Annotated in this window: 33 protein-coding genes and 1 pseudogene (1 of these 34 cut by a window edge); 7 read left to right on the top strand and 27 right to left on the bottom strand. The window is 61.2% G+C overall.

Annotated features, from left to right (window positions below):
- The 16 genes and pseudogenes from VGD45_RS26470 to VGD45_RS26395 all read right to left on the bottom strand — a co-directional run.
- Window positions 1–2,911 carry the 5' portion of a TonB-dependent receptor domain-containing protein gene (locus VGD45_RS26470; RefSeq protein WP_331158384.1) on the bottom strand. It extends 170 nt beyond the left edge of the window, so only the first 2,911 of its 3,081 coding nucleotides appear in the window; it begins with the start codon at window positions 2,909–2,911; its stop codon lies off the left edge, out of view.
- Window positions 2,912–3,115: 204 nt separating this feature from the next.
- A complete protein-coding gene (locus tag VGD45_RS26465; protein WP_331158383.1) occupies window positions 3,116–3,913 on the bottom strand; it encodes an ABC transporter ATP-binding protein in 798 nt (265 codons plus the stop codon).
- 10 nt (window positions 3,914–3,923) lie between these two features.
- Entirely contained in the window at window positions 3,924–4,847 is a 924-nt protein-coding gene (ntrB, locus tag VGD45_RS26460) for a nitrate ABC transporter permease (RefSeq protein ID WP_331158382.1), read from the bottom strand.
- 16 nt (window positions 4,848–4,863) lie between these two features.
- Window positions 4,864–6,168, bottom strand: coding sequence for a CmpA/NrtA family ABC transporter substrate-binding protein (locus tag VGD45_RS26455; protein ID WP_331158381.1), 1,305 nt, complete (start codon window positions 6,166–6,168; stop codon window positions 4,864–4,866).
- Between the two features lie 314 nt (window positions 6,169–6,482).
- Entirely contained in the window at window positions 6,483–8,624 is a 2,142-nt protein-coding gene (locus VGD45_RS26450) for a prolyl oligopeptidase family serine peptidase (RefSeq protein WP_331158380.1), read from the bottom strand.
- Window positions 8,625–8,710: 86 nt separating this feature from the next.
- Complete coding sequence (locus VGD45_RS26445; protein WP_331158379.1) at window positions 8,711–10,030, bottom strand: HAMP domain-containing sensor histidine kinase; 1,320 nt, start codon at window positions 10,028–10,030, stop codon at window positions 8,711–8,713.
- A complete protein-coding gene (locus VGD45_RS26440) occupies window positions 10,027–10,701 on the bottom strand; it encodes a response regulator transcription factor (RefSeq protein WP_349263366.1) in 675 nt (224 codons plus the stop codon). The genes VGD45_RS26445 and VGD45_RS26440 overlap by 4 nt, the downstream gene beginning before the upstream one ends.
- A 178-nt stretch (window positions 10,702–10,879) precedes the next feature.
- The gene (locus VGD45_RS26435) at window positions 10,880–11,233 is read right to left on the bottom strand and encodes a hypothetical protein (protein ID WP_331158378.1); all 354 of its coding nucleotides are present in this window, start codon (window positions 11,231–11,233) and stop codon (window positions 10,880–10,882) included.
- Window positions 11,234–11,577: 344 nt separating this feature from the next.
- On the bottom strand, window positions 11,578–12,030 hold the full coding sequence (locus VGD45_RS26430; RefSeq protein ID WP_331158377.1) for a DUF3291 domain-containing protein: 453 nt from the start codon (window positions 12,028–12,030) through the stop codon (window positions 11,578–11,580).
- A gap of 95 nt (window positions 12,031–12,125) precedes the next feature.
- Window positions 12,126–12,953, bottom strand: coding sequence for an AraC family transcriptional regulator (locus VGD45_RS26425; protein ID WP_331158376.1), 828 nt, complete (start codon window positions 12,951–12,953; stop codon window positions 12,126–12,128).
- A gap of 140 nt (window positions 12,954–13,093) precedes the next feature.
- A complete protein-coding gene (locus tag VGD45_RS26420; RefSeq protein ID WP_331158375.1) occupies window positions 13,094–13,441 on the bottom strand; it encodes an L-rhamnose mutarotase in 348 nt (115 codons plus the stop codon).
- A 33-nt stretch (window positions 13,442–13,474) separates the two neighbouring features.
- Window positions 13,475–16,318, bottom strand: coding sequence for a TIM-barrel domain-containing protein (locus tag VGD45_RS26415; RefSeq protein ID WP_331158374.1), 2,844 nt, complete (start codon window positions 16,316–16,318; stop codon window positions 13,475–13,477).
- Between the two features lie 98 nt (window positions 16,319–16,416).
- Window positions 16,417–18,093: pseudogene (locus tag VGD45_RS26410) on the bottom strand (DUF5597 domain-containing protein); the annotation flags it as partial.
- A gap of 118 nt (window positions 18,094–18,211) precedes the next feature.
- Window positions 18,212–19,792: a GH39 family glycosyl hydrolase gene (locus VGD45_RS26405; protein WP_331158372.1), complete on the bottom strand. Its 1,581-nt coding sequence runs from the start codon at window positions 19,790–19,792 to the stop codon at window positions 18,212–18,214.
- A 19-nt stretch (window positions 19,793–19,811) separates the two neighbouring features.
- Window positions 19,812–21,377, bottom strand: a complete 1,566-nt coding sequence (locus VGD45_RS26400; RefSeq protein ID WP_331158371.1) for an alpha-L-fucosidase — start codon at window positions 21,375–21,377, stop codon at window positions 19,812–19,814.
- 139 nt (window positions 21,378–21,516) lie between these two features.
- The gene (locus VGD45_RS26395) at window positions 21,517–23,745 is read right to left on the bottom strand and encodes a winged helix-turn-helix domain-containing protein (RefSeq protein WP_331158370.1); all 2,229 of its coding nucleotides are present in this window, start codon (window positions 23,743–23,745) and stop codon (window positions 21,517–21,519) included.
- A 375-nt stretch (window positions 23,746–24,120) separates the two neighbouring features.
- Here VGD45_RS26395 and VGD45_RS26390 point away from each other — a divergent pair, with 375 nt between their 5' ends.
- The 4 genes from VGD45_RS26390 (at window position 24,121) to VGD45_RS26375 (ending at window position 29,453) form a co-directional block, all read left to right on the top strand.
- Window positions 24,121–25,104 (top strand): LysR family transcriptional regulator, encoded by a 984-nt coding sequence (locus VGD45_RS26390; RefSeq protein ID WP_331158369.1) that lies wholly within the window; start codon window positions 24,121–24,123, stop codon window positions 25,102–25,104.
- A gap of 61 nt (window positions 25,105–25,165) precedes the next feature.
- Complete coding sequence (locus VGD45_RS26385; RefSeq protein ID WP_331158368.1) at window positions 25,166–27,190, top strand: glycoside hydrolase family 9 protein; 2,025 nt, start codon at window positions 25,166–25,168, stop codon at window positions 27,188–27,190.
- Between the two features lie 31 nt (window positions 27,191–27,221).
- The gene (locus VGD45_RS26380) at window positions 27,222–27,764 is read left to right on the top strand and encodes a gluconate 2-dehydrogenase subunit 3 family protein (protein ID WP_331158367.1); all 543 of its coding nucleotides are present in this window, start codon (window positions 27,222–27,224) and stop codon (window positions 27,762–27,764) included.
- A 12-nt stretch (window positions 27,765–27,776) separates the two neighbouring features.
- On the top strand, window positions 27,777–29,453 hold the full coding sequence (locus VGD45_RS26375; RefSeq protein ID WP_331158366.1) for a GMC family oxidoreductase: 1,677 nt from the start codon (window positions 27,777–27,779) through the stop codon (window positions 29,451–29,453).
- Between the two features lie 45 nt (window positions 29,454–29,498).
- On the opposite strand, the gene VGD45_RS26370 is transcribed toward VGD45_RS26375, so the two are convergent.
- From VGD45_RS26370 to VGD45_RS26335, 8 genes are all read right to left on the bottom strand, one after another.
- A complete protein-coding gene (locus VGD45_RS26370; protein WP_331158365.1) occupies window positions 29,499–32,057 on the bottom strand; it encodes an RICIN domain-containing protein in 2,559 nt (852 codons plus the stop codon).
- A gap of 227 nt (window positions 32,058–32,284) precedes the next feature.
- Window positions 32,285–34,252, bottom strand: a complete 1,968-nt coding sequence (locus VGD45_RS26365; protein WP_331158364.1) for a sialate O-acetylesterase — start codon at window positions 34,250–34,252, stop codon at window positions 32,285–32,287.
- Complete coding sequence (locus tag VGD45_RS26360; RefSeq protein ID WP_331158363.1) at window positions 34,236–36,173, bottom strand: glycoside hydrolase family 97 protein; 1,938 nt, start codon at window positions 36,171–36,173, stop codon at window positions 34,236–34,238. The genes VGD45_RS26365 and VGD45_RS26360 overlap by 17 nt, the downstream gene beginning before the upstream one ends.
- 26 nt (window positions 36,174–36,199) lie before the next feature.
- Window positions 36,200–39,250, bottom strand: coding sequence for a TonB-dependent receptor (locus VGD45_RS26355; protein WP_331158362.1), 3,051 nt, complete (start codon window positions 39,248–39,250; stop codon window positions 36,200–36,202).
- A gap of 575 nt (window positions 39,251–39,825) precedes the next feature.
- Window positions 39,826–42,684, bottom strand: a complete 2,859-nt coding sequence (locus VGD45_RS26350) for a glycoside hydrolase family 2 protein (protein ID WP_331158361.1) — start codon at window positions 42,682–42,684, stop codon at window positions 39,826–39,828.
- A gap of 4 nt (window positions 42,685–42,688) precedes the next feature.
- The gene (locus VGD45_RS26345) at window positions 42,689–44,230 is read right to left on the bottom strand and encodes a tryptophan halogenase family protein (protein WP_331158360.1); all 1,542 of its coding nucleotides are present in this window, start codon (window positions 44,228–44,230) and stop codon (window positions 42,689–42,691) included.
- Between the two features lie 2 nt (window positions 44,231–44,232).
- Window positions 44,233–45,789, bottom strand: a complete 1,557-nt coding sequence (locus VGD45_RS26340) for a tryptophan halogenase family protein (RefSeq protein WP_331158359.1) — start codon at window positions 45,787–45,789, stop codon at window positions 44,233–44,235.
- Window positions 45,790–45,892: 103 nt separating this feature from the next.
- Window positions 45,893–48,805 (bottom strand): TonB-dependent receptor, encoded by a 2,913-nt coding sequence (locus VGD45_RS26335; protein ID WP_331158358.1) that lies wholly within the window; start codon window positions 48,803–48,805, stop codon window positions 45,893–45,895.
- A gap of 732 nt (window positions 48,806–49,537) precedes the next feature.
- Between VGD45_RS26335 and VGD45_RS26330 the strand changes: the two genes are divergently transcribed.
- Together VGD45_RS26330 and VGD45_RS26325 are read left to right on the top strand one after the other, a co-directional pair.
- Entirely contained in the window at window positions 49,538–52,420 is a 2,883-nt protein-coding gene (locus VGD45_RS26330; RefSeq protein WP_331158357.1) for a TIM-barrel domain-containing protein, read from the top strand.
- A gap of 265 nt (window positions 52,421–52,685) precedes the next feature.
- Window positions 52,686–53,831 (top strand): alpha/beta hydrolase, encoded by a 1,146-nt coding sequence (locus tag VGD45_RS26325; RefSeq protein WP_331158356.1) that lies wholly within the window; start codon window positions 52,686–52,688, stop codon window positions 53,829–53,831.
- 599 nt (window positions 53,832–54,430) lie between these two features.
- Here VGD45_RS26325 and VGD45_RS26320 read toward each other — a convergent pair.
- Window positions 54,431–55,060: a hypothetical protein gene (locus VGD45_RS26320; RefSeq protein ID WP_331158355.1), complete on the bottom strand. Its 630-nt coding sequence runs from the start codon at window positions 55,058–55,060 to the stop codon at window positions 54,431–54,433.
- Window positions 55,061–55,592: 532 nt separating this feature from the next.
- On the opposite strand from VGD45_RS26320, the gene VGD45_RS26315 reads away from it, so the two are divergent.
- Window positions 55,593–56,198, top strand: coding sequence for a PQQ-binding-like beta-propeller repeat protein (locus VGD45_RS26315; protein WP_331158354.1), 606 nt, complete (start codon window positions 55,593–55,595; stop codon window positions 56,196–56,198).
- Between the two features lie 184 nt (window positions 56,199–56,382).
- Here VGD45_RS26315 and VGD45_RS26310 read toward each other — a convergent pair whose 3' ends face one another.
- A complete protein-coding gene (locus VGD45_RS26310) occupies window positions 56,383–56,874 on the bottom strand; it encodes a serine hydrolase domain-containing protein (protein WP_331158353.1) in 492 nt (163 codons plus the stop codon).
- A complete protein-coding gene (locus tag VGD45_RS26305) occupies window positions 56,871–57,431 on the bottom strand; it encodes a serine hydrolase domain-containing protein (RefSeq protein ID WP_331158352.1) in 561 nt (186 codons plus the stop codon). The genes VGD45_RS26310 and VGD45_RS26305 overlap by 4 nt, the downstream gene beginning before the upstream one ends.
- Window positions 57,432–57,671 lie beyond the last annotated feature (240 nt).

The following is a 57,671-nucleotide window of genomic DNA, read 5'->3' as shown; positions in this document are numbered from 1 at the left end:
CGAACGTGTATGCGCCGAACGCGTTGAATGTGACGGAGTCCTCGACGCGCCAGAAATACACGCCGTCGATCGGGTACACGTAGCTCGGCCGCCCGAGTTGCTCGTAGGCCGGCGCGCTGATGCTGGCGCCCGTGTCAGCGTAGTCGCCGATGTAATAAGCGCTGATGCCCGCCGACCAGATGTCGTCCTTGGACCAGAACACGTTCAACGCCCCGCGCCACTTGGTCGCGCCGTTCTTGCCCAGGCGCGTCTCGACCGCCGCGTTCGGGCCCGCCTGCCGCTCGTACTTGCTGAGATAAGTTGCATCCGCCGTCACGCCCAACTGGCCCCACGCGAGGCGGGGTGAGTTGTAGGTCACGTTGAAGTCGTAACCTTCGATGGTCGCGGTAGCGAGGTTGTCGTACGGCGTGTACGTGACCTCGAGGATGCCGACCGGCGCCAGCCACTGCGATTGCGGACGGCTCGCGTTGTACTGAGCAAAAAACGCGCGATCTTCGTCGGTGATGATGTCGGAGCGCTCGATCAACGGATCGCCGGCATAGTTCTCCGTGCCGCTGCCCAGATCGATCTGGTCCAGAGGGATGCCTCGGGCCAGCGCCGCCTGCGTCGCCGCGAGCAACATGGCCGCGTCGTTGGCGCGAATCTCTTCTGCAATCGGGCTCGCGATCAGATTCTCCTGATCGATCTTCCAGTAGTCGACCGACACGCGCAGCCCGTCGACGAACGGCACGTCGAGCACGATGCCGAGCGTGCGGCCCTCGGAAGTTTCGGGCACCAGGTTCGGATTGCCTTCGATGCCGGTCCGACGTTGAAACTGCCCGTCCACCGGCAGGCCCGTGACCGGGCCGCGATAAGGATCGAAGCTCGACCCCACGGTGAAGCGGGTCGGATAGTTCATCACGCTCAGATTCGGCGCGCGGAAGCCTTCGTTGTAAGACGCGCGAATCATCAGCGGCTCGATCGGCCGCCAGTCGAGGGTGAACTTAGGGTTCGACGTGCTGCCGAAGTCGCTGTACTCCTCGTAACGAATCGACGCGCCCAACTGCAGGCGTTCGACGCCCGGCAGCGCGTTGCTCGAGCCGATGATCGGCACCACGGTTTCGGCGAATGCCGCGACGACGGTTCGGTCGCCGATCACGTCGCCGGCCGCGGAAGCCTGCACGAAATCGTTGCCCGCCGGATCGAGCCCGAGATCGTTGACGCCGTTGACGCCGGCGAACTGCGGGCGCGTGAGCTCGTAGTCGTCCCAGCGATGCTCCGCGCCGACCGCGATCGCGATCGGACCGCCGCCGAAGTCCCACAACTCGCCGTTCACGCGCGCATCGATGCTTCCCAGAATATTCCGACCTTCCTGGTGGAAGCGTTGTACGAACGGAGCGGTGACCGAATCCGGGTTGGCATACGGCGTGGTCGCCACGACCTGGCCGTTTTGAATCGCGAAGTTATAACCAAAGGGGTTGTATGCGCTGGCGTCGGTGCGCGACGTCTGCGCGTGCAGCGCGGTTTCGCGCACGGCGTTCAACGAATCATCTTCAGTCGCCGCTCGCGAATAGACTGCACCCGTTTCCCACGACCAGCCCGGAGCGATGTCGCCTCGCAAGCCAGCGGTCGCCGTGATCGCCGTGGTCTCCACTTCGACGGTCTCGGCGCCGATGTCAGTAAATCGTTTCGAAACGATGGTGACCGCCTGGGGCGTTCCAACCAGACGCGCGGTGCCGTCCGCATTCGGCGTTCCAGTCGGACTGTAGAAGCGCGAGCCGAAAGGATTGTAGGGGTTGTCGATCGGCACGATCAGCGGCGCATCCGAGTTGATGCCGTACGCCACCGGCGGTCGCACCATGGTCGAATCGGCGCGATACAGGGCGAGATGGCCGAACGCACTCACTCTGTCGTTGATCTTGAAATTGACGGCGTTGAACCAGTTGAAGCGCTCCGTTTCCGGCACCGAATAACCGTCGGCGTTCACGTCGTAGTAGTAGCCGAGCTCGGCGCCGGTACGACTCGGCGCGCTGTTCTTGATGCCGATGACGCCGCCTTCCATGGGCGTCAGATAGCGTGTCGCCGGGTTGGAGCCGACTCGGAACGAGGGATAGCCGCTGGAAGCGTTGCGGTCGAAGAACGGACCGTTGGCGGCATCGAAGCCGGCGGGTGCGAGCGCGCGCTTGTCGGCGTCGGATCCATTGGGCAGATCGGAGGTCTTCAACTCATCGCGCTTGAGATAGTCGAACGTGGAGATCCAGTGCAGCCGATCGCCGAAAGCATAGTTGCCGTGCGTGAGCGTGACGCCGACGTCCGATCCCGAACCGATCTCGGTGATACCGGTCTGCATCTGCAGCTCGTTGCCGACATAGTCAGTGTCGGTGACAAAGTTGATCACGCCCGCGACGGCGTCGGACCCATACACGGCGGATGCGCCGTCGCGCAGGATGTCCACTCGCTCGAGACCTCGCGCCGGCAGCGTGTTCACGTTCACCGACATGGCCGGCACGCCGTCTTCGGTCGAAGAAATGCCATGCGCCGCGACTCTGCGCCCGTTCAACAACACGAGCGTGTTGCCCGACCCGAGGCCGCGCAGGTTGACGGAAGAAATATCGCCGCGAGCGCTGACGCCGCCTTGATTGGAATCGTTGATGGGAACGTTGACGACGGCCGGCATGGCCGTCAGCAGGTCGACGGGCGTCGCCGCGTCGCGCAGCTCCATCGCTTCCTGACTGACGATGGTGACCGGCAGCGCAGCGTCGTCGCCGCGCTTGATGCTGGTGCCCGTCACCGTGATTTCTTCCAGCGGCGGCGCGTCGCTCGCGGCGGCGACCGCGTCCTGCGCGCTAGCTGCTTGCGCGTGGGCAATCGCGGCGACGACAGCCAGTGCTATCAGGCTGCGGGAGGATGATGGCTCAGTTGCTCTCGACACGGCGTAGCTCCCCAAACGTTTTTTGCTGTGTTAGCCCCCGTGCTCAAGCTAACCAACGTCATTTGGGGAGTGCGATGAAAAGGCGCGGCGTGTCTATAACCTCACGTTATTCTGCTATCGGCACTGCCTCACGCTGAAGCAATGCACCGTGCTTGGTGACCTATCCAGGTGCGATGCGCCGACACCAGGGCGCCTGCCGCACCTTCACGCTGCCTCCACGAACCTCGTTCTCCGATGCAAGAAGTCCAACACCGCCGCCCGACAGCCGATGTATGTCGGATCCGCCGCGAGATCCAGCCTGGCTCGTGGCCGCGACAGCGGAACATCGAGGATCGAGCCGATGCGCGCAGACGGTCCGTTCGTGAGCATGACGATGCGATCGGATAACAGCACGGCTTCCTCGACGTCGTGGGTGATCATCAACACCGTGTTGCCCAAGGCGGCGTGAATCTGCATCACCTGGTCCTGCAGCCGAGCGCGAGTGAGGGCATCCAGAGCACCGAAGGGCTCATCGAGCAGCAGCACCTTGGGACTCATGGCGATCGCGCGTGCGATGCCCACTCGCTGTTTCATTCCTCCGGAAATCTCGCCGGGCCGCTTTTCGAGCGCATCTTGCATGTGAACGAGTTGCAAATTGTGGAGCGTCCAGTCATGTCGCTCCGCCGCGCTCTTGGCATGGCGGAAGACCTTGTCAACGGCCAGGCGAACGTTCTGATAGACGGTGAGCCATGGCAGCAGAGAATGGTTCTGGAACACCACGGCGCGATCTGGCCCCGGCTGAAACACTTCGCGATTGTCCAGGATCACCGCGCCTTCGCTCGCAGGCGTCAGCCCAGCAACGACATTGAGCAGCGTCGACTTGCCGCAGCCGGAGTGACCGATCAAGGAGATGAACTCCCGCCGGCGCACTTCCAAAGAAATGTCATGCAACACTTCATGCGCCTTGCGGCCGTGTCCGAAGGTCTTGCTGACATTCTCGATGGACAGATATTTATCGCTCATGATGATTTCCTCAGCCGCTCGCCGTGCCCCGCGTGACCAACCTGCCGAGCAGCGCGATGGCTCGATCCAGACAGAAGCCGACGATTCCGACGTAGACGAGCGCCAGGATGATGTCGCTGATACGCGATGAGTTCCACGAATCCCAGACGAAGAAACCGATGCCGACGCCGCCGATCAGCATCTCCGCCGCCACGATCGCCAGCCATGAGAGGCCGATGCCGATGCGCATGCCGGTGAAGATATACGGGGCCGCAGCCGGCAGCATGATGTGCGAAAGGTATTCGGGTCCATTGAAACTCAGCACGCGCGCGACGTTTCGATAGTCCTGCGGGATGTTACGGATACCGACCGCGGTATTGATGATGATCGGCCAGATCGCGGTGATGAAGATCACGAAGATCGCTGCAGGGTGTCCATTGCGGAAGGCCGCCAAGGACAGCGGCAACCACGCGAGCGGCGGAATAGTGCGCAAGACTTGGAACAGCGGATCCAGTGCACGCATCGCCCATACACTGTGACCGACGAGCACGCCGATCCCGACGCCGGCGCAAGCGGCCAACGAATACCCGACAGCGACACGCTTCAGGCTTGCGAGCAGGTGCCAGAACAATCCTTTGTCGACACCTCCGTGGTCGTAGAAGGGATCGACGATCAGCTCCCAGGTCTCACTCACGACGGTCGTCGGTGAGGGCAAGCTGGACCCTGGCGCAGAAGTCGCAAGTTGCCAGATGCCTATCAACACTGCCAACGTAACGAGCGGCGGAACGACCACCCTCACAGCTTCGTTGAGTCGCCCGACGATCACGTGCCAGACGCCAGGCGGCGGGTTTGGATCGTTCGCGGCGCTGTCGCTACGCACGTCCGCATCAGGCTGCTGCGCGTGATGCGTAATGGCGGAAAGCGTCGTCACCAGCTCTCGCGTGCTGCTGTTCATTCAGTCTCCTCCGCCGCTATGCACGTTTGATCGCAAGGCTGGCGAGATAGGCACTCGGGTTCTCCGGGTCGAAGGACTTGCCATCGAAGAACTTCTCGACGCCGCGCGATTTCGACCGCGGAATCTGTGCGGCGGGCACGCCCAGCTCTTTGGCCGCCTCACGCCAGAGATCCTCGCGGTTCACTTTCGCAATCAGCGAATTGAAATCTTCCTTGCCCGTGAACTTGCCCCAGCGGACGTTCTCGATCAGAAACCAGAGCTCGTGACTTTGAAACGGATAAGACGCGTGGTCGCGCCAGTACTTCATGATATGCGGACTGTTGGCGACGATGCGTCCGGTACCATAGTCGAACTTGCCTTCCAGGCGATCGACCACGTCGCCATACGGCGCGCCGATCCATTGTCGCTTGGCAACGATCTGCGCGATCTCCTTGCGATTCTCCAGTTTATCGCACCACATCTGCGCATCCTGCACGGCCATCAACAATGCCTTGGCCGCGTTCGGGTGCCTGTCGACCCAATCCGCCCGCATGGCCAGCGATTTCTCCGGATGCTTGGCCCACAGCTCACCGGTATTGATGGCTGTGTAGCCGATCTTTTGATTCTTCAGCTGCTCATTCCAAGGCTCGGCGACGCAGAAACAATCCATCGTTCCAACCTTCATGTTCGCCACCATCTGCGGTGGCGGCACGACGATGGTCTCGATGTCTTTGTCCGGATCGATGCCGCCAGCCGCCAGCCAGTAGCGGATCCAGCAATCATGCGTGCCGCCCGGGAAGGTCATCGCGGCCTTCACTGCGCGACCGGATGCCTTCTTTTTATCGAGCGCTGCCTTGAATGGTTTCACGTCGAGCCCGACCTTCAGATCGGCGTATTCCGCGGCGACCGAGATGCACTGGCTGTCCAGGTTCAATCGCGCCAGTATGTACATCGGCGTCGGCACATTGTTTTGTGTCACCTTGCCGGTACTGATGAGGTACGGCATCGGTGTCAGAATGTGCGCACCATCGATGCCGTTACCTTGCGAGCCAAGCACCAGGTTGTCTCGGGTCGTGCCCCACGACGCCTGCTTGGCCACTTCGACATCCGGCATGCCGTGCTTGGCAAAGAAACCCTTTTCCTTCGCTATGATCAGGGGCGCAGCATCCGTGAGTGCGATGAAGCCAAGGATGGCTTTAGTCGTTTCCGGCCTTGCAACCGATGCATACAAGGGCCTGGGTAGTAGCACCTGCGTACCGCCGAGAGCTGCTGTTGCCGCAGCGCTCGCCAGAACGGCTCTGCGCGATACCTTTCTATTGGATTTATTTTCGGGAAGAGCCACGCTGAAGCTCCTGAGTTCGTCGGCCCGAAAATGCGCGGGCCACGCACCCGCCATGGAAGGCCGGGGATGATGCCCGCTGTTGGACAAGCTGGAATTAGCAATCCCCGTGCCAACAGCAGCTCGCTCCGAATCAACGCTAGGATTACCTGCAGTTCAGGGGCTCCGCGGTTTGCAGCAACGCAGCGGAGTGCCTTAGAAAACAGACTTTATGTATTGAATATGTATCGAATTGGACCGCCGGATCGGGGCAGATGCGCTGACCTGGAGCGCGCGAGCGCTGCTGCCAACGTAAAGGCTTCGCGTCGATGACGAAACTAATGAGCCCCGTTCTCAACCTTGAGCCGCGTCCAACGGGCCGCAAACGCCCACATGTCCGCTGCTTCCTCGATCACCTGGGTAGTTGGCTTGCCTGCGCCGTGACCTGCTCGCGCATCGATCCTTATCAGATGAGGCTTGGCGCCTGAATCGGACGCCTGGAGTGCGGCGACATATTTATAGCTATGCGCAGGCACCACCCGGGTATCGCCTTCGCCGGTCGTGGCGAGGATTGCCGGATAAGATTTACCCATCCTGACATTGTGATATGGGGAGTATGAGAGCAGGTTGTTGAAGTCTGCTTCGACTGCGGGGTCGCCGTACTCTCCAACCCAGAGCTGGCCGCCGGTGAAGCGGTTGTAACGCAACATGTCCATGACACCCACAGATGGCAACGCAGCTCCGAATAGGTCCGGCCGCTGATTGACGACGGCCCCGACCAGCAGGCCGCCAGCTGAGTCGCCGTAGGCCGTAATGCCGCCAGCACCCGCGACGCTGTTCGCGTGCAGATATTCGGCGGCGGCGACAAAATCGTCGAAGCTGTTGTGCTTCCTCTCGCCGCGTCCCGCCTCATGCCATGGAGCGCCGAATTCTCCTCCGCCGCGAATGTTCGGAATCGCAATCACGCCACCCTGTAGCAACCATCCGGTCAGCATCGGCGAGTAAGCCGGCGCCAGGTTGACAGCGAAGGCTCCATAGCCCATCAACACCGTCGGTGCAGGCCCGACCACATCCTTCCGTCGGGCGATGAACATCGGAATGCGCGCACCGTCTCTCGATGTATAGAAGACCTGATCCACACGGAGCTGCCCGAGATCGGCATCCAGGTTTGGCTCAACCCAGATGTCCGATGTGTTCTTGGAAACATCGTATCGATAGACGGTTTTCGGCTGGTTGAAGCTTTCGAACTGAACGAACGCCTCTGGCTCCGACGCATCGCCGGTCAATTCCCGCACGCTGCCTATCCCTGGAAACGTCATCACGCCGTCAGGCGCCCCGTCGAGGGTATATCGCATCACCTCTGACTTCGCATCGACCAGATAGGAGACCAGCAGCCGTCCGCCGATGAGGTGCGCGCTGGTCAAGAACCCGTCCTGCTGCGGGATAAGGTCGATAAATTCCGGCTGGGGGGCTGCGAGATCGAACGTCACGATTTTGGATCGCTCAGCGTCCCGGTTAGTAATCAGGTAGAGCTTTGTGCCGACGTTCGCAAAAAATGACCAGACCTCGGCAGGTTCGGCGATCAACTTGCGTGGTGCTCGATCGCTGCTCTGGAGATCTACCACTGTGACAGCCGCGTGCACCAGGTCGGCGGAGGAGTAGACGATGGCATAGCGACCATCGGAGGTTACGCCCACGGTGTTCATCCGATCTGGGTGCTCCGGAGTCGCATAGAACAGTTCGTCCTGCGATTGCGCCGTGCCTACCCGATGGAAATACGCCGCATGGTTCGATAGGCCGGCACTGCCGTTGGGCTCTGGATAGCGCGAGTAATAGAAGCCAGAGCCGTCCTTCGCCCAAGCGATCTGCGTGAGCCGCGCCCATTTGAGCTCATCGGCAAGTGGCTGGCCCGTTGCAACGTCGAGAACTCTGATCGTTCGCCAGTCGCTGCCACTCTCCTGCACCGCATAGGCGACGTACGCGCCATCGGCAGACACGCTCCACTCCACGAAGGTTACCGAACCGTCATCTGCCCATTCGGCGGGGTCGATCAGCAAGCGACCAACGACGTTTACTGTGTCCCGCACATATAACGCCGCCTGATCCTGCATGCCGTCCTTGCGGGTATAGAAATAGCGACCACCTGCCTTGTGCGGCGCGCTGACACGCTCATAATTGAAGGCCGACTTCAAGCTATTACGGAACGCGTCACGCCCCGGCAGCGTGTCGAGATACTTCGAAGTGGTCCGCCTCTGCGCTTGGATCCAGGCCGCGACATCGCGATCCTGCAGGGGATCGTTCTCCAGCCAGCGATAAGGGTCGGCGATTGTTTTGCCGAAGTGGATCTCGACCACATCGTCACGCGTCGTCACCGGGTAGGCAATCGGCGCTAGCCCATCATTGTCGCGGTGACCTGAGTTACTGCAGCCTGCCTGCAGGGTAGCCATCAGGACGAAACCGGTAAGAGATCCATAGCGCATGTGTTCACCCAAGAATGTTTCATAGCATTGATGGGAATATGAAGCCCGATGAAGATTGCGCGAACATGGCCGCGAGAGAGAGCGGCTCAGAGAGCGGGAAGCTCGACACGCACGATCGCGCCGCCGCCGGTTGCACCGAAGATCGATACATGGCCGGCGTGTCGCTCGACCACCTGCTGCACCAGGGTGAGACCGAGCCCGGTTCCGGTCGGCCTGGGTTGCAAGCGATGGAATGGCTCGAACACGCGTTCGCGCTCCTCGGGCGGTATGCCGGGACCGTCGTCCTCCACCTCGAACCCCGATATGAGCACGCGGACGATCACATGACGTCCCCCGTGTTCGATCGCGTTCTGCACGAGGTTGGTCAGGACCCGCTCGATCGCCCCAGCATCGCCGCGAATCGATGGCGTGCCCTCGACCCGAACCTCGATAGTGCGATCCGAAGCGATCAACAACGGCGCCAAGTCAGCCGCCACTCGTCGCACGAGCGATGCAAGATCGATAACCTCATCGTTTCTTTCGGAATCCAGGCGTTGCAGGTCGAGCAGTTGCTCGGCAAGGTTCGCGAGCCGCTGCACATCACTGCCGAGCCTACGCCTGGCGGCTTCTTCTGCAGCCTCGACTTTGAGGCGCAGAATCGCGATGGGGGTGCGCAGCTCGTGAGCGGCGGAAGCGATGAACCGCCGCTGCCGCTCATATCCTTCATCCAAACGCCGCAAGGCATCGTTTACCGCTCGAACCAGCGGTGCAATCTCCTCCGGCACATGCTCCTCGCTGAGCCGTCGGCCACGCCGGTCGGTGTCGATTTGTTCCGCCTCCCGCGCAACTCGCGACACGCCGGCAACTGACCGCCTCACGATCCACGGCGTCACGATCAGCGAGATCAGCGCCAGCAGCAGGAAGACCGGAACAGCGAGGATGTTGGACGCCATGCCGACCACCAAGGTGAGCCCGGTCAGCTTGCCATGGCCGAGCACTGTGACTTTTCCTGCTGGCGCGTCCTCGCGCCGAATGACGGCAGACAGGAGATAGGGCGGCGAGCGATCCCTCAGTTGCGCATAGGACAGACGGTGCAGCGCTCCGATAAAGGAAGCATACTGCGAAGGCGTTTGCCCAAAGGCGACGCTGCGTCCCTGATCGTCCTCCGCCACAAACCACAGATCCGGCGACTCGGAGCGCAGCTTGGTTAGTTCCGGCGTCATGCGTATAGCGAGACGACCATCGACGTCACGAACGATAGCTCGCGCGATCACAGGTGCGATCGTCTCGTCGGTGTACAACCCGCCGCTGTCCAAGCGCATGGCCAGCGCGACGATGATGAAGAACGAGATGAACAAAGTGGCGAACTGAAAGAGCAGCGGCAGTACGATCAGTGGCCGCTTCAGCGATGGCGTCCTCGTGCTCACAAAGACGCCCGCAACAGGTAGCCCACCCCCCTGATCGCGTGGATTTCGATGCCCGCACCGGCCTCTGCCAGCTTTCTGCGCAGACGCGATATGTGAGAGTCGAGCGTGTTGGATTGCACTTGGTCGTCGAACCCGAAAGCCGCCTCTTCAAGCGATTCCCGTAGGACCGTTCTGCCACGACGCTTCACGAGCGTGGCCAACACGCGCAGCTCGCGGCGCGCGAGATCCAGCCGGACACCTTCGACGCTCGCCTCATCGTTTGCCACGTCGAAAACGAGCGAGGCGACTCGAATGTGCTCGGCTCCCAGCTCCGGCGGCCGGCGCCTGACCGCACGAATGCGCGCGAACATTTCATCGAGCGCGAACGGTTTCACAAGGTAGTCGTCCGCGCCCTCGTCGAGTCCTGCAACACGATCGAAGACTTCTCCGCGGGCGCTCAGCACGATGATCGGAAGCCCGGGATGATCGGCGCGCAAGGAGGGGACTAGCGACAGCCCGTCCCCATCCGGCAGCGTTCGATCCAGCAGTACCAGCTCATAAGATTTCGAACGAGCCGCCTCACGGGCCAACGCCAAGCGATCGACGTGATCGACGACAAAATGCTCCCGCTCCAGCACACCGCGAAGCGTCTCGGCAAATTCGAGCTCATCCTCGACCAAGAGAATCTTCAAGGAGCCTCCTATCAACCGAGCTCCAACTTACCAGGGCTAACACGTCGAAACTACCTCGGCCGATGGTACGCACGAACATTGCCACAACATTGCGTAGGCGCCTTTCGAATCAATTCATCGCAGATGTCTGCTTGAAGTAGCTCCAGGCAGACACTGCATCGGGATTGGCTTTGCAGATTCACCTGCACGAGCGCGGACGACGTCCTGCCTCTCGATCTTTCTTCGCCTCTTTCTCGCAGCGCCGGCGTTCGAGCATCTCCACGTTGGTTTTGGCTGTCTCGGCAGATACGCGCTGCTTTTCAAGCGCATCAAGCGTCGCGCTGTCGCGACGCCTTTGCTGGACAAGCATGCATTCCGTGTGCTCAGGCGTTCCGTACTGCGTTCCGAAATCCGCACAGGTATCTCGATCTTGCTCCAGATCCGCGCGCCGCGATTCCTGCGTCGTTTCGCAACCGGTCAGAGCGGTGCATACCAACGCGGCAAAGGCCAGCAGCGCGGGTCGCTGACCATAGCTGGAGTAACGTTTGTTCATTCCAAGTGTCTCCTGTCTTCAAAGTCTGCATCGCCTCGTCGGCGTCACGATCAGAAGCGCTACGGGCGCGTATACCCGAATGTCCGCTCGAGAGAGGGACATGCTCCTTTCCGGGAGCACAGGAAAACACCTGAACATTGCGCGAACATGGCGCGCCGGGCCTCAGAGAGCGAACCCTGCGCACCATTTTCCACGAATATTTTGGCGTCGGCGTTTGGGACTTCACGAGCCTCGTCCATGCGCACCGGCAGCGCTCGATGCGCTCGAGGCGCTGGCATATTTGTCGTTCGAGGGACGACCTGCTACTCACCCCGGCCGGTTCATTCGAAACGGCAACCTCGGGATCAGCACCGCATCGGCGGGGGAAAAGGCTTGTTGAATAAAAAGGCATGAGCCGAAGGTCCGACTCGCGACAGGATCTCCAGTCGCGCTTTTCCTTCAGCGATTGTTGGGCGATGTCCCGCCTCGATCCACCACAGCGCCAGATGAAATCGCATGCGGTCGAACCACTCTCTGCGACGACGCATGATCTCTCGGTGTCCCTCGCTGTGATAGACGAAGCTTGCCAGGGCATCCACGTCCTTCCACACTGACATGTTGACTGCGATGCTCGGATCGTCGAACGCTCGAATATCGAGTGCGTTATTGCCCTCGCCCACCAAACGCCAGATGAATCCCGGTGCACGTTCCGCTGACGCATTGATTCGATCCAGTTGCGCAATGAATCCCGCATTCACGGGATCGGATATCGGCACACGAAACGTCGCGATATTGATTTCGGCAAGCTGGTACAGCATCTTCGCCCTCCTCGCATTCGAGGAGCGAGCGTATTTCGAAAGCCAGCGAGGCGTATTGAAGAAAATTGCCCGTGGCTGCGCGAGCGAGCCTTGCCTCAGCTCCGATACTGACCGGGTGTCGCGGCGACGAATTTCTTGAAAGTTCGTTGCAGATGCGCCTGATCCGAGAATCCCGCTGAGAGTGCCACTTCCGCAATAGGTCGCCCGCGACGAAGTTGCGAGCGGCTGAACTCGATGCGGCAGTTGGTCAAGTACGCATGGGGCGTGAGCCCATATCTATGCTTGAAGGCTCGAATCAAGTACGCCGGTGATAGCTCTGCGGCGGAACAGATCTCCTCCAGCTTGATCGAACGCGTATAATTGCTCCTGATGAATTCAGCCGCACGCCCGAGACCCAAATGCCCGCGGCCCGGCAAATCGGGCGCCGGAGTCAGCGTCCGTTGAACTTCCGCCATGAAGGCCACTGCCGCACTGTGTTTCTGCAGACTCTCCGCTTGCCCATCAGTGAGCACGTGATGGAGCCGGCACAGCCCGGCGTAAAGCGCAGGCTCCCGCGTGGCGGTTGCGAGGAACGGTCGGAACTGATCATTCCGGCTGCGGCCAATCTCTTGTTGAATGCCGGTCACCCAGGAGACGTCAAAGTACAACATGTGATAGGACCAAAGCGCGCCGCTGTCCGGGTTGCAGGCGTGCGCGTCTCCCGGATTCATCAACACCACCGTTCCCGCGCCGCTGCGTTGCCGTATCTTCCCGTTCAGATAGATACAGCGACCGTTCGTGACGACGCCAATGGAGAACGTTTCGTGCGCGTGTTTGCCGTAACGGGCGTTGCGAGCGTCGTGAATCGAACGCGCCTCCACAAACGGAAGCGTGTCATCGCGCCAGAATGTTGGGTCGGTTCGCTTTCGTACCGAAGAAGCCACGCTATTCGTCACTCCCTATCTCGAGACATCGAGCCGTGCGCTCCGTCATTGTACCGCAGCCGACGCGAAGCGATCCGCGAACTTCCCGGGCGGTCGTTGCACGCTCGCAAACTTGCGGGTCACGCCTGAGTCATACGTTTTCAGGGCTGACTGTTCAGATCGTAAATGCGCTGCGCCGGGAGCCACTTCTCGCCTTCGCGAGCCCAGGGCAATCGTTGTTGAAAGTTCCACATGAGCTGCTCCCACGCGCGAACCGCTTCGTTCGCCGCATCCGCTCGAGCCTTGTTCTCGACCGAGAACGTTGCGTCCGCCTCGATCAACATGAACAGGCGATTGCCGCACAAATAGATCTCGAGAGACTCGATGCCGGCCTCACGCAGAGATCGCGTCACCGCGGGCGGCGGCCCGCCCGGCTCGTGCCATTTCCTGTATTGATCGATGAGCTGCGGATCCTCTTTCAAGTCTAGAGCAAAGCACAGTCTCTGCATGACACGACCCCGCGGGTTTTCAGTTAGTGCAGCTCATGGGCCATCCGCAGGCCCTCGCCGCCTGGCGACCACGATAGTCGCTCCCGAATATTCCACGCTGGCGTCCGGCGGCGCGTCGAGATCGGCGGCCTCCGGCGCTGCGCCCGAGATGAAGCGGACCTTGAACACGCGCTTGTCCGGCATGCCGGCATAACGCCCTTCGCGCGACCCGATGATCAATTCGCCCTTGGTTTCGTCGTATGAGAGCGGGATGCGCGAGTACGCGCCCTGCTCGTAGTTGTAGTTGGTGCCTTCATCCTCGTAGAGCGAGAAGGCGCCGTCGGTACCGGTATAAACCAGCAGCGTGATCGGCGCGTCCGGCTTCTCGCCCGTGTATTGGATCTCGGGGCCGACCGGCACGATGCTGCCGGCGCGCACATACAACGGCATGCGCGACAGCGGCGCCTTGGCTTCAATCGTGCGTCCGCCTTCGTGCGCCACACCGGTGTAAAAATCGTACCAGTTCGTGCCGGCCGGCAGATACACCTCGCGCTGACGCGCGCCGAATGCGTACACCGGCGCGACGAGGAACGAAGGACCGAACAAATATTGATCGTCGATGTCGCGCACCTGCGCGTCCTGTGGGAAGTCCATGACCAAGCCGCGCATGATCGTGTAGTCACGGTGCCAAGTGTCGCCGGCCAGTGTGTAGATGTACGGCATCAGTCGGTAGCGCAGCCGGTCGTAGTACGCGAGCGATTCGTAAACCTCCGTGCCCTCCGGCGCCAGGTTGTAGATCTCGCGCAGCGGGAACTGGCCATGCGAGCGGAACAGCGGCGCGAAGGCGCCGAACTGAAACCAACGCAGGTTCAGCTCGCGCCATTCGGGGAGGTGCTCCCGCTCTTGGTTCTCGTAGCGCTTTTCGACTGCGAAGCCGCCGATATCGAAGGTCCAATTCGGCAATCCGGACATGGACATGTTGACGCCCGCCGAAATCTGCGCGTGCAGGTCGTCCCATCGCGAGACGACATCGCCACTCCAGGCGGCCGCAGCATGACGCTGCAGGCCGGCGAAACCGCTGCGCGTGAGAATGAAGGCGCGCTCGCCAGGGTTCGACGCGCGATCGCCTTCGTAGACGCCTTGGGTGTGCACCAGAGAATACGAGTTGAAGTACGCAGCGCCCGGCCCGAGCGCCGTCGGTCCGATACGACGTTTGTGTTCGTCGATGTCGACATTCGAGTGAATGTCCGGCTCGGAAGCGTCCAGCCACCAGGCGTCGATGCCGAGCCGGTTGAGGCGCTCGTCGATCTGCCGCCAGAAGATCGCCCTCGCCTCCTGCGAATACGGATCGTAGAAGGAACTGACGTAGCCCGGGCCGACCCAGTCCTTTTCCTGCATCTCGACATTGCGCCGATAGATGTGGCCTTTGGCGTCCAGCTCCTGATAGTGCTTCGTCGTCGGATAGAACTTGGGCCACACCGAGATCATCACACGCGCTTTGTGTTTGTGGAGCTCCTCGACCATGGCCTTCGGGTCGGGGAAGCGCGTCGCGTCGAATTCGTGCGAGCCCCAGTCGTCATCCTTCCAGTACTGCCAATCGAGGACGATATTGTCCAGCGGCAGGCCGCGACGGCGATATTCCTTCACAGTATCGACCATCTCCGCGGCGGTCTTGTAACGCTCGCGGCTCTGCCAGAAGCCGTAGGCCCAGCTCGGCAGCAGCACCGCCTTTCCGGTCAACGTGCGGTAACCGGCGATCACTTCGTCGAGATTGGCGCCGGCAATGAAATAGTAATCGATGCCCTTGGCCACCTCGGAGTACAGCGATAGATCGCTCTGCTCGGCCGGCGGCAGCGGATCCAGGTGCTTCAGCGCGAGGTAGCCATCGTTGGGCGTCCACTCGATGCGGATCGCCCGCGGCTTGCCGGGCTGCATCGCGAGCTTGAAGTTGTGATACCAGGGATTCCAGTTCTGCCGCCAACGGTTCATCGCCAGCTCGCCGTCGATGTAAACCTTGGCGTATTCACTGGAGTAGAGCTGGAACTTGTGAACCCCCGGCGACTGCGCCTCGATGCGACCTTCCCAGACCACGCGCTGTCCGGGCTGCCCCTTCACTTCGGTCGGCCAATTCGCCAGATCCTTGATGTATTGGTAGTTCACATTGGACTCGGTGCGCGTGAGCTTGAGCGCGTCGCCGACGTAATAACGCGCCGTGAGTCCGCCTTCCTTGCCATCGGCGTCGTAGAGCTTGAGCGCGGCGTCGATGTTCCGGTATCCGCGCGGATCGCCAAAGCGTGTGATCGAGTTGTTGTCCCAGAGGATGCCGTAGGTGCGGCTCGACACGACGAACGGCACGCCGATGTCCATATTGTGCTGGGCGAGCTCGACGTCCTCGTTCTTGTAGTTCATCTGCGCATTCTGATGCTGGCCCAGGCCATAGAAGGCCTCGTCGTCGGGCGATGCGAAGCGCTGGCGAATCTCGTAGTAGGACTGACCCTCGATCTCCACCGGCTTGAAGCTGCGCCCGCTGTCGCGCTCGGCGACGAACAGCTTCCCGGTGCTGTCCTTGAACTGCACGGCGCCAGTCTCGAGCGAGACTTCAGCTGCAATATTTCGGGTCTTCAGCGTCACGCTGTCCTTGCCTTCGACAATCGTGAAGTCCTTGCCGCCGCCGGTTTTGATCGCCATCAGGCTCGCCGGCATCTCGCCACCATCGACTGGCATGGCCGTGACACGGACGATGCGCTCGGACACGACGCGCAGTTGCACCTGCTTGGCCGCGTCGCCTCCCGGCAGCTTGACGATCACACCATCCGCAGTCTTTTCATAGTTGGCGCCCGAGCAGCCGCCAAGCGCCAGGAACGCCGCCATTGCGGCAAATCGGAACAACAGATTCATCGATCTCACTTTTGCGTTTCCTTGACGGTCGTCGCGGGCGACCGGTATGCGAGCGATTCGCTGTCGCGATCTCGGACTCTCGAGCTGCGGCCGTCGTTGGCGAATCTCACTCGCAGTACCTGCGGAATATCGGTGAAGTTCAGCCCCCAATCGGTCTGGTCTCCGTTCCACACACGCACGAATTTCCACTCGCCCTGTTCGTAGGCGACCTCCTCGACGCGCATCGTCATGAATGGGTGATTGTCGGCGCCGGGGCCGAAGTTGACGCGTACGTGGCGGCCTGTCAGCAGATACTCGTTCGGTCCCAACTCGGCGAGGATCGCGCCACCGATGGGCTGCGCGTTGCCCTTGGGAGGCTCCGTGCCAAACATCGGCCGACCGTAAGTAAGATGAGCCTTGTAGCGTCCGAGATCGAGCACCTGCGCCTGGGTGCCGTCGTCCGGCTCGCCGGCGCCCCAGACCTTGCCCTCGTAGCTCAGTCGCGCGAGCTCACGTGCGAACGGCGCCACCAGACGGTAGCTCGCCGCGAACGGCTCGATCGTCTCGGCATCGACTTTCCTGGCTCCCAACGGATAGTTGTAGTAGCCGGTGAAATCCATACCGAATGGCGCGAAGCCGATGCCTCGGTGGCCGAGCATCGAGAAGAAATAACGCGCGAATGGCAGGTCGTTACCGATCTCGGGCACGAACAGCGGATTGTCAGCGCGCGCGTAACGCTCCATGACAGCAGCCACCTTGACGGACTCGCGCATATAAATATCGGGCGCGAGCATGTCGATGGCTGGCGCGGCGGCTTTCCAGACATCGAGCACATTGTCGGTGGGCCCGCCGCTGGCATACCCGCCCGGCGGGCCTGGATTGAAAGGATCGCGGAGCGCGGCGTTGACATACATCGGCAATGGATACTCGGCCTTGCCAGCAGCCGCGACGGCATTGATGTAGCTCGCAATCGACCAAGCGTGGAAAAACTCCGCGGCGTCGTTGCCAAACACCTGCGACCAGGTCCCGGGTCGCTTGTTCAGCGCCTTCAGCAGGTTCTCCGGGACCGCAGCGTTGAACAGCTTCTCCGCGGCCGGCGAGTAGTCCCGGTCGCTGCCGTAAGTGCCGCACTCGTTTTCCACCTGCACCATGATCACGGTGCGCTGCGTATCGGACTTCTTGAGATGACGCATGAGCTCGACGAAAGCCTTGCGGTCGGCGTCGAGAGTGGTCTTGGCGTGCGGCGACATCGATCCCAAGCGCACGCCGTCCTTGGTCACGAGGCGCGGGAAGCGCTGGTTGTCGATCTCGGCCCATTCCGGCATGTAGGCTGGGCCGTTGTTCTTCCACGTCGCGAACCACAGCAGCACCAAGCGCATATTGTGCTGGCGAGCCTGCGTCAGCAGCGTGTCCACGTACGAGAAATCGAAGCGACCTTCCTCGGGCTCGATCTGCTCCCACGCAACCGGGATCTCCAACGTGTTGGCGTGCATTTGTTCGAGCGCTGGCCACACCTTGGGCAGCATTGCCGGATAGTTGCTCGAGTTGTTCGCCTGCGCGCCGAGCACCAGGAAGGGCGCGCCATCCACCAGCAGGGCGTGACGGCCGTTCCCGCTGACGAGCTTCGGTATCGGCGCTTCGGCAGTCTGTGCCTCCGGTACCCGCCTTGCCTGCTTCGTTGCATCGTCAGCCGGGCTGCAGGCGGCGAGAACGAAAATGGCGGCCAGCGCAGCGTGCAGCAGCCGTGTGCGCGCAATCGAGGACGCCGGCGTCGTAGTTTCTTTTTGCTCGCTCATCGCCGATTCACATTCGCCCGTGATTGCCCGCGCGCATGGTAAAAGTCCGGCTCGCTTTCAACTAATGAACTTTGCCGCGGGACTCATATCGTTTTGCACATGTCGCGCGTCGTTTCATTCAACGCCGAACGAGCGTGACGAGCCCGACGTCGTTGCTGCGCATTTCGAGGACGATTTCCGTTGTGCCGCTGCTGCCGATAGAGAGCGTTCGCTGGGTCTCGGGCAAGTCCCGGGTCAGGCTCTGCAACTGCTGAAGCTGAGCTGGCGTCAATGCCTCCGGTGCGCCCATTTCGATGTATGCAGAATAAGCGTCGTTGGCTTGGTAGCCGGTGCGACGGATCTCGAGCTCATAACTGCCCGGCGTAAGACCGGTGAGCTTCATCCTGACAGAGGCCGATTTCCTGCTCGGCACGCGCTTGCTGAAGAAGGTTCTGTTGCTTTGGCCTTTCTGGTCCGGCAACTGGAAATCCCACACGACCGCCGACACCGAGGCGCCGTCATAAGCCGCCCACACCTGCGGGTCCGCGACAGGGATTTCCTTGCCCTCGAGCGCGTTGAGATATTTGTACGCAAACCAGGATGCCTTGCGGATGCCGTCCTTGGTCATCAGACCGAAGCCGCCGTGGAACGGGGTCGTGGGCGGACCAGGCTCCTCGAACAGGTCGGAGTAAGTCCAGTAGCTCATGCCCTGCACGATGCCTTGCGTGCCTTTCAGCTTGCTGACGATGTAGGGCGCAGCAATGTAGGAATCGTGAGTGAGGTCGCGCGGATTGTAGCTGGTGCTCCATTCAGTGAAGAACAGCGGCAGGCCCGGCAGGTGAGACGCCTCGATCTCGCCGCGCACCTTGCGCACGTCTGCGATGATGGCGTCAGGATTGCGCGAGAGCTGCAAATCCTTCTTGCCCTCTTCGTCGAGGTAGCCAAAGTCCACGCCATAGGTGTGGGTCGTTGCGAAGTCGACCGGCGTGTGAGTTGCCTTCGCAAAAGCCAGCAGTTCAGGTACCCACGCCGCGCCCGCCGTCGAAGGACCGCCGACGCGAAGCTGTGCGTCTATGGCCTTGAGCGTCCGCGCTGTCACGCCGTAGAGAGCGAAATACGCTTCCCGATCGCCATACTGCCAGAAGCCATCGAGATTCGGCTCGTTCCATACTTCGAAGTACCAGGTGCGCACTTCCTCGATGCCGTAGCGTTCGATCAGGTGACGAGCGAATGCATCGATCAGCTGCTTCCACAAGTCGAGCCGTGGCTGCGAGGTATTGCCCTTCCAATAGAAGATGGTCTGATCCGACGACTTCAGCGCTGACGGCGTAAAACCCAGCTCGATAAAGGGCTTGATTCCCATCTCGAGCAAGTTGTCGTAGAGACGATCGATCCTGGTCCAGTCATAGACCAGCTTGTCATCGGCCATCTTCACGGTGCCGAGCGCGTCGTGAAAAATATCGTGGAAACGAATATATCGAAAGCCCAGTTCTTCAGCCGCGATCCGCAACTGCGCCTGGTTGGCGTCGCGCATCGTTACGCCGGAATAGTCAGCCCCCACCGACAGATCGAAGAAACGGTCGACCGGCTTGGTTGCCTGACGGACATCGAGCTCGACCTGTCGGGGGGCGACGGGCTGAGCGAAGGCGCCCAAGGTCGGTGCCGCCATCGCCAATACCAACGCCGGAATCAAAGCGCGACGCGAGATCTCGGATTTCATGGTTACGTGCGCGGATCTATCAGGCGAAAGTTATCTTGAAGGCGCTGGCATGGAGGGTCGGCAGCGATGCGGGCAACTCGATGAACAACACATCGTCCGTCTGCCGGAACGACAAGGCTCGTGCAACGCCGAGCATTTGCACACGTTTCACCGGATGCGCTGCATGCCCCGTGCGACGTCCCAACGACGTGACGGCAACACTGCCCTTCGGTTCCCCGAGAGTAATGGCGTAGAGCACATCGGCCCTGGTCGTGAAACGAATATCCTGTGCCGTATAGGCTGCTTTTTCCTGAAACGCGCCGCCGGCGGTCTCGGTCGGTCCCTCGCCAAAAATTCGCCACGGCCGGGTACCGTAGATGGCTTCGGAATTTATCTTCATCCAGGCCGCAAGCTCCTCCAGCAAGCGTTGCGACTCGGGCGGCAGACTGCCGTCCGGATACTGCACGATGTTGAGTAGCAAGTTGCCATTCTTGCTGACGATGTCGGCGAGCATCGCGATGACTTCCGAGCTCGTCTTATATTGGTAGCCGTCGCTGTAAAACCAGTCTCCGTTCGACGTGTCGGTCTGCCAAGGCAGCGGATTGATGCCTTTCAACACACCGCGTTCCACGTCTTGCACGCAGGCCTCTTTATAGAATTCGCCCGAGCCGAGATCTTTGCAGTTGTAGACCGCCGCGAGCCGCCCGGAGCGTGCGATGCTGCTGTTATAAAGATGGGCTACCAGAGAGCGGCCGACGACGCCGAATGGCAGCCCGCCATCCGAGTAGAGCAGATCCGGCTGATAGGCATCGATCAGATCGCGAATCCGGTCGAACCAGATCTGATGGAATCTTGGATTTTTCGTATACCAGCTCTGGGAGTTACGAAACGGCTCATCGTGCCGCGGATGATAGAGATCGGCGTTGGCGGGATCCGCGCCGTCATAGGCCACGCCGAGCAGCGGCCAGAACTGATCGAACTGGTGACTTGGCTGAAACCAGTTGTGACTGGCGCCCAGATGTTCCGAGACGCCAAAGCGCAGGCCGCGCTTGCGCGCGGCCGCCTGCCATGCGCCGACGATGTCGCGCTTCGGTCCCATGGCCGCGGCGTTCCACCGGTGATGTTTCGATTTCCAAAGATCGAAGTTGTCGTGGTGAACTCCCATGCTGACGAAGTACCTGGCGCCCGCGGCGGCGTACTTGTCCATCAATCCTTCCGGATCGAACTTTTCCGCCGTCCACAAGGCAATGATGTCCTTGTAGCCGAACTTGGAAGGATGACCGTAGGCCTTCACGTGCCGCTCGTAGTGCGGGTGACCCGGGACATACATGAAGCGTGCGTACCAGTCGCCCACGCGCGGCACCGCTTGCGGCCCCCAGTGAGACCAGATTCCGAACTTGGCATCGCGAAACCATTCGGGCGCCTGGTAGCGCTTCAGCGATTCCACCGTCGGCTCGAAAGGTCCGCTCGCGACCGGCAATTTGTATTCGGGAACAGTTGAGTCAGCGCAGATTGCATCGGATGATCCGCCCTGCGCCGCCGAGGACGTGGTGAGTGCAGCGAGCAGAGGCGTTCCCAACAATGTGCGTCTGCTGATCCGGTCCATGCTTCGTCCCGCCCGAGTAATAAAGTGAGCTCGCCTAGGAGCCAATCACCGTACCACCCGCGGTCGCGTCCAAGCATGAAAAATCAGCCGGCGCTATTCACGTTTGTAAAGGCACATGTAGCGCGCGAGTCATCACGCTCTACGGATTGAGAGCCAACATGATCTCGCTATGCTCATCGTCGACCTGCGTGTAGAGCAGCCAGCGTCCGTCGGGGGACACGGCGATGGCGGGCCCGGAGCCGGGAACAGGCGTTTCCTGCAAGGTCATCAGCCGGCGCGTCGTCCCGCTCTCGAACTCGAAGAAGTTGACGCTGACCGGCCTGGATGAGGAGTCCGTGAAATAGATGCCGGCGGTGGTCGCCGTCCACACGTCGTCATAGCGGAGTTTCTGGAGCTGCTCGACCGGCTGCTCCGTGCCGCCCGAGACCGGTTTCGTCCAAAGCACGACGCCGTCGGGTTGCATGGCATTGAAGATCACCCGGTCTTCGACCACGACGGAGTATGACGAACGATGCTCGGTAACTTGTTCAGCTCTGCCTCCGGAGGCAGCGAATCGGTACAGCGTGTTCTTTCCGTCGTGCGCGAAGAGCCACCGACAGTCTTTCGACCAACTTGGCGAAGACAGGTTGGCTTGCGGAGTGACCACTTTCCGCGGAACTCTCTCGCTGATGTCTTCGACATAGATGTCCGAGACTCCCGAAACGCGAGAATCGAAGGCAATGCGGCGGCCATCGGAGCACCAGCTTGGCGAGCTGGTCATGGGCCCGTCGAACGACGTCATGCGGTCCGGATTGTCGCCTTCCGCATCCGTGGACCATATTTCGGTGCTCCCGGAGCGATTGGACTGAAATGCGATGCGTGATCCGTCGGCCGAGTAGCGAGGCATCAGTTCAGTCAGCGTGGAATAGATCAGTCTGACCGAGGAATCTTCCGGATTCGCCGCCGTGAGATCCGCCCGCCATATATTGATTGTCTTCCGACCGCGCACGTACGCAATTCGCCCATCCCGTGCGACGGCGGGCGCAGAGCTGTTCTCGCCGAACGGAAGCTGTGCGAGCTGGCCGTTCAAAGTGAGTTGCCACAACTCGCCGCCATCGCCCGGGTCGTTCGCAAAGATCAGCCGCCGTCCATCCGCGGACCAGGCGAGCCCTTGCGGATTACCCATGATCGTGGCGAGTTGCCGCATCGGCCCATGCGGCAATTCCACGACATGAACGGAATACACCGCCGAGCTCGAAACGCACACCAAGGCGAGCTGTTTTCCATCGGGCGAGAAGGCAGGCTCTGCCGCATCCAGACATTCGGGCGCGGGCGAGAGAGGCTGCGTCACTAACGAGTCCACGGCGACGATGTACACCTGCGCCGCGCCTGACGGTCCGTAACCAGAATATGCAAGCGACCGGCCATCGGGCGACCAGCTGATCTGCCTGAACGATCCCACGGCAACTGCGGTGCTCACGATGCGTCGCTCGGCGCCGCCCAGCGCGGGGACGACAAAGATGCCGGTTTCCTCACGTTTCTCTCTTACGAATGCAATCATGCTCCCGTCCGGCGACCAGGCGGGAGTGATCCAAACGGATGGCTCGTGCGTCAGACGCAGCAGCCGCTCCGATCCAAGGGATTTCACGTAAAGATCGAAGCGATGACCGGCACCCGCTTCGCCATTCCACCCGAAAGCGATCTGGCTGCCATCGGGGGAGAACGTCGGCGCGATCTCCTGTCCCGGCAAGCTCGTAAACGGCACGATCTGTCGGCCAGACGGAGCGTGCGTGACAGAACGATCGCTGAATATCCACGCAGTCAGTGCGACGAGCAGAATCGCACTCAGACCGGCCGCGGCAGCAAAGAAGGTCTTTCGAGAGAATCGAATTCCACCGGCGCCTTCCCGTGCACCGGAGGTAAAGGCTGACCCGTTGCCATCGCGGGCGGCTGCAGTCGCGGCAGAGTCGTTGAGCTGGAGCTCCGTGGCGTGCTGATTGCCAGCGAGCTCATTCGACAGATCGGAGGTCGACGGCAGCAGCTGCGAGAGGTCCGGCTGAGTCTCTGCAATGAATCGATAGCCCCGCTTCGGCAGAGTTTCGATGAAGCGCGGCTTGTCAGCGGAGTCGCCGAGCGCCTCCCTGAGCCGCTTGACCACCGCATTCAAGCCCTGGTCGTACTCGACCAACGTCCCCGCCGGCCACACCCTCGCCCGAAGCTCTTCCCGTGTGACGAGCTGTCCGGCCCGCTCCAGCAGCATCGCCAGCACCATGAAGGATTGGCGCGGCAGACGGACTCGCCTGCCCGACCTGAACAGTTCTTCGGTGCGCAAGTCCGCCTCGAAGGCGTCGAACCGGATGCGCACCGGAACAGGACTCGGCCCGGTCATCGTCGCCGCTCCCGTGTCAGGCGCGGTGCGTGCTGGAAATCGTCAATAGCATCAACGAGATGGGGTATCAGAAAAATGTCATCCACGTATCAGACCGAAGCAATTGCAAAAGATGCGGCCGCCCTTTTCCCATTGACCAAACAGAACAGGCAGGCAAAAGGGGGAGATCCGTGAAGTCGCACTTCGCATACGCGCCCGCGCATCGCGCTCGGCAAGCACATCTTGCCTTCACGCATTTTACACGCCCGCTGACCGTAGCCTCGATCGAGCCCTTTCCGGTTCGCGTGTACTCAATCTAAGCGAGGTCATCGGGACATGTTACAGAAGGTGTCATCTGCGGAAGCATGCCGCGTCAATCCGGTCGCCCGCTTTCACTTGAAGACTCGCCAGCTTGCATTCCTCGTTCATCTCGACGAGGAGCGTTGCCTGGCGCGCGCCGCCGAGGCCTCGGGTCTTACGCAGCCGGCCGCATCCAAACTGCTGCGCCAGGTTGAAGTCACTCTGGGCGTGCAGCTCTTCGAACGCCATCCGCGCGGAATGTCGCCTACATGCTATGGCGAAGTCCTGGTCCGCCATGCCCGCGCGGCTCTGTCCCAGCTGGGCCTCGCGCGCAAGGAAATCGCGGCGCTCAAATCAGGGCTATCGGGTAAAGCCTCCGTCGGGATGGTGTTCGATCCACACAGCGACGTGGTGCCGAGGGCGATAGCCCGCGTGAAGCAGCGCCATCCAGGCGTCCTCGTCTGCCTGGAGGTCGATTCCTGCAAACAGCTCGTCCAAAGGCTCCTCCAGGGAGATCTCGACATGGTCGTGGGCCGTGTGCTCGACACCGCTCGCGCCGATGATCTCGTCTACGAATCGCTCTCGGGAAATGAGCGCTACGCGGTCGTGGCCAGCGCACGGCATCCGCTCGCTGGCCGTAAGGCGATACAGCTCTCGAACCTCGTCGAGCAGCCGTGGATCCTTCCTCCGACCGGAAGCCTGGCGCGCGAGAAGCTGAGCGCGCTTTTCGTACAAAGCAACCTGGCGCCACCGGCGAACGTGGTCGAAACCGCCTCTGCGCCCGTGATCATGAGCTTGCTCCAACAGACCGACATGGTGGCGGCGTTGCCCGAGGGGACCGTCCAGTCCTCCTGCAAGGCAGGGAATTTAACCGTGCTCATCGGCAATCTGCCACTGCGAATGGGAGCCTTCGGGGTCGTGACCCGGCGCGGCCAGCAACTCGCTTCCGGAGCCCACATCATGTTGAAAACGCTGCGTGAGCTGGGCGGCCAGCTCCATGCGGTGGATGCGCCCGGCAGCGCCAGCGCCTCAACGTCGAGTCACGTTCAGCAATCAATTCGTCGCGCAGTCGGCGCGTGAACGTCGAGCGTGAGGGCGACAGAACCTTTTGCCGGCGTGCGCGCGGGGCCGTGAACAAAGCATGTTGAAGCGACGCCATCTTTCGATCGCGCTGGTGCTGCTGCTCGGGCTCGCGAGTTGCGGAGGCGGTGAAAGCGGTAGCGGGACGGCCTCCACTCCGCCGGCTTCCTCGCCCGCTCCGCCATCGGCGCCGGCTCCACCGCCTGCGGAACCCACTCCGCCACCTGCAGATCCTTCGCCGACTCTGACAGTGGTCGGCGACGGCCCGTTCATCACGGTCGATCAGTTCGGCTATCTTTCCAGCCAACAAAAAGTCGCGGTGCTGCGCGATCCGATCACCGGCTATGACAGTGACGAGATGTACGAGCCGGGAGCGACCATTCAGGTCATCAACACGGCTGACGGCTCAGCGGCATTCGTCGGCACGCCGGCCCAATGGAATAACGGCGCGACCGACACGTCCTCCGGCGACCGCGTCTGGCTGTTCGATTTCAGCTCCATCACCGCGCCAGGCTCTTATGAGATTCTCGACGTGGAACGTAATGTCCGTTCGCCACGATTCGAGATTGGCGCCAACGTCTATCGACCCATCCTGGTTCAAGCGGTGCGCACATTCTTCTATCAACGTGCCGGCCACGCGAAGGTGGCGCAATTTGCCGGCGCCGGTTGGGCCGATGCGGCAAGTCACTTGGGTCCGCTGCAAGACGCGAACGCGCGTCGCTACAACGCACCGAACGATCCGGCGACGGAGCGCGATTTGCACGGCGGCTGGTACGACGCCGGCGACTTCAACAAGTACACGAGTTGGACCGCGGGGTATGTCGTCGATCTGTTGCACGCCTACTCGCAGAATCAGCCGATCTGGACCGACGATTTCAACATTCCGGAGTCGGGCAACGGCGTGCCGGACCTGCTCGATGAAATCAAATGGGGCCTCGACTGGCTGGTGCGGATGCAGAACAGCGACGGCTCCATGCTGTCGATCCTCGGCGTTGCGCATGCGAGCCCGCCTTCGAGCGCGACCGGCCCGAGCCTTTATGGCGACGCCAGCACGTCGGCCACGCTGTCGACGGCCGTGGCGTTCGCTTACGGCGCCAAGATCTTCGATACGCTGAACACGCCAGCCTTCGACGCCTATGCGGCCGATCTCGCCCAGCGCGCCGAACGGGCCTGGGATTGGGCCCTCGCCAATCCGAACGTCATCTTTCGTAACAACGATTCGGCCTCAGGCACCTCCGGCATCGGCGCTGGACAGCAAGAAACGGACGACGCCGGCCGCGCCGAGCGGCGACTCGTCGCGGCGATCTATCTCTTCGATCTGACGGGCGACGCGAGCTATCGCGAGTATGTCGATGCCCACTACACCGAAGCGCCCATGTTCGCGTCGTTCTGGTTGTCGCCCTTCAACGCCGGTGTGACACGCCCGCTGCTCCACTACGCTTCACTCTCTGGCGCCACGGCTCAGACCGCAACTGACATCCGGACGCGCTATGTGGATCTTTGGTCACGCGCCGACTATGGCGGCTGGGGTGCAGTGACCACGCAGCGTGATCCCTATGGAGCCTACATCAGCGACTACACCTGGGGCAGCAGTGCGGTGAAGGGGCTCGCCGGCGGCATGTTTACAGATGAGGCGCTGTATGGACTCGGCACGCACGGCGCCGCGGAAGCGATGAACGCGGGCGCGGCCTATCTGCACTACCTGCACGGAGTCAATCCGCTGGGCAAGGTGTACCTGTCCAACATGGGCGCCTTCGGCGCCGAGAACTCGGTCGATCAGTTCTTCCACTCGTGGTTCGGGGACGGCAGCGCACGTTGGGACAGTGTCAGGGACTCGACCCACGGCCCGGCGCCCGGGTTCGTGGTCGGTGGCCCGAATCCTTCGTCATACGGCTGGGACGATCGCTGCCCGGGCATCTCGCCCCTGTGCGGAACGTCCCCGCCAGCGCCGCCGACCAATCAACCTGCGCAAAAGGCGTATCTCGACTTCAACACCGGCTGGCCGCTGAACTCCTGGGCGATCACCGAAAACTCGAACGGGTATCAGACGAGTTATATCCGGCTGCTCGCACGCTACGTGCAGTAGCCAGCTCACGGACGTCCTCAAGAACATAGCGATGCGAATCGATCAAACGTTTGACAGACGCGAGTTGCTACGTCGCGCGATTCTTCTCGTCGGCGGCACTGCCATCGCCGCACCGGTGGAGTTGTTTGCCGATTCCGGCGCGAAGGCGCGCTTCTTCGGCCCCGCGGAGTACTCATTACTCGAAGTAGTAGCGGACATCATCATGCCGCGCACGGATACGCCCGGGGCGATCGATGCCGGCGTTCCGCTGGCGTTCGACGCGCTGATGAAGAACTGGGCCTCTCGTGAGCGACAGGAACAATTCCGCGCATTGCTGAAAGAGATCGACCAGGCAGCGCGTGAGCAGGGAAACGGGCTGCTCGCACTCGAGGATACACGGCGCGCCGAGGTTCTCGTCGCGTTCGACAAGTCGAAAAACGGCGACCGGGTGTACAGGAAGTTCAAAGAACTGGTGCTCACGTTGTACTACCACTCCGAAGTCGGCGCGACACAGGAGCTGAGATATGAGCACGTGCCGGGCAGGTGGGAAGCTTCAGTGAAGATGACGCCAGAGACGCGTGCTTGGGCGGTTTGAGGAGAGAATCAAGTGTTCGACGCTATTGTGATCGGCTCGGGGATGAGCGGCGGCTGGGCCGCGAAAGAGCTGACGGAGAAAGGACTGAAAACGCTGGTCATCGAGCGCGGGCGTCACATCGAGCATCGCGCGGATTACACCGATTCGCTGCTGCCCTGGCAGCTACCGAACCTCGGCATGGTGCCCGAGGAAGAGGCGGCGCGGGACTACGCGATTCAGAGTCAGTGCTACGCATTCACGACCGCCACTCAACAATACTGGGTCAAGGACAGCGAACATCCTTATTCTTATCCCGAGGACAAACCGTTCTTCTGGCTGCGCGGCTATCACCTCGGTGGCCGCTCGATCATGTGGGGGCGCCAGAGTTACCGGTTGAGTCCGATGGATTTCGAAGCCAACGCGAAAGACGGACACGGCTCGGATTGGCCGATACGCTATTCGGACCTCGCGCCCTGGTACGATCATGTCGAAAAGTTCGCCGGCATCTCCGGCTCGAAGGAAGGTCTGCCGCAGCTGCCCGATGGCGAGTTCCTGCCGCCCATGGATCTCACCGTGCCCGAGAAGGATTTCAAGGCGAGACTGGAAAAGGCGTTTCCCGGGCGGCGCCTGATTGCCGGCCGTTGCGCTCACCTCACCTCCGCGCAGCCTCACCATCTCGAGCTCGGTCGAGCGCCGTGCCAGTACCGGTCACTGTGCGACCGCGGCTGCAGCTACGGCGCCTACTTCTCCAGCCTGAGCGCAACACTGCCAGCGGCGCGGCGCACCGGCAATCTCACGATTGTCACCGACAGCATCGCGCACAGCCTCGTTTACGATCCGAAGAGCCGGAAGGTCAGTGGCGTCCGTGTCATCGATGCAAATACCAAGCAGGGGCGCACGTACGAGGCAAAGATGGTGTTCCTATGCGCCTCTGCGATTCCGACGGCGCAGATCCTGCTGAACTCCGCGTGCGAAGCGTTTCCAGAAGGGCTTGCGAATCGATCCGGCGCGGTCGGGCGCTATCTCATGGATCATCTGTATGGCGTGGGCGCCGGGGGAATGTACCCGGGATTCGGCGATATCTATCATGCCGGCCGCCGCCCGAATGGGTTCTATATTCCGCGCTATCGCAACGTCACCGAATCGGGCGATTACCTCCGCGGGTTCGGTTTCCAGGGTAGCGTGCTCCGTGCGGGTTGGAACGCATCGCAGCCCGGCATCGGCGTCGATCTCAAGGCGAAACTACGCACCCCCGGCCCTTGGATGGTGTGGCTGGCGGGTTTCGGCGAAATGTTGCCGCGGCCTGACAATCGAGTGACGTTGCATCCGACTCGCAAGGACAAGTGGGGCATTCCTATCGTTCACATCGACTGTTCGCTGGGCGAGAACGAGCAGAAGATGCTCGTCGCCGCGTGTGAGGATGCGAAGCAGATGATTCAGGCCGCGGGCGCCGCGGTGCTCTACTCCAACAGCGAGTCCAAGGGCGTGGGACTCGCCATCCACGAAATGGGCACGGCCCACATGGGTGTCGATCCGGCCAGGTCGGTACTCAACAAGTACAACCAGGCGCACGATGTATCGAATCTGTTCGTCACGGATGGCGCGTGCATGGCCTCGGGCGGCTGTCAAAATCCATCGCTCACCTATATGGCGATATCGGCGCGTGCGGCTCATCACGCAACGGAGTTCCTGCGCGAAGGCGTAATCTAGCGCACGGGGTCCGGGACAAGTCCCGGACCCCGCTGCACAACACGTCTAGTTATTGATCCATTGCTGGTTCTGCCCGCCGTTGCAGTTCCACTGAGCGAGTTGCACGCCGTCCGCTCCGCTGCTACCGGGCACATCGGCACATTGGTTACTGAAGCGATTGATCAGCCGATAATAGCCGCCGCCCGCGTCCTGACGAGTCCACTGCTGGCTTGCGCCCGTACCGCAGGTCCTCTGCACCAGCCCTACGCCGTTCGCGGTACTCTGACTGGCGAGGTCCAAACACATGCCGCTGTGACTGACCTTGAGACGACTGAAACCGCCGCCCGCATCCTCCACGGTCCACTGTTGATTGGCACTCGTGCCACACGTCCACTGAATGACGATGCCTCCCGAGGCTTGGCTTGCGCCGTTCACATCCATGCATTTGCCGCTGCTACGCGACCGCACGCGAGTCGCTGTCGATTGCGTCGCCGGCCTGCCGTACAAGACGCCACGACCCGCGGAGCTCATGTAAACCACACCGTACGTATTCATGTCGCCCATGACGAACTGCCCGTTGGCCGGGCCGCCATACTCGTGCGCATCGTCGTTCACGCGCACCCACGATGCGCCGGTGTCCGTCGAACGCCAGACGCCGCGTATGCCGCTGACCGTGCCCCAGATGTAGATCGTCGGATACGAAGCACCTGGCGCCGCTTTACCGAAGCCGACGGCTCCGCAATAGGAAACATTTGCGAGCGTCGTGAACGATGTGCCCGAATTGGTCGAGCGCGCCAGCCCGCCGCCGTTCAGCGGCGCCCAGATGTGCCCTTCGAACCCTGGAACGGTGCGAATGACGTTGCTGCCGCCACCGGCGAGTGTGCCCGCGGGCGAGAACGACACGCCGGCATTCGTGCTCACCAGCATGGCGCCATTGTCATAAGCATAGAATTTGTTGGCGTTGACCATGTCAGCGACGGGCCGAAGGTTGGCCGTGCTCAATCCCGCGACTGTAGTCCAACTGCCGCCGAAATCCGTCGAGCGATACGTGGTCGATGAATCCGCCGGGTTGTGAAGCAGCACTGTTCCGTTCGCATTGAGCGCCACCTGACCTTTCGTGCCGCGCGTGCTGGCCGCCTGCGTCCACGATGCACCCGTGTTGGTCGTGTAGTACATCCGGTCGCCGACTCGCACGAGCGTCGAAGGGTTTCCCGCCGCATGGGCCAGGCCGGTGGTCGTGCCCATCCGCGGCTCATGTATGGGTCCGTACTGTGCGAGATCCGTGTGGCGGAAGCCGTCGTAATCGCCGATCGTAGTGACCAAAGGCCCCCCGAGCACGCTGACGGCTTGGAGCGGTACGGTTTCCTCCAATCCCTTCACGAAGAACGACCAGTGCGTCGGGATGGCATCGATGTCGAGGGTACGGAACACCCCGTTACCCGACGTGAGGTACGCCTGCTTGGTGTTGAACGGATTGAACTCGAAAGATCCGGCCCAGTGAATGGAATTTCCCTCGATCCACGACACTCCGCCCGAATCCTCCGAGAAGCCGCGCGAGACCACGTCGGTCCACGTGGCGCCGCCATCGGTCGTGATGAACATGTGATCGCCCCACGCATCCCCTTGGGCCATATACGTGTTGATCGTCGATGCGACCAGGCGCTGCGCATTGTTGGGATCGACGGAGATGCCGCTGAACGGCGTGGTGAGCCCCGCCGGTGTCACATTGGTCCAGGAGCCGGACGCGACGTTGTACTTCCAGATTTGCCCCGCATCCATCGGCTCGGGCTGGGACCAGTGACCGTGCGGGCCGGCTCCATTGGCGTAGGTGATGTATATGTTGCCATCGCTTGCGAGCGCAGCTCGCTGCGGCATCAGTGAGGTCGGCGCTCCCGTCACCGCGGAGAACGACGCGCCCGCGTCGTTGCTGCGATAGAAACTCGGCCCCACCGATCCGAAGCGTGACACGCCGACGAAGATTCGTTGCGCGACGCCACCCGAAACACTGGTGGAATCCAACAGCACGAAGCTGACGCCATTCTCGTTCGGCGTCGTCGTGACAGGCAATGCGCTCACACGCGACCATGACACGCCCGAGTCCGTGCTCTTGAACAAGCCGTTCGTGCGGGTGCCGGTGTACAGCACATTGCTCGAGCCTGGATCGACTTGCAGACGCTCGCCATTCTGGCGCCCGATGCCATTGCCATGGGCGCGAAACTGGTTCGTCACGTCGGTCATCGCGAACGTCTGACCGTAGTTGCTGGAACGCAAGACGACCGTCTTGCCGCCGTTGAAGTACGAAATGCCGGCGACCATATAAACCTTCGCCGAGTCCTTGGGATCGAGCGCTATCGACTCGACGCCCAGCAGTCCGGTTTCATCTTCGGACACCCAATCCATCAACGAGACCCAGCGCTGCGCGGAATTGTCCCACCGATAAGCGCCGCCCACGTCGGTGCGCGCGTAAAAGAGATTCTGCTGTGTCTTGCTCATCACGAGCGCCGATACAAATCCTCCGCCACCGATGGCGACACTGTCCCATTGATAGGGTGTGCTCGTCTGTGCGCCTGCTTGCGCGCACAGCGCGATACCTGCCGCTACTCGCAGCATATGAATGAATTTCATGATTTCCCCTGCTGAGGGTCCCGATCGAGACCAAGGGGAGTCTTATCACGTCGGATCGAGACGAATAATTCCAATCCAGACGTGAGGCATGTCAACTTCAGCATGCCGCACGCTGCCAGAAAGCCCCATTCCGTCCGGTGGCAAAGAACCAGTCGGTCTCTACACCTGCGCTCCTTGCCTCGCAGCGCGTCGATGACGGAGACGCGCTCAAGGGACGTTGTCATGGGTCACTCTTGAATCCGGATCTCGAACGGCACGGCCGGAAGGTCGCTCTCGTTATATAGGTTGCACATGGGGCTGTCCGCCCACGCATAGCGCACGCGCGACGGTTTCCCGATGGAGCCGACCTCGAGCAGAACGCGATCGTTCTGAACCGTCGCGTCGGCGTACTCGCATCGGTTGCCGTCGTCGCAAAGCTCGAAGCCGATCGGCTGTTCGTCACCGTAGACCACCAACCCCGATGCGGCATTCGAAAATCGCACCACGACCTGCCCGGCGGCGCGGCTCGCGTCGATGGGCGTCGGCCCCGAAGCGACAATGTCCTCACCATGAACCAGGCGTCGCGCAGCGAGCACGAGCCTTCGGCCGACTTGCTGTTTGTTCGTGGGATGAATGTCGTAGCGATCGCCTACATCGATGGTCACCGCGAGTGCCGCGTGTGGATCGGCTTGCACTACGCGCCGTTGCACATCGCGCAGCGACGCCCACAGCGAATCGACAGGGCGAGTCGCGACCGGCCCGAAATCCGCGAGCTGCACGACTAGGAACGGCAGATCGGCGCCGAACGCCTTGCGCCAGTCATGGAACAGCGCCGGCAACAACCTCGCATATTCCGCCGACTCGCCGACGTTCGCCTCACCCTGATACCAGGCGACGCCGCGGAGCGTGTATCCCGCCAATGGCGCGATCATGGCGTTGTAAAGCGTCGACATTCCCTGCGAATCCCCCCAGGGAGCGCGCGGCGGAACGCCCGTTTGAGCAAGCGAACTGGCGGGGCGGTAACGCCATGCGCCATCGAGCAGCACCGTTTCTCCCGATGCGAGACGCAGCATGCGTTGCTTTGGATCGCCCCACAGACCTCCACCGCCGCCACTGTCGAGTACTGCCACGGCGATGACGTTCTTGCCGGGCTTCAGCACACCACGCGCTAGTTGATATTCGCGAGGGCGAGTCCACGTGTCATTGAAGCCGACAGGCACGCCATTCACCCAGGTTGCGTCAAAATCGTCGATGGGGCCGAGCGCCAGCGTAGCTGCCTCCGCCTGCTCGCGCGTAAGTGTCACGATATAGCGATACCAGGCGATGCCGTCGAACTTGCTGAACTCAGCATGATCGTCGTCCTCCCAGATACGATTCGCGGCGGTCGTGAGCCAGCTCGAATCATCGAACTCGAGGACGCGCCAATCGGGCCCGTTGCGCCGTGGGTCGTGTTGTGACCACCATTCTTGCAGGATCGCTTGCCATTGCCGCTCCGCTTGCTCCGGCGAACGTGCGTGCAATGAGAGCATACCGCGCGCGTTTTCATAACCGCCGAGATCGCTCAACGTGCCGGTACTTATCCATGCCTGTACCACGGAGCCGCCCCATGAGGAGTGAATCAGACCTTGCGGCACACCGGAGGCCGCTTGCAGATCGCGGCCCAGGAAATAACAAACGGCGGAGAACTCGTCGACCGTGCCGGGACGAGCGGTCTCCCATTTCACGGGAGTGATGAAGTCGCGCCGTGCCACGGAGCTGCTGTCGCGACCGACGCTCAGCAGTCGAATGCGCTCGTTGGTCGATCCCGCGATCTCGGTATCCGAGTTTGTGACCCGCCGCAGCGGCATTTCCATGTTCGACTGCCCCGAGCACAGCCAGACGTCGCCGAACAGAACGTCCGTGACAGTGCGCGTCTCGCCCGACGACGAGCGAACCTGCAGCTTGTGCGGTCCACCTGCTGGTTGCGCCGGAAGCGTGGCTTCCCATCTTCCATCCTCCGTGCTCGCGCGGGTTTTCACCTCGGCGCCAGCGATGGCAACCGCCACTTCCGCGCCCGGATCGGCATCTCCCCAGATGCGGACGCTGCGATCACGTTGCAGCACGGCGTGATCCTGAAACATCGGATGAAGCAGCTCGCGCGCACTCGCGCCACTCATCGAAAACAGCGCAAGCATTGCCGCTGCAACCAGGCGGCCCTTCTTATTCACCAGATTCATTCAGCACGCTTCCCGATGAACTTTCGATCGCCACTACTGCGCCGCCTGCCGGAGGCAATCGCAACGTGAGAACGTCGCGAGATATCACATTGCGTTCGCTGCGGCGGAGATCGTCGAGCGTCGATCCGTCTTCCCAGAGAGTGGCGCGATACTTCCCTTGAGCCAGAAAACTCAGAGGCACTCTCAGCGTGCGGGTCTCATCCGCGGCCATCGCGCCGATGAACCACGTGCGCCCGAAGCGACGTGCGAGCACGATGTCGCGCCCGGGCTCGCCTGATAAGAAGCGCGTCTCATCCCAAGCCGTCGGTACGCGCTTGATGAATTCGAAGCCCTGAGCATCTGCGTACGCATCCGGATCGTCGGACACCATCTGCAGCGGGCTGTCGTAGACAACATACATTGCGAGCGCCTGTCCGCGAGTCGTCTGCGTCAGCGGCATCTCTGCACGCACCTCGAAGGCCGATGGCGTGCGATGACGAAATCCGCCAGGCGTGTAGTCCATGGGGCCGGCAAGCATGCGCGTGTACGGCAACATCAAGTTGTGTTGGGGAGTGACGCGTCTGTCCATCTTGTTCCATTCCGCTCCCAACACGCCTTCCTGGGTGATGAAATTGGGATACGTACGCTGCAGCCCCGCTGGAACATAGGCGCCGTGCAGATCCAGCAACAGGCGCCGCCTGGCAGTCTCGGCCGCCATGCGCCGATAGAACGCAACCATCTCTTGATCGTCGCGATTCATGAAGTCCACCTTGACGCCTTTGATGCCCCAGCGCGCGTAGGTATCGAGTATCTCCTCCATGCGCGGCGCCATGTGCGCCCAGTGCACCCAAAGAAGCAGGCCGACGCCTTTGCCTGCCGCGTATCGCACGAGCGCCGGCATATCTATTCCTTCGGCAGCCCGAGTGACATCGTTCGATGGCAAGGCCTCGCAACACGGACCGGCGCCCCAGGACCAGCCCGCATCGATCAGGTAGTACGGAAATCCGGAAGCCGCCGCGAAATCGATGAATCGACGGTAGGTCGCCATGTCGGGCTTCACGCCGGCGAGCGGCCCGGACCACCAGTCCCAGGCAACCTTGCCAGGTTTCACCCAACCGAAGTCACCGGCCGGAGGCGGATTCAAGTTGCCAATCAGATGTGACGAGATCATGTCGCCGGCGCGATCGCCCATCATCACGACGCGCCACGAGGTCGTGAGTCCGGCCTCGCTAACGACAACAGGTCCGGGCCAGCTCGGTACCGATGAGAGCCGCACGCGCAGAGCATCACCCTCCTTCCACAAGGACGCGCCGCTATAGCCCTCGAGATTCGCCTGCATGAGCGCGAAATGCGTCCGGCCCGACGGCGTGGCGCACACGAGCGGCACGTCATAACCTGTATCCGTCCGCAGTTGTGACACTCTTTTGCGATCGAACGTGTTCTCGTGTGCTGCGTCCACGGGAGTGACGATGCACGTTGGATCGCCCTCGAACGCGAACTCCGTCTTTTCACCCCGCAGTCGCACGGGCGCTGCTGCATCGATGCGGTAACGAAATGCGACGCCATCGTCATACGCGCGCACATCGATCGAGATACGACGAGCCGAGGCGCCTGTTTCTCGGAAAGTGAATGTCGCGCCCCGATAATGGTCGCGCGCGCTAGCGGCTTTGGTTGCGATGAGCGGAATCACCCGATCGACCGACGTGTCCACCCGCTTTTCGAGCATGAGCGCACCGTACTCAGGAGCTCCGTCGAGCTCCAACCCCATGGGCGACGGAGCAATCACCGTCTCGCCTCCACGCGAGATCGAGAAGCGGCTCGCATCTGTCGCTATGCGAACCGATGTCAGGCCGTCCGGAGAAGTGACGACATCGTTGTTGGCCAACGCCGAGATCGCCAGAAACACGAGCACAAGGAGAGTCGGGCAATGTGAATTCGACATAGACGTCCCAAATGTGGTCGCAACGATCAGAACGACACACGCACCGTCGCGGCGTATCTTCGGTCGAACGTGAACCAGGCGTTCTGATACAAACGCGAATCGACGTAATCGACGTTGTATGCCGGTGTGCGGCCATCGGCGGCCAGGCTGTATTTATAAGGTCCGACCAGGAGTTTCTGCGTGGTGTTGGTCAGATTGTTGGCCTCGATGCCGACCTGCACGTTCGGGCTGAAGCGGAAGAACAGCGAGGCATCCAGTTGCCCGTAGTCGCCATTCCACACCGATCCCTTGCCGTCGCCGTCTTGCGTGGTGAGCAGCCACTGCTCACGCCAGTTATAGGCCAGACGCGCTTCAATCGCCCCCCGCTGATACAGAGCCACCAGGTTGTAGCTGGTCTTGGACAAACCTTCGATGGGAAGACCGGGCGGCACCGTCGCCGAACCACCCGAGGGACCCGCGGTGGGACCGCCGCCCTTGCTGTCCACGTAAGTGAAGTTGGCCTGCGCACCGAAACCCTGCAGCCAGCCCGGCAGAAAATCGTAGAACTGCGAGTAGCCGACCTCGAATCCCTTGATGACGCCTTCGTCGCCGTTGATGGTCGCGTCCACCTGCCAGTCCAGACCGAACAGCGATTGCGTCTCCGTGCCACGGATGAAATAGTTTTTCACGTCCTTATAGAAGAACGTGCTGTACAACGAACCCTGCGGAGCGAAGTACCACTCGACGGCGGCGTCGTATTGATTCGCCTCCATCGGCTTGAGCATCGGATTGCCGCCGCTGCCGGTGAAGCTGGTGACGATCTCGCTCCCCGGTTGTTGCGTGACCGGGTCTTGCGTGGTCAGAAGATCGCCACCCAATTTGACGTTCGCCGCCAGTTGCTCGAAGGTCGGTCGTGCAATGGCCTTCGATGCCGCGAAGCGCAACTGCAACTCCGGTGTGAGCTTCAAACGCAAGTTGAGGCTCGGCAGCACGTCCGTGTAGCTGTCATCGAAATTGCGCGGCAGCCAGTCGCCGCTGCCATAGTTCGCGACGAAATTGGGATCGCCGTTGTTGTTCAGGAGCTGATGATTGGTCCAATCGGGTTGCTGTGCGTAGCCCACTGCTTCGTAGTCGGTACGCACCGCGCGCACGCCGACGTTGCCGTCGAGTGGCAAAGACCCCAGATCGCCGCCGAAGCGCAACAATGCAAAGGCCGCGTAAGTCTTTTCGCGCTGAGTATTGGTATCGCCTTCACGAAAGCGATCGGGCGCCCAGCCCGAACCGTTGACCAGCGCCGTCTGCACCAGGCCGGCGTTGTTTTTGAGATCTTCCACCAGCGAATCGCTCGCCACCCACAGCCCACCCGGCAAGTTGGCCCGACCGCGGTAGAAATCCGAGAAATTGAACAACGTCGAGTGACCGGTCATGTAATCGTCCAGGCTGGCCAGATGTCCCGGCCAGTTCCCCTGCGCATCGCCCTGCCACCACTGACTGATCGGCTGCCAGTTATAACCAGTGTCCGTGTTCTCCGCCTTGCGATTGGTGAAACGCACGCCGCCCTTCAGCGTCTGCAACCACCCCGCATCGAGCGAGTAAGCCACGTCGAATCGCGTCGCGAACTCGGTGCCTTTGTTCTTCTGGGTATCGTCCATGCCCGCCGCCCAGAAATAATTGCCGCGGGTTTCCAGATAACCGTCCGGCATCGCGGACACGCTCGGCAGACCGCCGGTAAGATCGACCTGCAGGGCGCTCGGATTCACCTGGCTGTTGATGGTGTAGTCGAAGTTATCGGCCTTGGCATAGACGTATTGCAGATCGCCGGTGAACGACAGTCGCTCCGTCGCATCGAACTGCACGCTCAGAGTGTAGTCCGTGGTCTTCTGGTGCATCTCGGCCGCGCGCGCCGTCGAACCGGTGGGCATGCGTGCGCCCGGGGTCTGCAGCTGACCGAGATAGTCGGCGCCGGGCAACCCGGCGTTGGAAACCATCGTTCCGGAACGAAACACGCCACTGTCGTCGAACGTGAACGAGGTGCCGGCCGCGGGCACGATGCTGTAAGGCCATTCCTCCAGCCACGCCGAGTGCTCGATCCAGTTCATGGTGTAGTCGGACTGGAGCACGTTGAGCACGACTTCGGTGCGATCGTTCGGCGCCCACTGGAGCGCGATGTCGTAACCGATGCGCTCGCGATCGAAATCGAGCTCGCTCCAGCGCGCGCCCGCCGGCACGTATACGCAATTGAACGTGCCTCCTCTCATGTCCTCGCATGGGACACCCGTCGCGCCCACTTCCGCAGCGTCGCGACGGAACGGACGGCCGAATTGAATGCTGTCCGTGCGCGTCGCCAATTTCGAATAGGCGACGTCGATCAGGGCGCCGAAATCACCGATTCCCGTTTGCCAGCGATTGCTGACCAGGATCGACGCCTGCGGCTCGGCCTCCTCGCTGAAATCGCCGTAGTTCATGCTGGCGGTCCCACCGGCGTACAACCCGGGGGCATCGAACGGCTTGCGCGTTCGCAAGTTGACGGTGCCCGCGATGCCTCCCTCAATCATGTCGGCGGAAGGATTCTTGAAAACATCGACGCCGGCCATCAACTCCGAAGGAACATCCTCGAAGCTCAACCCGCGAGTGTTCCGCGCGCTGAAAACATCGCGCCCGTTCAGCTCGCTGCGAACCTGCGTGAGACCGCGAATTGCCACGCCGCTGCCCTCGGCCGAGAAGCGGTTGGTATCCGACGGCGCAAACAAGTGATCGATGGTGACGCCGGAGATTCGCTGCAACGCTTCGGTGACGCTGCGATCCGGCAAGGCGCCGATGTCCACGGCACTAACGGAGTCGACGATGACCTCGGCGTTGCGCTTGAGCTCCTGCGAGGTCTGAACACTCAACCTCAGTCCCGTAACGACCACTTCTTCGACTCGCGGCCTGTCCGAGGTGTCGGCGCCGTCGCTCGGCTTTGCGGTGTCTTGGGCGTAGGTGAACGTGGCCAACAAAAGTGCGCTCACTCCCAGCAACGATGCGCGCTTGCCTAGAGCACCGCCCGTACCGATCGTGCGCCGTCCAAGCGCCAGCTGCGATCTCCTCTCGTTAGTCATAGGAATAACCCCCATCGAATTTCAATGTGTGAGGTAAGCCGAGCGACGCGCACAAAGCTCACGGTCGCTCAGGCTCCCTCTTTTGTGACAACCGCTGCCATCTGTCTGGCGCTCGATGAATAGCGCGGCTCAGCGCCGCGCTATCGCGTTGATCGAGCAATGAGGTCAGCGCGTTGGAGCGCCGGGCGCTGTCAACGCGGAAATTTATGGCAAAAATCGTTATTGTCTAATGAAAAACCGGGCATGTCGCGGGCGCAAATTGCATCTCTCGGCGCCTGCCGTCTCTTGATCGCATGTGTCGCAGCCGATTTTTCATTAGTTGTGAAGACGCAGGAATGCTACGGTGTTCGCACATTCTCAAGAGTTGGCGTGCCGGGCCCTGTGGAACTGCGTTTCCCCCATTCGTCGACGCTACGGGGCCCGGCACGCGACGCCGACCGTCGCGCAGCGACTGCATATCCGCAAGCATCGAGAAGATGGAGCCCGTGCCTCTTTGCAAGGTCGTATGGTTGTTGTTGATCCTCAGCTCCCTCGCTCGCGCACAGACCGCTGACACAATTCTTGAAGTGAGGCGGTCACCGCGCAAGCGGGTTGCTGACTCGATCGCCGTCGCCACGCGCCTCGAAGTCGAATCGCAACTCACCGCGCTGGATGCCTGAAAGTGTTTGCGGCTGCGACTGCGGTCCCAGCGACTCAGGAAGATCGAACTTGGTGCCCATCGCCGGAATGACGTGGAGAAAGGACCAACCGACATCGGGCAGCTCGAGCACGGGACTCACTCCGCCCCGCGGTCCATAGAGTCCGAAGTACGGCACGGCGCCGACATTTTCCACTGTTACGCTCTGTGTCGCCGTGTCGAGGGCGACCCAACGCCAGTTGCCGAAATACCCTTTGAATTCCGGATAGGCAAACGTCTCGCCGGGAATCGGATCGTTGTAACTCGTCTCGTGAAAGCCGAACACGCCGCCTTCGAGCCGGTTCTGCCACACTCGATAGGGGCCGTTGCCCACCCACCGCTTGCCGACGACCTGACTCTCCGGGAGCTCGAAACGCACGCCGAGAATATGCGCTTCTCCTTGGTACGCAATCTCGTAGGACATTGCGAGTGAGTCGCCGCTGCGGCGCCAAGTGACTTCACGTAGCGGACCGTCATAGGCCGCTGTCGCCAGAACGTCGGGAGAGCGCGGGTTCGCTTGCAAGTCCAAGCGGCGCAACTTCGCAGTGGCAGCGATCTTTTGAAAAGCCCGCTCCGTCCGCGTGTATGCAACGAGCCGCGGGCCGTCGCTCAGCGGGAGTAACTTGCCGTGCTTGCGAATCTCGGCCAATCGGCCGGTGCGGGTATCGAAGCTCAGCTCATAGGGCCCTGACTGAACGATGCCGCGATCATTGCCCACCTTTGTCAAAGTCGTCTGGTCCGTTGCGGAGCTTCGCTCGCGAGATTCTTGCCCGGGATTTGCAACGGACCAAGTCCATAACTCACGACCCTCGGGGTCCTTGGCCGTGAGATGAAAAACATCTTCGTCGCCTGTTTGACCGGGAGCGAGCGGGATCTCCCAAGCGCCCTGCTCGCCCGGATTGATCGCCGGACCGGCGACTTCGCCTTCGGCGATCAGCCGTTGGTCGCTCGATGCTTCTCCCGGTCGCGGCAGCTTCAATGCACGCCACGTGAACTTGCATTGACTCAGGTTGGTGAAGGCGTAGCGGTTGTTCAGCATCATTCGCAAAGACGGCCGCGTGCGGTCCACTTGCAACTCGCTGACCTGCACCGGTGACCAAATCTGCTTCACCGCGTAGAAGCTTCCCTCCTTCTCGCGATTTGGGCCCAACATGCCATCCGGCGCGGAGTTACCCATGGTGTCGATGCGACGATCGCGATCCGTGCGTTCGATGCCTTCATCGGCGAACACCCAGAAAAATCCGCCGCCCACGGTCGGGCTGTTACCCATCGCATCCCAGTAATCCCGCAACCCCGCACCGATGCCGCCGTCGTACAGGCCATGCAGAAATTCCGTCGGCATGAAGATGTCGGGACCGCCGCTCAGTTTCACCGTGCTGGCGTAATCCTCGTAGTGATCGGTGTTCACGCCGCTGTGTAGCGCCCATGGGTGCAGCACGGGCCGGCGCTGCGGGTCCCAGCGGTCGAACTCGCCGTCGTTGTCGCGATTCCAGCCGCCTTCATTGCCGTTGTCCCAGAACAGGATGCTGGGATGATTCACATCGCGGCGGACGATCTGGCCGATGAGTCGCGCGCCGGTCGGCGTGTCGTACGAGCCTTGCCAGCCAGCAAGCTCGTCGAGTACGTACAGGCCGAGCTCGTCGGCCGCCTCGAGGAAATGTTTGTCCGGCGGATAATGCGACATGCGCACGGCGTTCATGTTCGCGTCCTTGATGAGACGCGCGTCGTTGTAGCTTTGCTCACGCGTGATGGTCCGGCCGGTGGCCGGCGCGAAACTGTGGCGATTGATGCCCTTCAGCACGATCTTGCGGCCGTTGAGATACAGCCCGTCCCGCGGCCGCACTTCGAAGGTACGAAAGCCGAAGCGTTCGCTCACCCGGTGCTCGTTGCTCGCAGCAATCAACGTGAGCTCGACGCGATACAAATGCGGCGTCTCGGCCGACCACGTCCGGGGATTGTCGAGCTTGCCAGTGATGACAGCAGTCGTGTCGTGAATGCCGACGGGTGCGGAGAGCGCTCGGCCGACGGCGTTACCCTCTGGATCGTAGATGCGTGCGCGAACCACACTTCCCGTCGGGGCTTCACTCCCCAAATGAACCTGTGCATAGAAGCTGCCATCGGCACGGGCATCGATGGCTGTCCACTCGATGTGATGCGTCGGACGCGCTTCCAGCCACACCGGCCGGTAGAGTCCACCGAAGGTCCAATAGTCGCCGCGTCGCTCGGCGTGATTGACGCTTGGATTCGAGGACTCCTTGCTGACCGACACCTCCAGCAGATTCCTGGCGCCGTATTTCAGGAGCGGCGTGATGTCGTAATGAAATCGATAGAAGCCGCCTTGATGAGTCGGCCCCGCCACTTGGCCGTTGATCCGAACGGTGGTGTCGGTCATTGCGCCTTCGAACACGATGCGCACTTGCCGGCCGCGCCATTGCGTCGGCGCCGCGAACTCGGTGCGATAGTCTCCGCGTTCCTTTGGAATGATGGGATCGGAGTCCGGTTTGCCGCGGCCCTGGGCGCCGTAGTAATACGCACCGAAACCTTCCTGCTCCCAGCAGGACGGCACTCGAATCCGGTTCCACTTGCCGGCGCCTCGCCCTGCATCCAAGCGGAAATCCCAATACACCGCGGCTTCACCCGGCTCGCCCATGCCGCTCAAGGGAAGGACCTCGGTCGGCGCTGCAACGGCAACACCCGCAAGGGCGAGCAGCATTGTCGAGACGATGGTCGTGAACGATCCGCTATTGAGATGATTCAATTTGCTACCGTGCCGAACAATACCGATCGATGAAATTCTGGTGCGCCGGCATGGCGTTCGCCGTCTTCGCGGTCACGTCTTTGATGTGCTGCATGAACCGGCGGGTATTCTCCAGCGGCAAGGAATCCACCAGCGGATCGTAACCACCTGGCGCCACGCCCTGACCCAACATCACGGCGATCCAGCTGTCCTCGGTGAACACATCCTCCGCCCAACGCACGACCCGGCCACGCGAGCGGAACAGCTCGAGTTTTTGTTTCAGCGTATCCGGCACTCCCATCTCGCGGCACCTGACCCACAGTGGCGCATCGTCGCGCTCTGTCGCCTTGTAGTGCAGGATGATGAAGTCACGCGTCAGCTGGTATTCGAATCCAGTGGCGCGGTTGTACTCATCGATCTCCGGCTGCGCGAAACTCCGATCGGGGAACAGCGCCAGGAGCCTGGCAATGCCGGTTTGCACGAGGTGAATGCTGGTCGACTCGAGCGGCTCGATGAAGCCGGCCGCGAGACCGAGGGCAACACAGTTCTTTTCCCAGAACTTGTGGCGACGACCGGTGACGAATTTGAGCACGCGAGGCTTCGCCAGCGGTGCGCCATCGAGCGTTGCCAACAACCGCGCCTCGGCATCTTCGTCACTGATGAACTCACTGCTATACACATAGCCGTTGCCCACTCGGTGCTGCAGAGGAATACGCCAACGCCAACCTGCCTTATCGGCAGTGGAGCGCGTGTAAGGACGCGGCGGCTCAGCGGATTCACAAGGAACGGCGACGGCGCTGTCGCACGGCAGCCAACGGCTCCAGTTTTCGTAGCCGACGTTGAGCGCCTGTGAGATCAGCAGCCCGCGAAAGCCGCTGCAGTCCACGAACAACTCCCCCTCGATGGTCTGCCCGCTCTGCAGGGTCACCGACTCGATGAATCCATCCAGCTCGCGCAGCGCGACTTTGGTGATTTTGCCCTCGACGCGCACGACACCGCGCGCCTCGCTGTACTGTCGAAGATACTTCGCGTAGAGCCCCGCATCGAAGTGATATGCGTAGCGCAGCGAGGACAGCACGGAATTCGGACCACCGGTCGGGCGTGTAAAACGGCCGAGGCGCGCGGCGACCGAGCAGAGGTTGTAGTCGCTCAGGTCGCCAGTCTCTGCCGCAGTGTCCGGATCTCTGGACAGCTTCAGCCACAGCTGGTGGAACTTGATGGCCTGGGCATCCAGGCCGAACTTGCCGAAAGCATGCAGGTAGCGATGGCCCACGCGATGCCAGTCGACGAACTCGATGCCGAGCTTGAATGTGCCCTGCGTACTGCGAACGAAGTCGCTTTCATCCAGGCCCAGCAGTGCGTTGAATGTCAGCAGCGGCGGGATGGTCGCTTCGCCGACGCCGACCGTGCCGATCTCATCCGATTCGAGCAGTGTGATCGACACGCCGGCGTGCTGAATCAAACGTGACAACGCCGCCGCGCACATCCATCCAGACGTGCCGCCGCCAACGATCACGATTTTCCTGATCGGCCCGCTGCGAGCCCGGTCGATGACTGCTGCCTGCATCGTCAACCGCCCGTGGCTGCGGGCCCGAAGCTTCGCGTCCGGACCGCTTCGATGAGCTCGCGGTTGGTCGGCAACGTGCGGCTCGCGTACTCGCCCTGGCGTTTGATCTCTTCGAACGCCGCACGGGCTTCATCGTAATACTTCAAGACGCCCGCCCTGGGGCGCAGATCCGTCTTGTAACCCATGCCGTACAGCACGTACTGCCAGCTGGCTTCGGTGAAAATGTCCACGTTCAAATCGATGTCGATCGCATCCGGCGGACGAAACCGCCAGCGCTCGAGCAGCTCGTGGAGGCTGTCGGGAATGCTGGAGGCAGCGACGTTGTCGCGCCAGAACTGCGTATCGCGCCGCTCCGTCAGGCAGTAGTGCAGTTTGATGAAGTCCAGGGCGCGCTCATAACGTCTGCGCATGATTTCGTTGTATTGCCGGGCGGCCGTCTCGAAGTTGCCTCCCCACGGGAACAGGTTGGAGAGCATCACGGCGGCGATTTCGGTAAAGATGATCCCGGTGGCTTCGAGCGGTTCGAAGAAGCCGCTGGAAAGCCCGATCGCCACACAGTTCTTTTTCCAGTTGATCTCACGATAGCCGGCGTTGAACTTGATCAGCCGCGCCGGCAAGGCGTCACCGGCCTTGCCTACGTACTTTCGTAACGTTTCTTCCGCGCGCGTGCTGTCGGTATGATCCGAAGAGAAGACATAGCCTATGCCGCGCCGGGCTTCGAGCCCGATGTCCCATGTCCAACCGGCTTCATGAGCCGTGGATATTGTGTACGAGGCGATGGGCGAGCGTGACTGCTCGTAGGGGACTTGCATCGCCAACGCGGAATCGCAGAACAGTACCGAGCGGCACGATTTGTAGGGCACGTTCAGCGCCCCGCCTATGAGTTGCGCCCGGAAGCCGGTGCAATCGATGAACAGATCGGCCTCGAGCGCGCCGTATTCGCGCGTGGTCACCGACTGTATCGAGCCATCTTCCGCAAGGTTCACTGCATCGACAGTATCGACGATGTGGCGCACGCCGCGGCTTATCACCAATTCACGCAGAAATTTCGCCAGGCTGACAGCGTCGAAGTGATATGCGTAGTTGAGCGGCGCCGCGTAATTTTCGTGAGTGATCAGCTTCGGCGCCCTGCACTCATCCGCGACGCGCTTCTGCGGCGTGTTGACTTCATCCCAGTTGACGTTGTCGCCTGCGACGCCCAGCAGCCAGTAGGGCAGCAGGTCCAGGCCGGTGGGCTGGTGAGTGACCTGGAACGAATGCAGATAGTGATCCGGTCGACCCTGGCCGGGCGCATAACGCCAGTGTGCGAATTTCGCGCCTTGCTTCATGGTCGCGCCGCACTGTCGCAGCAGTGCTGCTTCATCGACGCCAATGCGCTTGAGTGTCTTGCGAATAGTTGGGAACGTGCCCTCGCCCACCCCCAGAATTCCAATGTCGGCGGACTCGACCAGCGTGATGCGAACGCCATCGCGAGCTTGTGCACCGAGGGTGCTGGCGAGATAACCGGCGGTAATCCAGCCGGCGGTGCCGCCCCCCACGATCAAAACGCGCTTGATCATCGTGAATGGGTCATCGTGAATGGGAGCCCATGCGCTCGCATGGGCTCCACCTGTCGCTATCCCGCGGGATTCCCTTTTGCTCGTCCTCTCGGACTCGCATCGGTCAGAACTTGTAACCGAGACCGAGATTGAACTGCCGATCTGTGGTGAACCAGTTGCGGTTGTACTTGCCTCCCGGGTAGCCGCCGAATTGGGATTGCACGATCGTATCGGTCAGGTTCGCGACTTGGAACGATGCATACCAACGGTCGGAGGGGCGCACCGTCACGCCGAAATCCAACTGACCGTACGAGTCGGAGTACACCGGCAACGCGATATCGATGAAGTCGCAAGTGGTGCTCGACGGCAGCGCGCAGTTGGTGCCCGTCGGCGTGCTGGCGCTGAAGTAGTTGTAATCGCCGTTCGACCCATTGGCGTTCACCGACAACAGGAACTCGCTGCGCCAGTTATAGGCCAGACGGGCGGACCATATGCCGTAGTCGTACAGCAAGGCGACGTTGTACGAGTTCTTCGACAATCCTTGCACCGGCGCGTCGTTGTGTGGCTGACCGTTGATGTCGTAGTACACGTCGCCCGGATTGCGGCTGTCGATGTAAGTGTAGTTGGCCTCCACGCCGATGCCGGCAAACGCCCCCGGCAACATGTCCAGGTAAGTTCGCACGCCGATCTCCGCACCCTTCACCGTCGCCGCCCGCGAAGAATTGTCGATACCGTTGAAGTTCACCGGCAGCATGCCGGTGGTGCCGTCCGCGAACACGACAGGAAACGGCTGCGTGGTGTTGCTGTAGACCAGCCAGTTCTCGAGCTCCTTGTGGAACAGATCGAGATGCAGGGTCGTGCCCGGCTTCGCATACCACTCCGCGGATACATCGAAGTTCTCCGCGATGATCGGCTTCAGTTCCGGGTTGCCGAAGTTGACGACCCACTCTTTGGGAATGGGAGTACCGCCGCCGCCGCTGTCCTGGACGAAAAAAACATCCAGCGAGCCGTTGGCCCTCAAGTCCCGCACCGAAGGCAGATCCAAAGTCTCGTTGTAAGCAAAACGCAGCTTGGTCTCGGGGGTGGGACTGAACTGGAGGTTGATGTTCGGCAACCACTTCTTGGTGGTGCGGCCGCCCGACAACTCGACGCCGAAGTCCGCCAGCGTGTGCGAGACATTCGTCTGCGGATCCATGAACGTCCGGCCGAACTGATGATAGAAGCCCTGCGATTCGGTCTCGATGCGCACGTAGCGGACACCGAAGTTGCCCTTGTACGGTATGCCGAACAGGCCGGTGTCGTCGGCGAAGCGCAGCAAGCCGAACGCGGCCGTATTGGTCACGTCGATTTCAGCACGCTCCCACGGCTGATACTCGATGCCGTGCTCCAGCGGATTGCCATAGCGTTCATGATCGCCGAGCAAGTCCGCCCGACGGGCCATTTCCAAGCTGGGCATCAGCACATTGCCGGGCAGCGGCACCTTGCCGCGGAAGAAATTATCGAACGCCCCCGCCTGGTAATCGCCGGGACGGCCCTCGGCGAACGACACCGGGTCATATCCGTTCCAACCGACACCCAGGGCCGCCCAGTTGTAACCCGACGTCTGATCGACTTCCGTACGGTCCGCATGGCGCGCACCGACCTGTACCGAGCGGAAGAACCCGTCTTCGGAGATCGTGAAGTCGAAATCCAGGTTGCCCGCGCGCATCTCCGCATCGTTGTCTTCGATGTGATCCATGGTCGCCATGTAGGTGTACTGGCTTGGATCCTGGAGATTCGCTTGCGTCGCCGGCGGCATGCTGATGACCGGAAACTCCCCGCTCAAATCCATCCCGAAACCGCTGGTGGCGAACGGTATGGTGGGAAACACGTCGTAGCCGAAAACCATCGCCGTGGAGTCCACCGCCTGGAACGCGCCGCGCAGCGCCCACCTGCCGCTGTCGGAGCTCAACTTGAAGGCGGTGCTCACATCTCGAGTGTCGCTTTCGCGGTGGCCAATACCGGCGTTGCCGCTCGCTCCGAACGTGCCACCGGGCGTACCCAGGTTGACCGGATCGTACAGATACACGCTGTCGGACTTGATCAGTCCCCCGGCGGCATCGAAAACGTTGTTGCCGTTGGGGTCCACGCTCAGCAGCTTCGACGTGACGAACACGCCATGGCCGACGTTCTCTTGCTCGTAACGTGAGTTCCAGTAGGTCTGCTCGATCAGCAGGTTGTCGTTGACCTGCCATTGCAGGGCTGCATAGGCGCCTTTGCGAGTGCGCTCGAATTCCAAGGAACCGTAGGTGAAGCCGCCCGGGATATAACGGTCCTCCGTTCCTACGCGTTGCCTGTAGTACGGCTCGATCGCAGCGAAATCCGAGCGTGATGCGTATTCTCCGTACGCCACATCGAGCAGCACCCCGATCCGGCCGATGCCGGTGTCCCAAGTGTTGGCAACCAGAGCGGACGCCGAGGGCGAAGTAGTCTCGCGAAAATCGCCGTACTCGCCGTTGGCGGAAATCTGCGCAGCGAAGCCGTCGTAGTCGAACGGCATCTTGGTGCGCAGGTCGATCTGTCCAGCCGTGCCGCCTTCGATGAGATCGGCAGTGGAACTTTTGTAAACATCCAAACCCGCCATGAGCTCGGGAGTGACATCCGACCATGACAGCCCGTGCCCACCGTTTGCGCTGATTACTTCGCGACCATTCACGCGTGCGGCAACACCGGAGAGACCACGCACCTGCACGCCGTTACCTTCAGCGATGAAGTGCTCGGGGCCGCCCCAGCGGGAAATCGTCACGCCCGGCACACGTTGGAGCACTTCGGTGATGCTGTTGTCGGGCAACTTGCCCGCGTCGTCCGCCAGCACCGAATCGATGATGGATTCGGAATTCCGCTTGCGCTCGTCGGCGTCCTGGATGGCTTGGCGCCGGCCGGTGACAACGACTTCTTCCAGCTTGCGATCCGCCGGTTGGGTGGCCTGCGCGGCTTGGCTTTGCGCATTGGCCCCGGTCGATACCGCCATGGCGACTGTGAGCAATGAAGCCGTCATGGCCAGATTGGCATGGCCCAGGACCGCATGGACCGCCGCTGTCAGATTCGGGCTACGAGGCACAGCCGAAAGACTTCTCTCAACCATAACACCCCCATCCACCATTTGGTTATTGATTCAAATCGCTGCTTTTTCTGAGCTGACGCATGGGGCAGCGTGCCCGCGTCCTCCTGCTCAGGCCGCTGATCCGGCTGCCGTCTAGCGGGTAACCCGCGGCTGAGTCGGGCTTCGGTAGCGTTAAAAATACTAGCGCTGTCATTTGGCCGTCGCGATGAAATTGCCGACCGCAGCCATACACATTTCCACATGAGTCCGATTCCGTTGCTGAAGGAAGTTCGTACGCGAATGGACGGCAACCCGACACGCAAGTGAGCCCGTTGAAAAGTCAAACCGTCTGTGTGCGTCGATGATTGAGCAGCAGCGGGCAGTTGATCAACCCGCTGCACTGAGATCGCGGCCGCCTCGGCCAGCATGTAGGTAGCGCTACCTTGTAGATCGGCCGTGCGTATACACTCATTGGCGATGCACCTGCCATCGCTTTGCCGGCGATGAATGGTTTGGAATGCCGCTGTGGTCAGCGACCGCTGACTGTTGCATGAGGCTGGAAAGTGGAGCCGCCCCGCGCGCGCACCGTGAGGCTGGAGGATTTGTTCAATGAGGACGATCGGTTGGATGGCTACTGCGTGGGCGGCAATGCTTGTGCTCTGCTTGGAGAGTTCAGCCGCCGCACAAATGTCCGCTTCAGACGCTCCATCGCGTCAGGCCGCTGTAGCAGCGACCGGGCTCGACGACAAGGGTCATCTGAAAGCAGTGTCGCCGCCGGTCGACGGTGCGTTCACCTATGTGCGCCTGGCAAGTGGTGTGCAGGTGCGCGTGGGCGCTACCACCAAGAACGTGATCTTCTACGGGCCCAGGACGGTGCGAGTAAACGCCAACCTCGGCGAGAACTACTGGACCGCGCCGAGCCTGGTCGTGATCGGCAAGCCGCAGCTCATTCCGTTCACGCTGAGCGAGAGTGACCACGCACTGACGATCGATAGCGGGATGCTGCGCATCGAGATCAGCAAAGCGAGCGGCGCGCTACGCTTCTTCGATGCTGCTGGCGGGCTCTACACCGAGGAAAAGGCAGACGCGCCGCAGGCGCTGAAGAAAGTCACGATCGCAGGCGCGCCGACGCTGGAAGCGCGCAACGTCTTCACGTTGCGCCCCGACGAGGCGATCTATGGCTTCGGTTTCAACGGCGAGGACCAGAGTAACCGGCGCGGCAAGGAGCTGCTGCTCGTCCAGACCAATGTCGGCATCGTCATCCCGGTCATGATGTCGTCACGGCGCTATGGGGTGATGTGGGACACGTATTCCCAGATGCGGTTCAAAGATGATGGCGAGGGTGCATCGCTCTGGGCCGAGAGCGCACCCGGTGGCGTGGATTATTACTTCATGGCCGGCGAGACGCCCGACGCGGTGATCGGCGCCTATCGCGCGCTGACCGGGCAGGCGCCGATGTATCCCAAGCAGGCGTTCGGCCTGTTCATGAGCAAAGAGCGGTACAAGACGCAGGACCAGTTACTCGACGTCGCGCGCGCTTTCCGGAAGGAAGGCTTCCCGCTCGATTATATCGTGCAGGACTGGCAGTACTGGGGCTCGGACAAGGATGGCAGCTGGAGCGGGATGATCTGGGATCCAGCCCGCTATCCCGATCCAGCCGGCATGATTCGCCAGGTTCACGACATGAATCTCAAGTTGATGGTATCGATCTGGCCGTCGATCGGTAACGACACTGCGCTGGCCCGCGAGTTGGACGAGCATGGGCTGCGATTCGAGCCGCTGCACTGGATATCTAAACATGCGCGCGTGTACGACGCGTATAGCCCGCTGGGACGCCAGATTTACTTCAAGCACATCAAATCGGGGCTGCTCGACAAGGGTGTCGATGCGTTGTGGATGGACGGCACCGAGATCGAAGTCGCGAGCGCGATGTGGAACGCGCAGGACAACATCCGCGATACGAAAGCGCTGGGATCGAATGCTCTTGGCGATTTCACGCGCTATCTCAATCCCTATTCGCTGCTGACGACGCAGGGCACTTATGAGGGGCAGCGCGCGAGCAACGACAAGCGAGTCTTCACGCTGACACGCTCGGCCTGGGCCGGCGCCCAGCGCACAGCCGCCGCTTCGTGGAGCGGAGACATCTTCGCCAGCTGGAAGACGCTGAAACAGCAGGTCGCCGACGGCGTCAACGTGACCGTGACGGGCAATCCTTATTGGACTCAGGATGCGGGCGGATTCTTCGTTGCCGATTTCCCCGGCGGCGAGAAGAACCCGGCATGGCGCGAGCTGTACGCACGCTGGCTGCAATTCTCCGCCTTCAACCCGATCATGCGCATCCACGGCACGAACGTCGAGCGCGAGCCTTATCTTTTCAAGTCGATGGACCCGCAGGTTTATGGCTCTCTACTGAATAGCACGCGCCTGCGCTATCGCCTGCTGCCGTACATTTATGGCTTGAGCTGGCAGGTCACGTCGAACAACTACACGCTGATGCGGCCGCTGATGATGGACTTTCCCGACGATCGCACCATCCACACAATCGACGACAGCTTCATGTTCGGCCCGTCGCTGCTCGTCCATCCGGTCACGCGGGCGATGTATCACCTCTTGCCGCCGCCTGCCACGACGATCCCGACCGAATATCTGCGCACGCCGGACGGTCAACCCGGACTCGCCGGCCAATATTTCGAAGGCGAGAACTTCGAAACTCCGAAGAGCCGCTTCATCGACACCAGAGTGGACCACACCTGGCCCGACCCGCCGCTGGCCGAAGTGCCTGCGGGGCTATCGACCCTGTCGCACTTCTCGGCGCGCTGGCAAGGGACGCTGACGGCGCCCGAGGACGGCGAGTACGAGATCGGCATCGAAGGCAACGATGGCTATCGCCTGATCTTGGACGACAACACGGTGGTTGAGGACTGGAACGCGGGTGCAGCCCGGTACAAGAGCACGACGAAGACGTTCCGCAAAGGCCAGGTCATCAAGGTCGCGATCGAGTACTACCAAATCGACGGCAATCGTGTGCTGCGCCTTGCGTGGCGACGGCCGAGCGAACGACAGGCGCTGAATGCGCCTGCACCTGCCCTGAACTTGTCGATGGCGACCTATCTACCCAAAGGCGCGGATTGGTACGACTTCTGGACGAACCAGCGCTTCGCAGGCGGCGAGTGGGTGACGCGGCAGGCGCCACTCGACATCCTGCCGCTCTACGTTCGAGCCGGTTCGATCGTTCCGATGGGACCGGAAGTGCAGTATGCGACGCAAGCGCCGGAAGCGCCGCTCGAGGTGCGCATCTATCCGGGTGCGGATGCGCGGTTCACGATCTATGAGGACGACAACGAAACCTACGCGTACGAGAAAGGCCAGCGGGCAACGTATCACTTGGTCTGGAATGACCATGCACGCACGCTGACGATCGACGCGCGCCAAGGCAGCTTTCCGGGCATGGTGCAACAACGCAAGCTGAATATCGCGGTGATGACTGCCGCGGGCCGAGGCGGATTCGAACCTGTGCGCGCCACCAAGCAAGTGACTTATGCGGGCAAGCGTATCGTCGTTCAGTTGTGACGAAGTGAACGAACGCACGATCTTTCCACATCAGTCATGCCACCAATCCAAAATTCGGCGTTTCTCAGGAAACTCGGCGATGCTGGGTTCCGTTCGCGAGCAGCCAGACGCTGACGGCGTTAGTCTGAATCCGAAGCGTTGCTTGAATCTCTTATCCCGATGTTCAATTGATCCGCAACTCGCGTATGAGGAATTCGAGGTCTCGCGGTAAGATCGCTGCGCACGACGGAAGTGGCAGGCACGTCCAGCAGGAATAGGTGGCAAAATGGGTCTTACGCGCAGCTTTCCCCGCATTGCTCTGCTGCTCTCAGTATTACTTGTACCTTGGGCTCGTGCCTCCGAGGCCGCGCCATGGCGCGATCCGTCGCCGCACAAGGTGAGGTTCAGTACAGTCGCTGAGAACGTTCAGCTGGAAACGCTCGATTGGGGTGGAAAGGGTCGGCCCATCGTGTTACTCGCTGGCGGTGGTAACACCGGCCATGTGTTCGATGATTTCGCGCTGAAGCTTCGCGAGCGTTATCGAGTGTACGCGGTGACACGCAGAGGTTCTCCGCCTTCCAGCATTCCAGAAGACAGTTACTCCGCCGATCGCTTGGGGGACGACGTGGTCGCCGTCATCAGCGCGCTCAAGCTCACTAAGCCCGTTTTGATGGGACATTCCTACGCTGGATTCGAACTGAGCAATGTCGCTTCCCGCTACCCAGAGCAGATTGCCGGAGTGATCTACCTCGACGCGTTCCATTCGCTAGACCCGGACTACGAGGCAGAAGGGTTCTACAAAATTGTCGAATGGAAACGGCAACTGCGTGACTTCGAGCAGAGGCTCGATGACCTCATGGCTGAGCCCTGGGACTCGCGCCCGCTCGCCAGGCAGATGCTTCAGGAAAACCTGCCTCAGCTTCAGGCCATTTTTGAAAGGCTGATCAGAATCGAAGACGGTCGCCCACCGCGACCGGATCCGACGCCGGCGGACCTTGACAGTTTTCGTACGCTCCAGGCGTGGTATGCACGGGGCTCAAAAGTTGTATTGCCCGAGGCGGAGTTCCGAATGATGCTGGCCACGGATGCGGACGGCCGCCCCCTCATGAAATTTCGTCGCCCGCCTTTCGTTGGCCCCCAGATGGAAGCGGCCAAGCGCAAATACACCGATGTTCGCGTACCGGCGCTCGGTATCTTCGCTGCCATGAACGACCCAGGCACCGTCGCTCAAGGCGATCGGGAAGCCCGCTCGAATTCTGAAGCCTACACGTGGTTCCAAGATGAGCGAGCCAAGAGACAAATGGCACTGTTTCAACGCGACCTTCCTCAGGCCCGGGCGGTGCGCATCGAACGAGCCGATCACTATGTTTTTCTGTCGAATCAGAAGGAAGTGCTGGAAGAGGTGAACGCCTTCATCGCGACACTGCCGTGAGCACCAGCCCAACCTATCCAAGACGGCGTAGCCCGGCAAATCTCCTGCGAAACGCCCGAACCATGGATCTCGAATACTTCGCAGGCCGCACGGTTACGGTCACACGGGAAGAGTTCGAACCATTTGCCGGGACAACATTGGCTACCGGGAGTCAACGAATAGATCTCCGGGACCCTGATTCGAACCAGCCTTTGATTAGAATTTGGACCCAGAAGTTTCGATGGGTCACCAAAATGCCTCCGAAACTGGTGGTGACATTTGCTGGGTCGTGGCCTGAAACAAAACGAGCCGAAGATCTCTGGGTCAAGCGACAGAAGACTGAACTACATCGAGTCGGTCATACAGCTGCAGGTTCAAATCCCCTCTGCGCAACAATCCATTGAGGGCCACTGAATTCCACCGGCCTCGAGAGCGATCAATCGCGGACACAGACTGGGACTGTAGAAACAGCGCTTAGCGCTTCGTCGACACCACTCCACTGAGTCCGCACCATGACATAGAAGCCGTCCGCGACGCGTGTGGCTCGGACCTCGACTTTGCTGAAGTCGAGGTTCTTTCGGCGACCCATGGGCAGACTCAGTCCTCGCTGCCCGCGGAGCTTACTTCTGCCCCATCGCCTGCATGAGCTCCTGGAACAGCGCATCCGCTTGACCTTCGGATAGATTGTGCGCCGCGACGATCTTCTCGTTGCCATAGCTGAACGCGATGTAGAACGCGGTGGCCGCGGCCATGTCCCGAGTGATGGCTTGCGAGCCGCTGCGGAAGATCTCGGTTGACTCGTCTCGCGAGTTGCCGATGTGCCAATTTCGCGCATCTTTCAGGCTGTAGGTTCTGGGGCCGAGGGCAATCGTTGATGGAGTCACCGCGATCGGCGGGGATGTGGTGCTGACCTTGAGGACGCGTCCGAGGAACCTGAACACCAGCAAGGCCCCGATGAAGAAGATGCCGGTCGCAAAGAGTCCCACAGTGAAGCTATTAGCCTTGCCACCGACACAGCCGCCGGGCGCCGCGCAAATGAGAAACAGGACGATGTATCCGAGCCACTTCACGACAGTCAGGTTGCGCTGCAGCTGTTTAGATTTGCCGAGCACGAATCGTGTCTCCTGGCCGGCAGTCGTTTTGGTAAACCCATAGTCCGCAGCAATCACTTCGGTCATTGGCGTTCTCCACGGTAAATTTGTTGACCGCTTGATGGCATTCGTTGACTTGTTCTTGTGAACGTCGGCCACAACACGCTACTGCCGCAGGGTCGGCACCGTCAATCAGGCTTGCGTTGTGGGCGCAAGTTCTCAATCAGTCGGTCCGAGAACTGTCGCGTTGGTTCACACGCGCGAATACCCCTAGTCGCAAACTTGAGCGCGGGGGACCGTCGCACGGGGCGCCGTTCTCCTGATTCCACAAACGGCAGCCTCAGAGGCTCCCATTTTGCCGGCTTGAGCGACGTCCGATGGAACAATATGCCGTGTCTGATTGCTTCGCTCCTGACGACGTCATCCGTCACGCCGGGCTCGTCATGGCTCACGCAGCAAACATCGCGGCTCGGCGCACCACTGCCATGCCCGTGCTGTACCATGATGGAACCGTCGTAAATTTTGGTCCTCTCATGCGGCTTGCAGTTATCATGCTATCAGCCCTGCTCGGAGCGAATGCCTGTTCGCGTACCGATCCCGCGGTGAAAGCTGCTGAGCGGCCGACGCCTCAAGCGCCCTCAGCGCCGCGAGCCAGAGATCCTCGGTGCGTCGGGAGCGACGTGCGCAATCCATGCTCGCTCTATTCCGTTTCTCTGATAGAGCTCATCGCACGACCAGAGCGTTACGACGGCCGGCGCGTCAAATCGCGGATGGCCGAAACAAGTACCCAAACTACGCCTATTATGGCGCGCCAATGATCAGCTCCCCGGGGCACATCGTATGTTTCAGCGACGGCCAGTTCTTAGCCAGCGTCGCGTTAGAAGAGAACTTCGCTCATCGCGCACTGATTCGTTATGACATCGCCAATGGTGTCATTAGCTGGACATCCACCGATGAATATCTGACCTCCCCAGCAGCCACGCAAGGCCAGGTGATTGCCGCAAGCAACGCTACCGGGCGCCTGGATGCACTCGACGAGCAGACCGGGCTGGTATTGTGGTCATGGTCCGCGCCGTCCGGCGAAGCGTTCATTCGGAACATCGTTGCCGCGAACAATGTGGTGTTCGTGAGTACGGACCAAGCGGTATATGCGATCGATATCGCCACCCACCAACAGGTATGGCGCTATGCAAGCCCCGGTGCGCTTGCCATCGCCAATCATCAGTATCTGCTCATCGCCTCACCGGCGAGACGGGACAATGCACAGGCCACGCTGACAGCGATTCGCCTCAAATAGTCTCAGCAGTCGATTCCGATGGCTAAGCCTACTGTGCTCGTGGCAACGTGGCGCCACGATCTGATCGCCATCGCCGGCATGAATTTCGAACACGACCAGGAACATAGCAAATGCCTTCGCCCGCACCGTCTCGAAAGCATCCTTTCGCATGCCCACTGTGCACCTGGTGCGGGTCAGTCATTCGCTAGAGCGAAGGAATCAGATCGCGGGTGAGCAGCGTGCGCGTCAAGGCGTGCGGCTGTCGTTCGTTGAAGTTGGTCGTGGTGATCACAACGACTGCTCGCTTCTCAGGGAGCAGAAACACCGCATTGCCTCCGGACCCCGACATTGTCGGGGCCGTAATGATCGAATCGCCGTTGGGAATCTTCATCAGCCACCATAGATAGCCATAGTCGGCGTCTTCACGTGCGGTTGCCTTCGCAGACAGCGACTGGTGGACCCATTCCTGCGGTACAACTTGCCGTCCACCGAAGCGGCCTCCGTCCAGGTACAACTGCCCGAGCTTCCACAGGTCACGAGTCCGCAGAGCCAACCCGCCTCCCGCTTGGGCAAGGCCCAACGGCGAAAATGGCCACTCCGGCGCCTCGATGCCCAAAGGGTCGAAGAGGCGGCGCTGCGCATACGCCGGCAGGGGTTCGCGCACGGCCGTCTGGATGACCTCGCCAAGAGTGGTCACGCCGGCCGTGCAGTATCGGAAGCTACGGCCATAAGGAGAGTCAGCCGGCTTCGGCATCCAGGGGGAAATCCTTGCACCGGCAGGTCGGCATAGAACTGCACCCAATCTTCGATCAGGTACATGCGCTCCTCGTTGCCACGCGAAAACTGATCCTGATCATTGCATTCGACGATCGAGGACATCGTCAGAAGGTCCTCGACATCGATGGAGCTCTTGCGGCGATCCTTGTTCAGCATGTGTTTCCGGCGCGAAGCAGGGAGTAAATCGAAGATGCGGGCGGAAGCACCGGGAATGTGCCCATCGGCGATGGCAATCCCGGCCAGCATTCCCGCAACAGTCTTGGTCACTGAGCGGGTATTCCGGCGTCCCTCGGCGCCTTGCGTATCGAAGTAATGTTCGTAGACGACCTTGCCGTCCTGCGCGACCAAGATGCTCGTGATGGACTTGAATTCACCTTGTTCGACGGCCTTTTGGGCGCGTTCGAAGCTGACCCCGTCTGCCGCCGTGGTGGCGAACGATGCAGCGGCCAGGCAGACGCCGAGCAGTGCTCGATTCATTCGTTTCCGTTCCTTCGGGTAACTCGGGGCGGGAATCGAATCTTATCCTGCTGCACACGGCAAGGCGAACGTTGGAACTGATCTAGCCAGCCAAGCCAGGCCAGGCCGCGGAAGTAGATCACCTCACTCGAACCCGAATCGGGACCGCAGGAACATCGCGTAGCGCTTCTTCGGTATTACCTGCATCCACTGAAGGCTACAGAGCGCTCAGGAATACTACGCCGGGCGGCAGGCTGCGCC

The sequence above is a fragment of the Steroidobacter sp. genome (genome assembly GCF_036402275.1).
GTDB lineage: Bacteria > Pseudomonadota > Gammaproteobacteria > Steroidobacterales > Steroidobacteraceae > Steroidobacter.
The sequence above is the reverse complement of the archived record's forward strand: the minus strand, read 5'-3'. Positions and strand labels throughout refer to the sequence as shown.

Bases quoted from the DNA above. Each gene is read 5' to 3' on its own strand.
- ntrB (WP_331158382.1), bottom strand. From the start codon at position 4,847: ATGAACAGCAGCACGCGAGAGCTGGTGACGACGCTTTCCGCCATTACG.
- VGD45_RS26450 (WP_331158380.1), bottom strand. From the start codon at position 8,624: ATGCGCTATGGATCTCTTACCGGTTTCGTCCTGATGGCTACCCTGCAG.
- VGD45_RS26415 (WP_331158374.1), bottom strand. From the start codon at position 16,318: ATGAATCTGTTGTTCCGATTTGCCGCAATGGCGGCGTTCCTGGCGCTT.
- VGD45_RS26400 (WP_331158371.1), bottom strand. From the start codon at position 21,377: ATGGACCGGATCAGCAGACGCACATTGTTGGGAACGCCTCTGCTCGCT.
- VGD45_RS26305 (WP_331158352.1), bottom strand. From the start codon at position 57,431: ATGAATCGAGCACTGCTCGGCGTCTGCCTGGCCGCTGCATCGTTCGCC.
- VGD45_RS26315 (WP_331158354.1), top strand. From the start codon at position 55,593: ATGCTCGCTCTATTCCGTTTCTCTGATAGAGCTCATCGCACGACCAGA.
- VGD45_RS26385 (WP_331158368.1), top strand. From the start codon at position 25,166: ATGTTGAAGCGACGCCATCTTTCGATCGCGCTGGTGCTGCTGCTCGGG.
- VGD45_RS26335 (WP_331158358.1), bottom strand. From the start codon at position 48,805: ATGACGGCTTCATTGCTCACAGTCGCCATGGCGGTATCGACCGGGGCC.
- VGD45_RS26430 (WP_331158377.1), bottom strand. From the start codon at position 12,030: ATGCTGTACCAGCTTGCCGAAATCAATATCGCGACGTTTCGTGTGCCG.
- VGD45_RS26405 (WP_331158372.1), bottom strand. From the start codon at position 19,792: ATGAAATCCGAGATCTCGCGTCGCGCTTTGATTCCGGCGTTGGTATTG.
- VGD45_RS26360 (WP_331158363.1), bottom strand. From the start codon at position 36,173: ATGTCGAATTCACATTGCCCGACTCTCCTTGTGCTCGTGTTTCTGGCG.
- VGD45_RS26355 (WP_331158362.1), bottom strand. From the start codon at position 39,250: ATGACTAACGAGAGGAGATCGCAGCTGGCGCTTGGACGGCGCACGATC.
- VGD45_RS26420 (WP_331158375.1), bottom strand. From the start codon at position 13,441: ATGCAGAGACTGTGCTTTGCTCTAGACTTGAAAGAGGATCCGCAGCTC.
- VGD45_RS26325 (WP_331158356.1), top strand. From the start codon at position 52,686: ATGGGTCTTACGCGCAGCTTTCCCCGCATTGCTCTGCTGCTCTCAGTA.
- VGD45_RS26435 (WP_331158378.1), bottom strand. From the start codon at position 11,233: ATGAACAAACGTTACTCCAGCTATGGTCAGCGACCCGCGCTGCTGGCC.
- VGD45_RS26340 (WP_331158359.1), bottom strand. From the start codon at position 45,789: ATGATCAAGCGCGTTTTGATCGTGGGGGGCGGCACCGCCGGCTGGATT.
- VGD45_RS26330 (WP_331158357.1), top strand. From the start codon at position 49,538: ATGTCCGCTTCAGACGCTCCATCGCGTCAGGCCGCTGTAGCAGCGACC.
- VGD45_RS26395 (WP_331158370.1), bottom strand. From the start codon at position 23,745: ATGACCGGGCCGAGTCCTGTTCCGGTGCGCATCCGGTTCGACGCCTTC.
- VGD45_RS26380 (WP_331158367.1), top strand. From the start codon at position 27,222: ATGCGAATCGATCAAACGTTTGACAGACGCGAGTTGCTACGTCGCGCG.
- VGD45_RS26365 (WP_331158364.1), bottom strand. From the start codon at position 34,252: ATGAATCTGGTGAATAAGAAGGGCCGCCTGGTTGCAGCGGCAATGCTT.
- VGD45_RS26370 (WP_331158365.1), bottom strand. From the start codon at position 32,057: ATGAAATTCATTCATATGCTGCGAGTAGCGGCAGGTATCGCGCTGTGC.
- VGD45_RS26465 (WP_331158383.1), bottom strand. From the start codon at position 3,913: ATGAGCGATAAATATCTGTCCATCGAGAATGTCAGCAAGACCTTCGGA.
- VGD45_RS26345 (WP_331158360.1), bottom strand. From the start codon at position 44,230: ATGCAGGCAGCAGTCATCGACCGGGCTCGCAGCGGGCCGATCAGGAAA.